Origin of the sequence: Kitasatospora sp. NPDC059648 (assembly GCF_042734825.1) — a bacterium.
Classification (GTDB): Bacteria; Actinomycetota; Actinomycetes; order Streptomycetales; family Streptomycetaceae; genus Kitasatospora.
Window position 1 is genome coordinate 149949 of record NZ_JBHWDU010000004.1, and the last position, 56100, is coordinate 206048.

The window sequence follows — 56100 nt, forward strand, 5'->3', positions numbered from 1 at the left end:
TATAACCCCACACCCCGCCAACTGGGTGTTTGTTTTGTCGGGGGGGGTTTGTTTTGTATATACGAGACTGGTCTGAGCCTCGTCGACGGCCCCCACCCCCACGTTTGGGGGCCTTCGACGTATCCCAGCCGATCAGCCTTGGCCCAGGTCCGTGGACAGCGGGCCGTGGGGCCGATGCGGGCTCGGCAGCCCAAGTTCCTTCAGGTAGCCGATCCGCGCGTTTATGGCAGCGGAGAAGTGCCGCCAGTCCAGACTGTCAATGGGCTCGCTCGGCTTCGGGTCGGTCGCGGACGACGTGACGTAGCAGACCGCGTCATAGAGCTGTTCGGCCATCAACCGTTGGCAGAAGATGCCGAACCGCTCCTGGTAGGACTTGCCGCGCCAGATGTCCTCGACTGGGAAAGCCCCCTCAGCGGGCTTCACGGGCCGCCTCGATCCTTCCTCGTCCTGCATGATGAAGAAGTACCCGAGCCAGGGCTTCTCTCCGGGATAGAGGTCGGCCAACGCTGCCCTTCGAAGATCGACGGCGCTGCCGAGGGCCTCTTCGACCCGGTTGTTGTAGTTGTTGCCGAAGGACGGCCCGCCCAGCGCCTTCATCTCGAAGGCAGCCACCAACGTGTTCTCGTAAGCAACGACGACGTCCCACTGCTTCTGCGGCCTGTAGTAGCCGGGAAGCTCCAGACGCTGGGACGTGGTGATCCGGATGCTCTCCCCCGGATAGCCCGCTTCGAGGAAGAACTTCGCCAGGAGGGCCGCGATGGAATCGAAGTGCTTGCCACCTCTGACAGAACCCGCGGTACCGGCGCCGACTGCGGCCTTGATCGCCGACTGATCCTTCTGGGCCTGCTTGACGCCCCAGTACGCGGCAACGGCGTCCTCGAAATCCTGGCGGCTGACCGTCAAGACCGGTTCCTCCTAAGCGGGTAGCTCGGTAAGCCCGTAGACACGCAGTGCCGCCTCGGTGGCCGCCTTCACGTCCCGCTTGTCGAAGGCGTCGACCAGGGCAGCGCGGTCCTCCTCGGCGATGGCCGCCGGGTCCGGAACGCGGATCTTGCGGAGGTACTGCGCCTGGAAGCGGAGCGTTCCCCCGCGCATCTTGACCGCGTACGCCTCCACGAACGCCTCGGCCACCTTGGAGAGGAGCAGGCCACCGAGAACGCGCATGTCCCAGACGTCCGAGACGATGAAGTACAGGTTGTGGTGAGGGTACAACTTCCCTTCGTCGAGCACCGGATGGATGGTCAGCTTCATGTCCGGGAAGAGGAGTTTGGGCCGACTCGTCAGTCCGTGGTCGACCTTGTCGATCGTCTTGTACCAGCGGTCCGGCTGCTTGACCGCCACGTACCTCTTGCGCAGGGCACCGCTGTGCCGGCGGAAGTAGGCACCGAGTTTCGGATAGGCGGAAAGGTCGACGAGTTCGCCCCGGGAGTTCCACGGATTGACCAGGCAGGACCCGCTCCAGTCGATGGAACCGCTGGTGGTGTCACGGACCATGGCCAGCGGCAGCAGCCGGTCCGACTCGACCAGTTCGCGATCATCGGTGATGAAGACCTTGTCCGCGCCGGTCGCGACACCGATGCCTACGCGTGTGCCCGTGGTCTCGTCCTCCAGCAGCCGGAACCGGTCGCTGAGGTCTTCGAGGACGGCGAGCCTGGCAGGCGAGGCCGCCGGCCAGGAATCCTCACCGGGGAACCAGTGCGGCAGGACGGCCGCCTGCAACGCGGCCGTGGCGATCGGCTCCCGATCCTCGGCCCTGTACCAGGCGAGGAAGTCACGGGCCTCCGGCTCCCCGAACGCACGGGTCGTGTCAGCGGCAACCGCACCGCCCTGCGGACAGCGGGAAATGATCGTGACAGCGGGGTACGCCGAGACCTGCTCCTGGAAGGCGTCCACGTCGTGCATCACCAGTGCCAGGTCCATGCTGAACTCCCTGGTCACCAGCTGGCGGAGCTTTCGGCCGTACTGGTTCCTCATCCAGCGGTCCGCGCAGATGAAACCGAGACGACCGCCCGGCTTCAGACTCCGGAGTGCCACCTCGTAGAAGCCGATGTAGATGTCGGCGCGGCCGCCCATCGTGGAGCAGATGGTCCGGTAGGCGTCCATCCGGTCGGCGGGGACATCCTCCAGCCTGATGTAGGGGGGGTTTCCGACGACGAAGTCCGCGCGGTGCTCGGCGTCAGCCTGGAGAAGGTAGTCGCCCTGCTTCACCCAGTGCGCGGCAACCTTGCGAGCGCCACTCCGCTCCCAGCCGTCATCCTGGAGCCGTTTCTCGACGACTCCACGGCTCTCGGCCACGTTGCGCCCGAGCAGGTCGAACGCCTGGACGGCGTTCACCGCGTCGGTGATCGGACGGCCGTGGGCCCGGCATGAGGCGCTGATCCGTGAAGCGATCACGCCGAGGAACGCCCCGGCACCACAAGCAGGCTCGACGACCTTGAGCTGCGCGAGGTCCTTGTCCGGCGTGTAGCCGAGCAGATCGAGGATGAGCTCGACGACCCAACGGCGGGTGAAGACCTCGCCGTGCTCGACTGCTTCCGCGGGGACCTCAGACAGCGCCTGCTTGTCGATGTCGAAGTGCGCCAGAGTTGCCACGGTTCGACCCTACAGTGGGCGCCTCGGCGATCATCCCGAGCCCGCCACGATCAATGACACTGGGCATCGATGCATTCACCCTCTGGGCCACCCCTTCGCCTGCGCCAGCTCCGTCACCATGCCTCCACCCCGTCTCGCAGGTACCGCATACTGCCATCGGAGATCGCCCTGACAGCGGCATTCAACCGGTTCCGCTGGCGGGTCCGCAGTCGGTCGGCGACCTCCGATGCCGGCAGGAAGACAGCCTCGGAGAGTTCTTCGTCGTGTGGGCGAACCGTCTCGGCCCGAGCGGGTGGGAGCGTGCCCGCATCGAAGATGAAGGCGATCTGGTCGTCCCACGGGCCGTGCGGCGCGACCCAGTCCACGACCAGCAGACGGCGGATGGTGATCTCCAGGCCCAATTCCTCGCGCAGTTCCCGCACTGCGGCCTCATCCGGTGGCTCGTTCGCCTCCGCCATCCCGCCAGGAAGGTCCCAACCTTCCTTGTAGGTCGGGTTGACGGTCAGAATGCGTCCGGCCAGGTCGCGCAGGATCACGTCCGCCGAGACGCGCTTGCGGGCTTGCCGTGCATTGCCCTCAGCCAGATAGGCGTTCCAGGCTTCGGTGTCGGTAGGTGCAGGCCTCACGTTGAACCTCCCCGAGGCAACGGGATGATGTCAGCGAGCAGGAGCTGCCGGGCTCTGCGCGCCTCGTCAAATCGTGCCAGGTATTCACAGACTGGGCCGTAGTCGCGGTGTCTCCCGAGGAGTTCACGGAGTTCATCCATCTGATGAACGACCCGGACAGACCCGAGCGTCGGGCTGGTGTCGAGGAGCTCGGTCCCGACACTGATTGCGGCGTCCAAGTCACCGCAATCGGCATGGATACGGACGAGGGTGATGCGGCTGAAGGTGAGGGAACGCGTGCGCCCCTCCTCCCGAAGGACCACAGCCTGCTTCCCATACCGAAGGGCCTCCTCAGCGCGACCGAGGTCGGTGAACGCCAACGCTGACTCACTGGCAAGAGTGGCGTGGTCGAACGGGCTCAGCCACGGATGCTCGTCATCGGCTCCGAGCGCAAGAGCCGCGTGAGCATGATCGAGCGCCTGCGTTGCCGGGCCGTAGTGCCGGGAGGCTGCCAACGCTCGGGCCAGCATGGTGTTCAGCCGAGCCAGGAGGCTTGGCAAGTGCGGACCCCGGCCGGCCAATTCAATACCGACGGTGGCCCAGTGCACGGCCTTCGCCGGGTCGCCAGTCTGAAGGCACAGATGGCTGGTGCTGGCGGCCACGTGCGCCGTCAGCGGCAGATCACCGGAGGCACGCGCGAGAGGAAGCGCACGAGCGAAGTGCCGAGCCGCAAGATCGTCACGGCCGGAGTCGTGGGCCATCCAACCGGCCATCTCGGTGAGCGCGGCAGCGGCTGCGAAGACTCGCGAGCTACTCGCGATATCAACCAGGCGCGCCACCTGGTCCGAGAGATGGTGAACCACAGCCGAGTAGAGCCGTCCACCCCCTGCCTGCCGATCCGCACGACGGAAGGCCTCTACAGTGGCCAGGTCGCCGCCGCCCTCAGCCTCCGGGGAAGTCAGTGCAGGAGTTGGGATCTCGGAAGCCAGATCTGGTTCCCAGGGTCTGCGGGCAAGACCAAGCAACTCTCCGGGGATGTGGAACGCGTCGGCGATCTGCTCGAACAACGCCAACTTCTCGACCCTGGTTTTGCCATTCATGTAGTCGTACAGCCGTCCTTGGCTGATCTCCACCGCTGCGGCAATGCGTCGGGTACTGACACCGCGCGCGTTGAGGAGCCGGAACACGGCGCCCATGTCGCGGGCCTCACATGCTTTCAGTAGACGCTGGTCCTGGAGCAGACCTGCGGCCACCTCATGCAGGCTCGACTGAACACCCACAGCTTCACTCCCATCACAGTGTGTGTCGATCGTAGGTTCCCGGCACCTTTCCTGACTCCGTTTTGGAGTCACCTACTCGGAGTCTCCTGGGATGTCCAGCTCGACCTTGAATGAGGATCAGCCGCCCTGATCCATCCACGGGAGCCAGTCCGATGCCTCAACCCACCGCAGTGCCAAGCCGCGTGATCGACACCGGGGAAGCGTCAGTGCCCGCTGCTGATCGACTCGACACAACGACGACCGTCCGCCTGCCGTACCGGTCTGAGTCGGTGGCAGCTGCGCGCCGGTTCGTCGGCGCGCAGCTGCGGGAGTGGGGGATGGAAGACCTGGTGTACGACGCCACCGTGATCGTCAGCGAGTTGGTCACCAACTCCATCAAGACCGGCTGCCAGACCCGCATGCTCGTCGGCGTCCGCCGTCCGACCGACCGCACCGTCCGCATCCTCGTCGGTGACGGTTCCCGGTCGATGCCCGTGATGGTCCAGGCCCGGCCCGACGCCACGTCGGGCCGGGGTCTCGCAATGGTCCACCGGCTCACTGACGGCCGCTGGGGTGTCTCGCTCCTCCCGTTCGGCAAGGTCGTCCACGCCGACCTCGCGACTCCCGTGCCGGTCCCCCGGTGAACCGGCAACCTCCGCAGGACACTTACGCCCCCGACGACGCACCGCCGCCGTCACCGTCCATCCCCGATCCCACGCGGATCTGGGCCGCCTACGGCGTATCCGCCGCGGCCGGGCTGCATGTCGTCATCGCGGCCCTCGTACTGATCAACCGATCCCGCTGAACTCCCGGCCGCGCCGCCGATCCGGCGGCGCGGCCGGGACGACCATCACTCATCAACACGCAAGGAGGAACCATGGGTTGGGGAACCGACAAGTCCAGCGGAGGCAAGCACGGCGGTAAGAAGGACCCCGGCACGAGCAAGCCGTCCCCCGACGGATCCCGGCCGGCGCCCGAGCCGAAGCACAAGAAGGACGAGAACAACAAGTGACGGACCCCGTGCATCGACCGGAGCAGGCCGCCGTGCGCGGCCTGCTCCGGGCCGTCGGCGAAGCGCTCGACGGCCCGGTCCCCCGCGAGTGGCAAGCAGCGATCAAGGCAACTCCCCGCCACCGCTTCCTCCCCGAGCGGATCTGGCTGGAGGACCACCAGGGCGGCTATGAGCCGTGCGACCTGTCCACCGACCACGACCGCTGGTTCGAGGCGGCGTACCAGGACACGCCGATCGTCACCCAGATCAACGACGGCCAGGCGTCGGCCGATCCGGCCGATGCCTGGCCCGCCTCCTCCGCCTCCGCTCCCTCGATCGTCGTCCGCATGCTCCGCGACCTCGACGTCCGGCCCGGGATGAACGTCCTGGAGATCGGCACCGGCACCGGCTGGAACGCGGCCCTCCTCGCCCACCGGCTCGGCTCCGGACACGTCACCTCGATCGAGATCGACTCCGAGGTCTCCGAGCAGGCCTGGGCCGCCCTGAACGCGGCGGCCCTGGACGTGGACCTGATCTGCGGAGACTGCTCCCTGGGCTGGCCCCGCCGTCAGCCCTACGACCGGATCATCTCCACCTGCTCGGTCCGCCACATCCCCTGGGCCTGGATCGAACAGACCCGGCCCGGCGGCATCGTCCTCACTCCCTGGGACAACCCCATGCTCTGCTGGGGCCTGCTCAAGCTCACCGTCGAACGCGACCACGCCCAAGGCCGCTTCAGCCCCCACTCCGCGTTCATGCTGATGCGCAACCACCGGCAGGACCTGCGGATCTTCCGCGACGTCGTCCAGGACGACCACGTCCCGGACGAGTCCGAAACGGTGCTCCCGCCCTGGGAAGTCACTGGCGAAAACTGGGAGGCCCGCTTCGCCCTCGGCCTACGGCTGGGCGATGTGTGGACCGCCTGGGAGGACGAGCCGGGCGTCGACGGTGTCGCAGCCCGGCTGTGGGTCGCCACCACCGATGCCCGTTCCTGGGCGGCCGTCGACCACGACGGCCGTCAGAACAAGCGCTTCACCGTGTGGCAGTACGGCCCACGCCGCCTCTGGGACGAGGTCACGGCCGCCCGCCACTGGTGGGAGCAGCACGACCGCCCGGCCCCCGACCGCTTCGGCCTCACCGTCACCGCAAACAGACAGTGGGCCTGGCTCGACCGCCCCGCCCAGCCCGTTCGTCACCCGCTCCCATAAGGGCCCGGCAACCGGGCCGTCGCCGGAGGACCTACTTCGGCCTGCGGCGGGCGCGGACCAGCGCGGCGGCGATCGCGAGGGGGAAGGACAGCAGGAAGAACGTCACCGCCGGCCACAGCGGGTCGCCGTTAGCGATCGCGTTCACGAGCGCGCGGATACCGGCACCGATGATATGCATGCGCGTACCGTAGCGTCACCCCTCGCCGGGCCGTCCGGTGCCCCTGACCAGCGAGAACGGCCCGACTCCCCCGCATAGGGGGAGCCGGGCCGTCGGCGTTCGAACCAGGCGCGCTCAGCCTCCGAGCTGGATGCCGGCCATCCGCTTCCACTCGTACGCGCCGGTCTTCACCTTCAGCCCCAGCTCGCCCTCGAAGTCGTCGTGCAGGGTGAGCCCCGCCAGCTCCGCGGCCCGGCGGCCGACGGCGTACGTGGGGGCGACCTGGTCGCCCCAGGCGCCGTCCGCACCGACCACGACGATGCGGGTGGCCACGGCGCCGACGTACTCGACGACCGCGTCGGCGCTGCCGCCGTGCTGCTGGGCGAAGCTGGTCAGGTGCTTGGCGATGCGCTTGGCGCGGCGCTCGGTACGGGCGTCCGGCGCGGCGGCGGTGGCGGTCTCTGCGCTGCTCATGCCCGCATGCTACCCACCGGTACGCGACCTGGCGACGGGAGCGCCCTGTGCACCGGGACACATACTCGGAGCATGACGTTCAAAGGCTGGCCGACCGAGGCGCTGGACTTCTACGAGCACCTCGAAGCCGACAACTCGAAGTCCTTCTGGCAGGCCCACAAGGAGCAGTACGACGACGCCGTGCGGGCCCCGATGGAGGCGCTGCTCGCCGAGCTGGAGCCGGAGTTCGGGCCGGGGAAGATCTTCCGCCCCAACCGGGACGTCCGCTTCAGCGCCGACAAGTCCCCGTACAAGACCCACATCGGCGCGCACCTGGAGTCCGGCGGCTACATCCAGCTCTCCGCCGACGGCCTGGCCTGCGGCAACGGCATGTACCGGCTCGCTGCCGACCAGTTGGAGCGCTACCGCGCCGCCGTCGCCGAGGACGTCAGCGGCGCCGAGCTGGAGCGGGTGATCGCCCGGGTGGAGCAGGCGGGCCCGCGGGTCCACGGCCGCGACTCCCTGAAGTCCGCTCCGCGCGGCTACGCCAGGGACCACCCCAGGATCGAGCTGCTGCGGCACAAGGGCCTGGTGGCCTGGCAGGACTGGGAGCCCGCGAAGTGGCTGGGCACCCGCGCCGCCCACACCCGGATCGTCGACTTCCTGCGCGCCTCCCAGCCGCTGCGGGACTGGCTGGACGGCCACGTCGGCCCGTCGGAGCTGCCGTCCCGCTGAGAAAAGGAAGAGCCCCGGTCCACCAGGACCGGGGCTCTTCGCCGTCCAACGAGCTTTACTTCACGAACGGATCGATCGCGCACACCACGAACAGCAGCGACAGGTAGGTGATCGACCAGTGGAACAGCCGCATCTCCTTCAGCTTGGCGCCCACGATCCCGGCCTTGGCCCGCCCGTACAGCGCGTGCGCCTCCCGCAGCCAGAACCCGCCGAGCAGCACCGCGGCGACGGGGTACAGCCAACTCATGTGCCCCAGCGGCCAGACGGCCAGCGAGACCGCCACCATCACCCAGGAGTAAGCGACGACCTGCTTGCCGACCGCCACGTTGCCCTTGATGACCGGGAGCATCGGCACGCCGGCCCGCTCGTAGTCGTCGCGCACCTTCATGGACAGCACCCAGGTGTGCGGCGGCGTCCAGAAGAAGACCACCAGGAACAGCGCGACCGCCGCCCAGGACACCGAGTTGGTCACCGAGGACCAGCCGATCAGCACCGGCATGCAGCCGGCGATGCCGCCCCAGACGATGTTCTGCGAGGTGCGCCGCTTGAGCCCCAGGGTGTAGACGAACACGTAGAACAGCAGCGCGCCGAGGGCCAGTCCGGCGGAGAGCCAGTTGACGCCGACGCCGAGCAGCAGGGTGGAGACGATGCCGAGCACCACGCCGAACACCAGCGCCTCGCGCGGCGACACCATCCCCGTGACGATCGGCCGGCGCTCGGTGCGGGACATCAGGGCGTCGATGTCGCGGTCGATGTACATGTTGAGGGCGTTGGCGCCGCCCGCCGAGAGGTAACCGCCGACCACGACCTTCAGCACCAGCAGCATGTTCGGCACGCCCTGCTGGGCCAGGAACATCACCGGCACGGTGCTCATCAGCAGCAGCTCGATGATCCGTGGCTTGGTCAGTGCGACGAACGCGCCGACACGGGCCCCGATGGGCCGGTGCGCAGGAGTCGCCCCGGTGACCCCGGCGGGACGGGTTTCGACGGCGGTCACTAACACCCCAACTGAAGATGAATCTTCGCAGGCGTCCACAGGAACGAAGGGTCCCGAATTCGTCCGCTCTGCGCGTACCACGCCACCTTAGACGCTCCATATATCCCATCCGGCTCCGGGGTCCCCCGGCGAGGCGGATCGCACACCCCCGGGTGAACCGACTGGGTGAAGCCACGAAGCGGCTCCGGCGCGCCCCCGCAACCCGTCCCGACCACCCGGGCGGCGCGCCCGTACAAAACGGGAGAGCCTGGGGCAAAACAAGTCGGACCGCCCTAGTGGGAATCACCATGCGGAAATCCCGGTTGTCCCGGCACGGAGGGTGAGCCCCGGCCCGGACGGTAGGCTCGCACGCAGAAGCGGGATCTACCCTCCGTGACCGGCACCATCCACAGTCGGGACCACAGCGCCGTGGCCGACCCGGTCCCCATTCACGGGGTCACTCTTCACAATGGAAGGAGCCCTGAGACAGGGTGAGCACTGCGCCGACGAACGCATTCGAGTGGAGCGACCTGGATGAGCGCACGGTTGACACGGCGCGCGTCCTCGCGATGGACGCTGTCCAGAAGGTCGGTAACGGGCACCCCGGGACGGCCATGTCCCTGGCGCCCGCTGCCTACCTGATCTTCCAGCGCTTCCTGCGCCACGACCCGACCGACCCGGCCTGGGTCGGCCGCGACCGCTTCGTCCTCTCCCCCGGGCACACCAGCCTGACCCTCTACACCCAGCTGTACTTCTCCGGCTACGGCCTGGAGCTGGACGACCTCAAGGCCTTCCGGGTCGCCGGCAGCCGCACCCCGGGCCACCCCGAGCACGGCCACACCGCGGGCGTGGAGACCACCACCGGCCCGCTCGGCCAGGGCATCGCCAACGCGGTCGGCATGGCGATGGCCGCCCGCTACGAGCGCGGCCTGTTCGACCCGGAGGCGGCCGCCGGGGAGTCCCCCTTCGACCACACCATCTGGGCCATCGTCTCCGACGGCGACCTGGAGGAGGGCATCTCCGCCGAGGCCTCCTCGCTGGCCGGCCACCAGAAGCTGGGCAACCTGGTCGCCCTCTACGACGACAACCACATCTCGATCGAGGGCGACACCGAGACCGCCTTCTCCGAGGACGTCCTCAAGCGCTACGAGGCGTACGGCTGGCACGTCCAGCGCGTCACCCCGAAGGCCAACGGCGACGTCGACGTCGAGGCCCTCGCCGGTGCGCTGGCCGCCGCCAAGGCCGAGACCTCCCGCCCGTCGATCATCGCGATGCGCACGATCATCGCCTGGCCGGCCCCGGACGCCCAGAACACCGCCAAGGCGCACGGCTCCGCGCTCGGCGCCGCCGAGATCGCCGCCACCAAGAAGGTCCTGGGCTTCGACCCGGAGAAGACCTTCGAGGTCAGCGACCAGGTCATCGAGCACGCCCGCCGGGTCATCAAGCGCGGCAAGGCCGCCCGCGACCAGTGGCAGCAGGGCTTCGACGCCTGGCGCGCCGCCAACCCGCACCGGGCCGCCGAGTTCGACCGCATCCAGGCCGGCGAGCTGCCCGAGGGCTGGAAGAAGGCCGTCCCGACCTTCCCGGCCGGCAAGGACGTCGCCACCCGCAAGGCCTCCGGCGAGACCCTCAAGGCGCTCGGCGCGGTGATCCCGGAGCTGTGGGGCGGCTCGGCCGACCTCGCGGAGTCCAACCTCACCACCATCGACGAGGACAGCTCCTTCCTCCCCGAGGGCAACCCGCTGAAGTCCGCCAGCCCGTTCGGCCGGACGATCCACTTCGGCATCCGCGAGCACGCCATGGGCTCGACCATGAACGGCATCGCCCTGCACGGGAAGACCCGCGTCTACGGCGGCACCTTCCTGGTCTTCGCCGACTACATGCGCCCCGCCGTCCGCCTGGCCGCGCTGATGAAACTGCCGGTCACCTACGTCTGGACGCACGACTCGATCGGCCTCGGCGAGGACGGCCCGACCCACCAGCCGGTCGAGCACATGGCCTCGCTGCGCGCCATCCCGGGCCTGTCCATGGTCCGCCCGGCCGACGCCAACGAGACGGCCGTCGCCTGGCGCACGATCATCGAGCGCCAGACCAGCCACCCCGGCCCGGTCGGCCTGGCGCTGACCCGCCAGAACGTCCCGACCTTCGACCGCGAGGCCTTCGCCTCCGCCGAGGGCACCGCCAAGGGCGCCTACGTGCTGGCCGAGGCCTCCACCGGCGACCCGCAGGTGATCCTGCTGGGCACCGGTTCCGAGGTCCAGCTGGCCGTCCAGGCCCGCGAGGCCCTGGAGGCCGAGGGCGTCGCGACCCGGGTGGTCTCCGTCCCGTCCTTCGAGTGGTTCCAGGAGCAGGACCAGGCCTACCGCGACAGCGTGCTGCCGCCGTCGGTCAAGGCCCGCGTCTCCGTCGAGGCCGGCATCGCCCAGGGCTGGCGCGAGCTGGTCGGCGACCACGGCCGGATCGTCTCGCTGGAGCACTTCGGCGCCTCCGCCGACTACAAGGTGCTGTTCGAGGAGTTCGGCCTGACCACCGAGCGCGTGATCGCCGAGGCGCACAACGCCCTGCGCGCCCTGGAAGCCGTCAACCGCTAATTGCGCTCCGGCCGCGTACCTCGCCCGCACGCGGGTACGCGGCCCCTCTGACTACCCCACGAAGCAGAAGAAGGACTGAAGCACCATGACTGACGCACTGAAGCGCCTCAGCGACGAAGGCGTTGCGATCTGGCTGGACGACCTCAGCCGCAAGCGGCTGAACTCCGGCAACCTGGCCGAGCTGGTGCAGAACAAGCACGTGGTGGGTGTCACCACCAACCCGACCATCTTCCAGAAGGCCATCGCCGGCAGCGGCGACACCTCCTACGACGGCCAGCTGCGCGACCTCGCCGTCCGCAAGGTCACCACCGAGGAGGCGATCCGCATGATCACCACCTCGGACGTGCGCGACGCCGCCGACGTGCTGCGTCCGGTCTACGACGCCTCCAACGGCCGCGACGGCCGGGTCTCCATCGAGGTCGACCCGCGCCTGGCGCACGAGACCGCCCCGACCGTGGCCGAGGCCAAGCAGCTGTGGTGGCTGGTCGACCGCCCGAACGTCTTCATCAAGATCCCCGCCACCAAGGCCGGCCTGCCCGCCATCAGCGAGGTCATCGGCCTGGGCATCAGTGTCAACGTCACGCTGATCTTCTCCCTGGAGCGCTACAAGGCCGTCATCGACGCCTACCTGACCGGCCTGGAGGCCGCCAAGGCCAAGGGCCTGGACCTCTCCCAGATCGAGTCGGTCGCCTCCTTCTTCGTGTCCCGCGTGGACACCGAGATCGACAAGCGCCTGGACAAGATCGGCGGCGACGCCAAGGAGCTGCGCTCCAAGGCCGCCCTGGCCAACGCCCGCCTCGCCTACCAGGCGTACGAGGAGGTCTTCGGCTCGGTCGACGGCAAGACCGACGGCAACGCCCGCTGGAAGGCCCTGGAGGCCGCCGGCGCCAAGCCGCAGCGCCCGCTGTGGGCCTCGACCGGCGTCAAGGACCCGGCCCTGCCGGACACCCTGTACGTCACCGAGCTGGTCGCCCCGGGCACCGTCAACACCATGCCCGAGGCCACCCTGGACGCCACCGCCGACCACGGCGTGGTCAGCGGCAACACCATCGTCCCTAACTACGCCGACGCCAAGGCCCTCCTGGACGCCGTCGCGGCCGCCGGTGTGGACTACGACGACGTGGTCCAGGTCCTGGAGGACGAGGGCGTGCAGAAGTTCGAGCAGTCCTGGCAGGAGCTGCTCGACACCGTCACCGCCTCGCTGGCCTCCTTCGCCACCGAGAAGTGACCGCCGCTCACACACTCAGCGCACGAAAGCGGAGCACACCAAGTGAGCACTGATTTCCCCGAGTTGACATCGGAATCCGACGCGGAGGACCTCCCGCCCTCCCCCGTCAACCCGCTTCGTGACCCCTCCGACCGGCGGCTCCCGCGCATCGCGGGGCCGTCCGGCCTGGTCATCTTCGGGGTCACCGGCGACCTGTCGCGCAAGAAGCTGATGCCGGCCATCTACGACCTGGCCAACCGCGGCCTGCTGCCGCCGGGCTTCTCCCTGGTCGGTTTCGCCCGCCGCGAGTGGGACAACGAGGACTTCGCCCAGGAGGTCCACGACGCGGTCAAGGAGCACGCCCGCACCCCGTTCCGGGAAGAGGTCTGGCAGCAGCTCGCCAAGGGCATGCGCTTCGTCCACGGCACCTTCGACGACGACGACGCCTTCGACAAGCTCCGCGAGACCATCGAGGAGCTGGACAAGGCCCAGGGCACCGGCGGCAACTTCGCCTTCTACCTGTCCGTCCCGCCGAAGTTCTTCCCCACGGTCGTCCAGCAGCTCAAGAAGCACGGCCTGGCCGACCCGCCGCAGGGCTCCTGGCGCCGAGCCGTCATCGAGAAGCCCTTCGGTCACGACCTGGAGAGCGCCCAGGAGCTCAACAAGGTCGTCCACGAGGTCTTCCCCCGGGACGAGGTCTTCCGGATCGACCACTACCTGGGCAAGGAGACGGTCCAGAACATCCTGGCGCTTCGCTTCGCCAACCAGATGTTCGAGCCGATCTGGAACCGGTCGTACGTCGACCACGTGCAGATCACCATGGCCGAGGACATCGGCATCGGCGGCCGGGCCGGCTACTACGACGGCATCGGCTCCGCCCGTGACGTCATCCAGAACCACCTGCTCCAGCTGATGGCGCTCACCGCCATCGAGGAGCCGGCGTCCTTCCACCCGAAGGCGCTGGTGGCCGAGAAGCTCAAGGTGCTCAGCGCCGTCAAGCTCCCGGCCGACCTCGGCCGGCACACCGTGCGCGGCCAGTACGCGACCGGCTGGCAGGGCGGCGAGGAGGTCGTCGGCTACCTGGACGAGGACGGCATCGACCCCGAGTCCAAGACCGACACCTACGCGGCCATCAAGCTGGAGATCAACAACCGCCGCTGGGCGGGCGTCCCGTTCTACCTGCGCACCGGCAAGCGGCTGGGCCGCCGGGTCACCGAGATCGCGGTGGTCTTCCAGCGCGCTCCGTACCTGCCGTTCGACTCCTACGCGACCGAGGAGCTGGGGCAGAACGCCCTGGTCATCCGGGTCCAGCCGGACGAGGGTGTGACGGTGCGGTTCGGCTCGAAGGTGCCCGGCACCTCCTTCGAGGTCCGGGACGTCACGATGGACTTCGCCTACGGCGAGTCCTTCACCGAGTCCAGCCCGGAGGCGTACGAGCGGCTCATCCTCGACGTGCTGCTCGGCGACGCCAACCTGTTCCCGCGCCACCAGGAGGTCGAGCTCTCCTGGCAGATCCTCGACCCGATCGAGCGGTACTGGGACACCCACGGCAAGCCCGCCCAGTACGCGGCGGGCACCTGGGGCCCCGCCGAGGCTGACGAGATGCTCGCACGAGACGGCAGGAGCTGGCGCCGGCCATGAAGATCGACCTCACCAACACGACGTCCAGCAAGATCAACGCAGCGCTGATGGAGGCGCGCCGGGCCAGCGGCTCCACCGCCGCGGGCATGGTGCTCACCCTGGTGATCGTGACCGACGAGGGCAGCGCCTACGACGCCCTCAAGGCCGCGAACGACGCCTCCCGCGAGCACCCGATGCGCACCCTCGCGGTGATCAAGCGCGCCGGCCGCTCGCCCCGGGCCCGGGCCGAGACCCGGCTCGACGCCGAGATCCTGGTCGGCTCGGACGCGGGCTCCGGGGAAACGGTCATCCTGCGCATGCACGGCGAACTCGCCGCGCACGCCCAGTCCGTGGTCCTGCCGCTGCTGCTGCCGGACGCCCCGACCGTGGTCTGGTGGCCGGACAACGCGCCGCAGCACCCCGCGCAGGACCCACTGGGCGCGCTCGCCCAGCGCCGGATCACCGACGCGGTCACCGCCGAGTCCCCGGTCGGCCAGCTCGCCCAGCGGGCCCAGAGCTACACCCCGGGCGACACCGACCTGGCCTGGACCCGGCTCACCGGCTGGCGCTCGATGCTGGCCGCCGCGCTGGACCAGCGGCCGTCCACCATCGTCTCCGCGGCGGTCGAGGGCGAGTCCTACAACCCCAGCGTCGAGCTGCTCGGTCTGTGGCTGCTCAACCGGCTGCACGTGCCGGTCGAGCGGGTCGTCACCGGCGGTCCCGGCATCACTGCGGTGCGCCTGCGCACCAAGGACGGGGACATCACCCTGGACCGCCCGGACGGCCTGCTGGGCATGCTCTCCATGCCCGGCTCGCCGGACCGCCAGGTGGCGCTCAAGCGGCGCGAGACCTCGGAGCTGATCGCCGAGGAGCTGCGCCGGCTGGACCCGGACGACATCTACTCGACGGCCGTGCGCACGCCCGTCGAGCGGCTGAGCGAGCACGACGACTCCGTCCCGGCTGCCGCCGAACAGATCGCCCAGGCGGTCGAGGCCTCGGTGGCCGAGTCGGACGGCGGCCCGGCCGCGCCCGCCGACACGGCCGGGGCGGAGAAGAAGCCCGCGGCGAAGAAGGCCGCCGGCAAGCGCGCCGCCGCCAAGGACGACGCATGACCAGGGCCGTTCCGCAGCTGGTCGTCCACCGGGACAAGAACCTGATGGCCCAGGCGGCCGCGGCCCGGCTGATCACCCGGATCGTGGACGCCCAGGCCGCCCGCGGCACCGCCTCGGTGGTGCTCACCGGCGGCCGCAACGGCAACGCCCTGCTGGCCGCGATCGCCGCCTCCCCGGCGCGCGACGCGGTCGACTGGGGCCGGCTGGACCTCTGGTGGGGCGACGAGCGCTTCGTACCCGCCGCCGACGGTGACCGCAACGCCGTCCAGGCCCGCGCCGAACTGCTGGACGCCGTCCCGCTCGACCCGGCACGGGTACACGAGATGCCCGCCTCGGACGGGGTGGACGGCTCCGACGTGGAGGCCGCGGCCGCCCGCTACGCGCAGGAGCTGGCGAAGGCCGCCGGACCGGGCGACCGGCTCGGCGTCCCGGCCTTCGACGTGCTGCTGCTCGGCGTCGGCCCGGACACCCACGTCGCCTCGCTCTTCCCCGAGCACCCGGGCGTGCGGGAGACCGAGCTGACCGTGGTCGGCGTGCGCGGGGCCCCCAAGCCCCCGCCGACCCGGATCTCGCTCACCCTCCCGGCGATCCGGGCGGCCCGCGAGGTCTGGCTGCTGGCCGCCGGCGAGGACAAGGCGGGCGCGGTCGCGCTGGCCCTGTCCGGCCCCGGCGAACTGCAGGCGCCCGCCTCCGGCGCGTACGGCCGCAGCCGCACCCTGTGGCTGCTGGACCGCGCCGCCGCCGAGCGGATCCCGGCCCAGCTGTACCCGCCGGCCTCGGCCTAGCCACGCCCTGACGCCGAAGGGCGCCCACCGTCGCTCGACGGGGGGCGCCCTTCCTGCTTCTCCGGCGCTCGGCTCGGTCAGATCTCGCCGCGCAGCTTGGCCAGCGCCTCCGCGAGGATCGCCTCGCCGTCGGCGTCGGTGCGCCGCTCACGGACGTAGGCGAGGTGGGTCTTGTACGGCTCGTTGCGCGAGGGCGCCGGCGGATTGTGCTCGTCCTGCCCGGCCGGGAAGCCGCAGCGCGGGCAGTCCCAGGTGTCCGGGATGACGGCCTCGGCGGCGAAGCTGGGCCGGGTCTCGTGCTTGTTGGCACACCAGAAGGAGATCCGGTTGCGCGGAGCGGACTCGCCGCGCTCCGCCTCCCCCATCGGGCCGGCCCCGACCCTGCTGCCACGGATGGCGTTGCCACTTGCCACGGTCTGACTCCCTGCGTGCTGGTGCGCCGACCCGCCGCGGTGCGCGTCGGTGGCGAAAGTCGTCCTAGTGTAAGCAGGACTTAAGCTTCCACCACCATCGCCTCCGCCCCGACCGTCCAAGGATAGGCGCTCGGGCGACGGGGCGTCAGGGTTGCGTCAGCTCTTGTACTTCAGGACCAGCCCCAGCACGATGATGCAGGCGAACCAGCCGACGCCGACCACGATGGTGATGCGGTCCAGGTTGCGCTCGGCCACCGCCGAACCGCCGCCGGTCGACATCGCGCCGCCGCCGAACATGTCCGACAGGCCGCCGCCCTTCCCCTTGTGCAGCAGCACCAGCAGGATCATCAGCAGACTGAAGATGATCAGGGCAATCGAGAACCCGAGAACCACGACGGGACCAACTCTCTCGTATCTTCGGCGAAGGGGCCGGGCCGCGTACGGCGGTCCGGCCCCAAAGCCTACGTTGCTGCGGCGGCGTTAGCCTACTGCCTGCTCACGGTAGCGCACGATCTTGACGAACTCGTCCGCGTCCAGCGAGGCACCGCCGATCAGACCGCCGTCGATGTCCGGCTTGGCCATCAGGCCGGCCGCGCTCGACGCCTTGACCGAACCGCCGTACAGCACGCGGACCTTGTCGGCCAGCTCGGCGTCGTACAGCTCGGCGATCCGCCTGCGGATGGCGGCGCAGACCTCCTGCGCGTCCTCCGGGGTGGCCACCTCGCCGGTGCCGATCGCCCAGACCGGCTCGTAGGCGACCACGATCGACTCGGCCTGGTCGGCCGGGACGCCCTCCAGGGCGCCGTCCAGCTGGGCCAGGGTGTACTCGACGTGGGTGCCGGCCTTGCGGATCTCCAGCGGCTCGCCGACGCACAGGATCGGGGTGACCCCGGCGCGGTACGCGGCCTTGACCTTGGCGTTGACGATCTCCTCGTTCTCGCCGTGGTACTGCCGGCGCTCCGAGTGGCCGATCACCGCGTAGGTGCACTGCAACTTGGCCAGCATCGGACCGGAGACCTCGCCGGTGTAGGCGCCGCCGTCGTGCTGCGAGATGTCCTGCGAGCCGTACTTGATCTTCAGCTTGTCGCCGAAGACCAGGGTCTGCACCGACCGCAGGTCGGTGAACGGGACCAGGACGGCCACCTCGACGGCCTCGTAGTCCTTGTCGGCCAGCGCGAAGGCCAGCTTCTGGGTGTGCTGGATGGCCTCAAGGTGGTTGAGGTTCATCTTCCAGTTGCCCGCCATCAGCGGGAGACGCTCAGTCATGCTTTCAGCCTTCCAGGGCGGCGAGACCGGGGAGGGTCTTGCCCTCCAGGTACTCGAGGCTCGCGCCACCGCCGGTCGAGATGTGCCCGAACTTCGTCTCGTCGAAGCCCAGGATGCGGACGGCCGCGGCGGAGTCGCCGCCGCCGACCACGGTGAACGCCGCACTGTCGGTCAGGGCCTGCGCGACGGCCTTGGTGCCGTTCGCGTAGTCCGGGTGCTCGAAGACGCCCATCGGGCCGTTCCAGAACACCGTGCCGGCGTCAGCCAGCTTCGCCGCGTAGAGCTCGCGGGTCTTCGGGCCGATGTCCAGGCCCTCCTTGTCGGCCGGGATCGCGTCCGAGCCGACGACCTCGTAGTTCGCCGGGGTCTTGCCCTTGAGGTCCGGGAACTCGGCGGAGACCAGGACGTCCACGGGCAGGACGAACTCGACGCCCCGCTCCTCGGCCTCGGCCAGGTAGCCCAGGACGGTCGGGATCTGGTCCTCCTGCAGCAGCGAGATGCCGACCTCGTGGCCCTTGGCCTTGAGGAAGGTGTACGCCATGCCGCCGCCGATCAGGATCCGGTCGGCCTTCTTCAGCAGGTTGTCGATCACACCAAGCTTGTCCGACACCTTGGCGCCGCCGAGCACGACGACGTACGGGCGCTTGACGTCCTCGGTGAGCTTCTTCAGCACGCCGACCTCGGTGGCGATCAGGTCGCCGGCGGCGTGCGGCAGCAGGGCCGGCAGGTCGTACACCGAGGCGTGCTTGCGGTGCACGGCGCCGAAGCCGTCGCCGACGTACAGGTCGGCCAGGGCGGCCAGCTGCTCGGCGAAGGCCTTGCGCTCGGCGTCGTCCTTGCTGGTCTCACCGGCGTTGAAGCGCAGGTTCTCCAGCAGCGCGACCTCGCCGCCGGCCAGCGCGGCGACGGCGGAACCGGCCGCCTCGCCCACGGTGTCGGCGGCGAAGGCGACCGGCTTGCCGAGGATCTCGCCGAGGCGCTCGGCCACCGGCGCGAGCGAGAACTGCGGATCCGGCGCGCCCTTGGGACGGCCGAGGTGGGAGGCGACGACGACCTTGGCACCGCGCTCGACGAGCTTGGCGATGGTCGGGGCGACGGCGCGGATCCGGCCGTCGTCGGTGATCCGGCCGTCCGACAGCGGAACGTTCAGGTCGGCGCGTACGAAGACGCGCTTGCCGGCGACGTCCAGGTCTTCGATGGTCTTCACGGGTTCTTCGGTCTCCTGGGGAGATGGTTGATGCGCAGAGGCGGCACGGCGCAGGGGCCGCCTGAGAAGTCCTTGTACGCAGAGCGAGGGCCCGGTCGGCACATTTCGCCGTCCGGGCCCTCGCCCCTACATCACGTCAGCTCCCACAGCGTCAGAGCTGGCCGCCGACGAGGGTGACCAGGTCGACGACGCGGTTCGAGTAGCCCCACTCGTTGTCGTACCAGCCGAGCACCTTGACCTGGTTGCCCTGGACCATGGTCAGGCTGGAGTCGAAGATGCACGAGGCGGGGTCGTTGACGATGTCCGAGGAGACGATCGGGTCCTCGGTGTAGGCCAGGATGCCCTTGAGCGGACCCTCCTGCGCGGCCTTCTGGAAGGCCGCGTTGACCTCGTCCTTGGTGACCTCGCGCTCCAGGGTGACGACCAGGTCGGTGATCGAGCCGGTCGGGACCGGCACGCGCAGCGAGGTGCCGTCCAGCTTGCCCTTCAGCTCCGGCAGGACCAGGGCGGTCGCCTTGGCGGCACCGGTCGAGGTCGGGATGATGTTCTGGCTCGCCGCACGAGCACGGCGCAGGTCCTTGTGCGGGAAGTCCAGGGTGACCTGGTCGTTGGTGAACGCGTGGACGGTGGTCATCAGACCCTTGACGATGCCGAAGCTCTCGTTCAGCACCTTGGCCATCGGCGCCACGCAGTTGGTGGTGCAGGAGGCGTTGGAGATGACGTGGTGGTTGGCGGCGTCGTACTTGTCGTCGTTGACACCCAGGACGATGGTGACGTCCTCGTCGGTGGCGGGAGCCGAGATGATGACCTTCTTCGCGCCGGCGGCGAGGTGCTTCTTCGCAGCCTCGGCCTTGGTGAAGATGCCGGTGGACTCGACGACGATGTCGGCGCCCAGGGCGGCCCACGGCAGGTTGGCCGGGTCACGCTCGGCGGTCACCTTGAAGGTGTGGCCGTCGACGGTGATGCTGTCCTCGGTGTGCGAGACCTCGCCCGGGAAGGTGCCCAGGGTGGTGTCGTACTTGAGCAGGTGAGCCAGGGTCTTCGTGTCGGTGAGGTCGTTGACACCGACGATCTCGATGTCCGCGCCCTGGGCCTTGACGGCGCGGAAGAAGTTGCGGCCGATGCGGCCGAAGCCGTTGATGCCTACCCGGATCGTCACGAACCGATCTCCTCGTTAGGTACGCCGGCGCTGAGCCGACGGGGATGAGATTTGGGAAGTCCCCGACCGCCTACGACCCTACCTCTCCCGGGCCTGGGAGGGCACATCGCGCCACCAGGCAAGACGTGGCGTGGCGCGGTGCCGGGCCCTCCGTCCTTCCCGCCCCGGGCCGTTGGCCCTGGTCAAGTGGTCTTGACCAATTTCGCTTCGCCGTCCGCTCCCGTCCGGCCCCGGACACGACGACGGCCGGTGCCCCGGAATCCGGACACCGGCCCTTGTTCGCCCGATCGCCTCCGGGTCGCTCCGACCCGGTCGGCCCGGGGCGGTCCGCGCGCGGAGCGCGGTGCGTCAGTTGAGCGCCATCTCGTCGGTCAGGTTGGCCTCGGTGCTCGGCAGGCCGAGCTCGGCGGCGCGCTTGTCGGCCATCGCCAGCAGGCGGCGGATCCGGCCGGCCACCGCGTCCTTGGTCAGCGGCGGGTCGGCGAGCGCTCCCAGCTCCTCCAGCGAGGCCTGCTTGTGCTGCATCCGCAGCTGGCCGGCCGCGGCCAGGTGCTCGGGCACCTCCTCGCCGAGGATCTCCAGCGCGCGGGCCACCCGGGCGCCGGCCGCGACCGCGGCCCGGGCCGAGCGCCGCAGGTTGGCGTCGTCGAAGTTGGCCAGCCGGTTCGCGGTGGCCCGGACCTCGCGCCGCATCCGGCGCTCCTCCCAGGCGAGCACCGACTCGTGCGCCCCCAGCCGGGTCAGCAGCGCGCCGATCGCGTCACCGTCGCGGATGACCACCCGGTCCACCCCGCGCACCTCGCGGGCCTTGGCCGGGATGCCGAGCCGACGGGCCGCGCCGACCAGCGCCAGCGCCGCCTCGGAGCCGGGGCAGGTGATCTCCAGCGAGGAGGAGCGGCCCGGCTCGGTGAGCGATCCGTGCGCCAGGAAGGCCCCGCGCCAGGCCGCCTCGGCGTCGCAGGTGGCACCGGAGACGACCGCCGGGGGCAGGCCCCGGATGGGACGGCCGCGGCCGTCCACCAGACCGGTCTGGCGGGCGAGCAGCTCGCCGTCCTTGACCACCCGGACGACGAAGCGGCTGCCGCGCCGCAGCCCGCCGGGCGCCATCACGACGAGGTCGGAGGAGTGCCCGAAGATCTCCAGCAGGTCCTTGCGCAGCCGCCGCGCCGCCGCCCCGGTGTCCAGCTCCGCCTCGATCACGATGCGGCCGCTCACGATGTGCAGTCCGCCCGCGAACCGCAGGATCGCCGACACCTCCGCCTTGCGACAGCAGGCCCGGGTGACCGGGAGCCGGCTGATCTCGTCCTTCACCGCTGGAGTCATCGCCATGGCCCGATCCTTCCATGTGTCCGGAAAATCCGGTCGTACGCGGCCGCCAACAGCTCGGGGTCGTGTCGCGGGGTGCCGTCGGTGCGGGCCACCGTACCGAGCACCAGAGCGGCGCCCATCCGTTCGGCGGCCTTCTCCAGACCGGCCAGGTCCGCCTGCCCGAAGGCGCCGCCCGTGACGGCGCGCTCGTCCACCAGGATCGCATCCACCACGAGGCCGGGAGCGTGGTCGGCGATGACCTCCAGGTGGCGCTGGGGGGTGAAGCCCTCGGTCTCGCCGGGCTGCGGGGCCAGGTTCAGGGTGAGCAGACGGCGGGCGCGGGTCTCCATCAGCGCCTTGGCCAGCTCGGGCACCAGCAGGTGCGGCAGCACGCTGGTGAACCAGGAGCCGGGGCCGAGCACCACCCAGTCCGCCTCCCGGACCGCGGTGACCGCCTCCGGCACGGCCGGCGGCTCGTCCGGCAGCAGCCGGATCGACTGCACGGTGCCCGGGGTGACCGCCACGCTGGCCTGGCCGCGGACGGCCGAGACCTCGGCCGGGCGCGCCGGGTCGTGGCCGCGCACGGTCGCCTCGATGTCCAGCGGCACCGCCGACATCGGCAGCACCCGGCCCTGGACGTTCAGCAGCCGGCCCACCCAGTCCAGCGCGGCGACCGGGTCGCCCAGCTTCTCCCAGAGGGCGACGATCAGCAGGTTGCCGACCGCGTGGCCGCCCAGCTCGCCGTTGCCGGTGAAGCGCTGCTGGATCACCTCGGACCAGGTGCGGCCCCAGTCGTCGTCCCCGCACAGCGCGGCCAGCGCCTTGCGCAGGTCGCCGGGCGGCAGCACCCCCAGCTCCTCGCGCAGCCGCCCGCTGGAGCCGCCGTCGTCGGCGACGGTGACCACGGCGGTCAGGTCGCTGGTGAGCCGGCGCAGCGCGGACAGCGAGGCGGACAGGCCCTGGCCGCCGCCGAGCGCGGTGATCCGGGGAGCCGGATTGGCCCGGGCGGGACTGCTGCGCGGACGGCTCGGCGACGGGCTGCCCGCCCGTTCGCCGGTCCTGCTCTGCGGCTGCCGCCCGGGCACGTATCCCGCCACACTCACCTCGCGTTCCTCGACCCCGCCACCGGCTCCGCCGGCGGCCCGGCAGGGAAGGCGGCGGTTACTCCCGTCCCATGTCACGGTGGACGAGCACCGTCTCGACTCCGTCGGCGATGAGACGCTTGGTCAGACGCTCGGACATGGCGACGCTGCGGTGCTTGCCACCGGTGCAGCCTACGGCAAGCGTCATGTAGCGCTTCCCCTCCCGGCGGTAGCCCTCGGTAACGATCCGGAGCAGCTCGGCGTAGCCGTTCAGGAACTCGTTGGCGCCGGGCTGCTGGAAGACGTAGTCGGCGACGTCCGCGTCGGTGCCGGTGCGGGCCCGCAGCTCGGGCACCCAGTGCGGGTTCGGCAGGAAGCGGCAGTCCACCACGAGGTCGGCGTCGACCGGCAGGCCGTACTTGAAGCCGAAGGACATCACGGTGGCGCGCAGCTCGGGCTCGTCGTGGTCGGCGAACTGGGCGTCCAGCTTGGCGCGCAGCTGGTGCACGTTGAGGTTGGAGGTGTCGATCACCAGGTCAGCCTCGCCGCGCAGGTCGCGCAGCAGGTCGCGCTCCTGGGCGATGCCGTCCACGATCCGGCCGTCGGCCTGCAGCGGGTGCGGGCGGCGGACGCTCTCGAAGCGGCGGACCAGGGCCTCGTCGGAGGAGTCGAGGAAGACCACCCGGAGCCGGACGCCGCGCTTCTCCAGCTCGTCCAGCGAGGTGAGCAGGTCGTCGAAGAACTGGCGGCCGCGGACGTCCACGACCACGCCGATCCGGGCGACGTTGCCCTGGGAGCGGGCGCCCAGGTCGACCATGGTCGGGATCAGGGCCGGCGGCAGGTTGTCCACCACGAACCAGCCCAGGTCCTCCAGGCACTTCGCGGCGGTGGAGCGGCCGGCTCCGGACATGCCGGAGATGATCACCAGCTCCGGCGCGTTCTCAGCCACGTCTGACACGGTCACTTCGGTTCCCCGCTCTCGGTCTTTCTGCTGGGGAGAACGCGCACGGCACGGCCGCCCTTCCCCGTCCCGGACAGGCGGGCGGGTTCGGGTCGCGCCGATGGACGGGCGGCGGCGGCCGTCATGGCGTCTCCTGGGATGGTGCGGTCTGGGGTGCTGCGGCCACCGGCTCGGCGGCCTGGTCAGGCCCGTCCTCGATGATCTCGCCGGTCGCGGTGTTGACCGCGGGTGCGGCGGGTGTACGGGACGACAACGCTGCCGCAACAGTCTCCGCGGTGCGGCGCCCGATGCCGGGTACCGCGCAGATCTCGTCGACGGTGGCGGCCCGGAGCTTCTTCAGCGAGCCGAAGTGCTTGAGCAGCGCCCGGCGGCGAGTTTCGCCGAGGCCCGGGACGGAGTCCAGCTCCCCGGCGGTGAGTCGCTTGGAACGCTTGTTGCGCTGATAGCTGATCGCGAAGCGGTGGGCCTCGTCGCGCACCCGCTGGAGCAGGTACAGGCCCTCGCTGGAGCGCGGCAGCACGACCGGATCGTCCTCGCCGGGCAGCCAGACCTCCTCCAGGCGCTTGGCCAGGCCGCACAGCGCGACGTCGTCGATGCCCAGTTCCTCCAGGGCTCGCTTGGCGGCGGCGACCTGCGGCTGGCCGCCGTCGACCACCAGCAGCTGCGGCGGGTAGGCGAAGCGCTTGGGGCGGCCGTCCTCGTCCCGCGCGGCGGCTGCGGTGCCGGGTTCGGCGGCGGCCGGCTCGTCCTCCTCCGGGACGGCCCACTCGCCGGTCTGCTCGCGCTCCTGGAGGTAGCGGCGGAAGCGGCGGCTGATCACCTCGTGCATCGAGCGGACGTCGTCCTGGCCCTCGAAGCCCCTGATCTGGAAGCGCCGGTACTCGCTCTTGCGGGCCAGGCCGTCCTCGAAGACGACCATCGAGGCGACCACGTCCTCGCCCTGGAGGTGGGAGATGTCGTAGCACTCGATGCGCAGCGGGACGGAGTCCAGCTCCAGCGCGTCGGCGATCTCCTGGAGGGCGCGGCTGCGGGTGGTGAGGTCGGAGGCGCGCTTGGTCTTGTGCAGGGCGAGCGCCTGTTGGGCGTTGCGCTGCACGGTGGCCATCAGGTCCTTCTTGTCACCGCGCTGCGGGATGCGCAGGTCGACCTGGCTGCCGCGCAGGCCGCTCAGCCACTCCCGGACGGGGGCGAGCGGCTCGGGCAGGGCGGGGACGAGCACCTCGCGCGGGACGGACTCGTTGCGCTCCTCCGCGGCGGCGCCGCCGTAGAGCTGCTGGAGGGCGTGCTCGACCAGACCGGCGGTGTCGACGTCCTCGACCTTGTCGGTGACCCAGCCGCGCTGGCCGCGCACCCGGCCGCCGCGGACGTGGAAGATCTGGACGGCGGCCTCCAACTCGTCCTCGGCGACGGCCAGCAGGTCGGCGTCGGTGGCGTCGGCGAGCACGATGGCGTTCTTCTCCATCGCGCGCTTGAGGGCACCGATGTCGTCCCGCAGCCGGGCCGCCTTCTCGTACTCCATCTCGGCGGCGGCCTCCTGCATCTGGTCTTCCAGCCGGCGCAGGTAGTTGCCGGTGCGCCCGGCCATGAAGTCGCAGAAGTCCTCGGCCAGTTCACGGTGTTCGTCTGCCGAGACCTTGCCGACGCAGGGGGCGGCGCACTTGCCGATGTAGCCCAGCAGGCAGGGGCGGCCGACCTGCCGGGCGCGCTTGAACACGCCGTTGGAGCAGGTGCGGACGGGGAAGACGCGCAGCAGCAGGTCGACCGTCTCGCGGATCGCCCAGGCGTGCCCGTACGGGCCGAAGTAGCGCACGCCCTTCTTGTGCGCCCCGCGCATCACCTGGACCCTCGGGTACTCCTCGTTGAGGGTGACGGCGAGTTCCGGATAGCTCTTGTCGTCGCGGTACTTGACGTTGAACCGCGGATCGAACTCCTTGATCCAGGAGTACTCCAGCTGGAGCGCCTCGACCTCGGTGGCGACCACGGTCCACTCCACCGATGCGGCGGTGGTGACCATGGTCGCGGTGCGCGGGTGCAGCCCGGCCACGTCCTGGAAGTAGGACGACAGGCGCGGGCGCAGGCTCTTGGCCTTGCCGACGTAGATGACCCGGCCGTGGGCGTCACGGAACTTGTAGACGCCCGGGGAGGCCGGAATCGCGCCCGGCGCCGGGCGGTAGGTGCTCGGGTCAGCCATGGCTCCACCGTACCGAGTGCGGTCGGGGCCGCGGGGACGGGATCGAGGGGGATGCGCTCAACTGCTTCAGCTCGGGGTCACCTTGAGGTTCCCGCCCTCGACCGTGACGGCGTAGGCGGGCAGCGGGCTGGGGGCCGGGCCGTCCTGCACCGCGCCGTCGGCGATGCCGAACCGGCTGCCGTGGCAGGGGCACTGGATCTGCTCCTTCTGCACCTGGTCCACGATGCAGCCGGCGTGGGTGCACTTGGCGCTGAAGGCCTTGTACTGACCGGCAGTCGGCTGGGTCACCACGATCTTCTGCTCCCGGAAGACCTTGCCGCCGCCCTCCGGGATCGCCGAGGCCGGGCCGAGGTCCACCGGGCCCTGGGGTGCGCTGCTCTTCTCCGAGGAGCCGGCGGAGGAACTGCAGCCGGTGACCGCGACGGTGCCCCCGGCCGCCAGGACGGCCGCGGCCCCGCAGAGCAGGGTGCGCCGGGAGGTGGCGGGGCTGGTCTCGGGTGCCTCGGACATCGGTGCGCTCCTACGGGTTGCTGCTGCTGCGAGGGACCACGAAAGTCTATGCCGCACGCGCCCCGCCGCTCCCGACCTCTCCGACAGTCGGAGCGGCTCGGGAGCGGCGGGGCGGCTGGGGCGACTACTTCTTCGTGGCGGCGGCCCGCTTTCGCGGGGCCTTCTTGGCCGGTGCCGCGACCGGGGCGTCCGCGAAGTCACCCGGCAGGATGTCCCGCAGGAACTTGCCGGTGTGGCTCTCCGAGACGGCCGCGATCTGCTCCGGGGTGCCCTCGGCGACGACCGTGCCACCGCCCGAGCCACCCTCGGGACCCATGTCGACGACCCAGTCGGCGGTCTTGATCACGTCGAGGTTGTGCTCGATCACGATCACCGTGTTGCCCTTGTCGACCAGCCCGCTGAGCACCTTGATCAGCTTGCTGATGTCCTCGAAGTGCAGACCGGTGGTCGGCTCGTCCAGCACGTAGACCGTCCGCCCGGTGGAGCGCTTCTGCAGCTCGGAGGCCAGCTTGACGCGCTGCGCCTCGCCGCCGGAGAGCGTCGGCGCGGACTGGCCGAGCCGGACGTAGCCGAGGCCGACGTCGTTGAGCGTCCGCAGGTGGCGGGCGATCGCGGGGACGGCCTCGAAGAAGGACAGCGCCTCCTCGATCGGCATGTCCAGCACCTCGGCGATGGACTTGCCCTTGTAGTGCACCTCCAGGGTCTCCCGGTTGTACCGGGCGCCGTGGCAGACCTCGCACGGCACGTAGACGTCCGGCAGGAAGTTCATCTCGATCTTGATGGTGCCGTCACCGGTGCAGTTCTCGCAGCGGCCGCCCTTGACGTTGAAGGAGAACCGGCCCGGGAGGTAACCGCGGACCTTGGCCTCCTGGGTCTCCGCGAAGAGCCGGCGGACGTGGTCGAACACCCCGGTGTAGGTGGCCGGGTTGGACCGCGGGGTGCGGCCGATCGGCGACTGGTCGACGTGCACCACCTTGTCCACCAGGTCGGTGCCGGTGATCCGGGTGTGCCGGCCGGGCACGCTGCGGGCGCCGTTCAGCTCCCGGGCGAGGTGGGTGTAGAGGATGTCGTTGACCAGGGTCGACTTGCCGGAGCCGGAGACGCCGGTGATCGCCGTCAGGGTGCCGAGTGGGAAGCCGACCGTGACGTCCCTGAGGTTGTGCTCGCGGGCGCCGTGCACCGTCAGCTGGCGCTTCTTGTCCCGGTCGCGGCGGGCGGCCGGGATCGGGATGGACCGCTTGCCGGAGAGGTACTGGCCGGTCAGCGACTCCTTGTTGCCGAGCAGCTGCTTCAGCGAGCCGGAGTGCACCACCTTGCCGCCGTGCTCACCGGCGCCCGGGCCGATGTCGACCACCCAGTCCGCGGTCTTGATGGTGTCCTCGTCGTGCTCGACCACGATCAGGGTGTTGCCGATGTCGCGCAGCCGCACCAGCGTCTCGATCAGCCGGTGGTTGTCCCGCTGGTGCAGGCCGATGGACGGCTCGTCCAGCACGTACAGCACGCCGACCAGGCCGGAGCCGATCTGGGTGGCCAGCCGGATGCGCTGGGCCTCGCCGCCGGACAGGGTGCCGGCCGCGCGGTCCAGGGAGAGGTAGTCCAGGCCGACGTCGACCAGGAAGCGCAGCCGCTCGTTGACCTCCTTGAGGACCCGCTCGGCGATCTGCTTGTCCCGGTCGTTGAGCTTCATCGCGCCCAGGAACTCGGCGCAGTCGCTGATCGACATCGAGGAGACGTCGGCGATGGACCTGTCCTCGACGGTGACCGCCAGCACCACCGGCTTGAGCCGGGTGCCCTGGCAGGTCGGGCAGGGCACCTCGCGCATGTAGCCCTCGAAGCGCTCGCGGCTGCTGTCGCTCTCAGCCTCGGTGTGCCGGCGCTGGATGAACGGCACGGCACCCTCGAAGCCGGTGCTGTACGAGCGCTCGCGGCCGAAGCGGTTGCGGTAGCGGACCTGCACCTGGTGCTTGTGCCCGTACATCAGCGCCTTCTTGGCGCGGGCGGGCAGCCCGGCCCAGGGGATGTCGGTGCGGAAGCCGAGCTCCTCGGCGAGCGCGTCGATCAGGCGCTGGAAGTAGTCCTTGGCGTGCCCGGCCGACCACGGGTGGATCGCGCCCTCGTCCAGCGAGCGCTCCGGGTCCGGCACGACCAGCTCCGGGTCGACCTCCATCCGGTTGCCCAGGCCCGAGCAGTCCGGGCAGGCGCCGAACGGCGAGTTGAAGGAGAACGAGCGCGGCTCCAGCTCCTCGAACGACACGTCGTCGTACGGGCAGTAGAGGTGCTCGGAGTACATCCGCTCGCGCTCCGGGTCGTCCTCGGGGAGGTCGACGAAGTCGAGCACGACCATGCCGCCGGACAGCCGCAGGGCCGTCTCCACCGAGTCGGTGAGCCGCCGCTTGGCGCTCTCCTTGACGGTCAGGCGGTCGATGACCACCTCGACGGTGTGCTTCTCCTGCTTCTTCAGCTTCGGCGGCTCGGCGAGCTGGATCGTCTCGCCGTCGACCCGGGCGCGGGAGTAGCCCTTGGACTGGAGGTCGGCGAAGAGGTCGACGAACTCACCCTTGCGCTCGCGCACCACCGGGCTGAGCACCTGGAAACGGGTGCCCTCGGCGAGCTCCAGCACCTTGTCGACGATCGCCTGCGGCGACTGCTTGGCGATCGGACGGCCGCAGTGCGGGCAGTGCGGCTTGCCGATCCGGGCGAACAGCAGGCGCAGGTAGTCGTAGACCTCGGTGATCGTGCCGACGGTCGAACGGGGGTTGCGGTTGGTGGACTTCTGGTCGATCGAGACGGCCGGGGAGAGGCCTTCGATGAAGTCCACGTCGGGCTTGTCCATCTGCCCGAGGAACTGACGGGCGTAGGAGGACAGCGACTCGACGTAGCGGCGTTGGCCCTCGGCGAAGATCGTGTCGAAGGCGAGCGAGGACTTGCCGGAGCCGGAGAGGCCCGTGAAGACGATGAGGGAGTCGCGGGGCAGGTCGAGCGAAACGTTCTTGAGGTTGTGCTCGCGAGCACCACGGACGATGAGGCGGTCGGCCACTGCTTCTGGCGCCTTTCTCCGGGGCGAGAGGGCTTGCGGTGAGTTCGGTTTCTTCTTCCAGGATGCGGCAGCCAGCCTACTAGCTCAGACGTTCGAATATCGACCTTGTCCAGCCAGGACCACCCGAACGAGTGAGGCCGGATCCGGGACCGTCCGTACCCGGACTGAAAAACCCCTGCTCAGGGCCGGGGTTCCGGCGGTAGCGTCGGCTGGTCAACGAGCGACGCCCCGCCCGGGCAACGCGCCCTCCGCACAGAAGGCAGTTTTCGATGACCGACCCGCAGTCCGCAGCCTCCGTCGCCGCCGAGCGGCTGAGCCTGGTCGAGAGCAGCACCCGGCGCTTGCTGGAGACCGTCTCCGAGCTGAAGCCGGACGCCGTCGCCGAGCCCTCCGCGCTGCCCGGCTGGACCCGCGGCCACGTGCTCGCCCACCTCGCCCGCAACGCCGACTCCCTGGTCAACCTGCTGACCGGCGCCCGCACCGGCACCGACATCCCCCAGTACGCCAGCGAGGACGCGCGCGAGCAGGGCATCCGGGACGGCGCCGGCCGCCCGCTGGACACCCAGCTCGCCGATCTGCGCGAGTCGCACGAGCGCTTCCTCGCGGCCGTCGCCCTGATGACCGACGAGGACTGGGCCGCCGACGTGCGCCACCGCTCAGGTGTCGTCTTCCCGGCCTGCGACCTGGTCTGGAAGCGCCTCGGCGAGCTGGAGTACCACCTGGTCGACCTCGACGCCGGGTACGCGCCGGCCCGCTGGCCGGAGCCGTTCGCCGTCACCGAGTTCCACCAGCTCGCGCTGCGGCTGCACGGCACCGACCTGCCCGCCGTCGAACTCGTCGCCGAGGACACCGGGGACCGCGGGCTGATCGGCTCGGGCCCGGTCTCGCTGACCGTCCAGGGCACCGTCCGGGCCCTGCTCGCCTGGCTCAGCGGCCGCTCCGACGGCGCCGACCTGCGCCGCGCCCCCGACACCGCGCTCCCCCAGCTTCCCCCGCTGGGCTGACGGCGCGAGGATGATCCCAGGACCGACACGACGAGGAGCGGACGGATGACGTACCACGGAGCGGTCAAGGTCGGCGGACCGCCGGACGTGCGGGAGCTGGCCCACCTGATCATCACCAAGGTGGCCGTCGGCCCGTACGACAACAACGCCTACCTGCTGCGCTGCCGGGCCACCGACGAGCAGCTGCTGATCGACGCGGCCGCCGACGCCCCGGTGCTGCTGGAGACCGTCGGGGACGACCTCGAAACCGTGGTCACCACCCACCGGCACCACGACCACTGGGGCGCCCTCGCCGAGGTGGTCGCCACCACCGGCGCCCGCACCGCCGCCGGCGAGCACGACGCCGAGGGCATCGACGTCCCCACCGAACTGCTGCTCGCGGACGGCGACAGGCTGCGGGTCGGCGAGGTCGAACTCACCGTCCGGCACCTGGTCGGGCACACCCCGGGCGCGATCGTGCTCATCTACGACGACCCCCAGGGCCATCCCCACGTCTTCACCGGCGACTGCCTCTTCCCCGGCGGCGTCGGCAACACCTGGGGCGACCCGGAGGCCTTCAGAACCCTCTTCCGGGACGTCAACGAGAAGATCTTCGACGCCCTCCCCGACGAGGCCTGGGTCTACCCCGGCCACGGCAACGACACCACCCTCGGCGCCGAGCGCCCGCACCTCGACGAGTGGCGCGAACGCGGCTGGTGACGAATTCCGGGCCGGTTGGCTCTAGTTGGAGCCGACCGGCCCGAATCAGGACTACTCGCCTCCCGAGAGATGCCGAGCACACGCACACCACGGCTCCGTGCAGAGGCACACCAGAGCGACGGCCCTGGGCGTTACGGTGTCAGCCGCAACGCACCCTTCGGAGCGACCCTCTTACTGCACGTCGCGGACGCCTTGCGCGCCCACATCACCTCGCGGCGGCTTCAGCCGGGCGATCGGATGCCGTCCATCAGTGCACTTCAGCGCGAGCACAATGTCTCGACCGGCGTGGTCCAGCGGGCCTACGCCTTGCTGATCGATGAAGGACTGGTGCTGGCACGCCCGGGCGCGGGCTACTACGTCAAGTCCCAGGAGCCGCCGGCCGTCCTGGTGCGACGCCAGCGCGCTGCGCCCGGCGACGGATCGCCGACGGAGGCCACCCTGGCACGGCAAGGCGTGGTCGGCACTTGGCGGCATGAGTCGCAGCCTCGCGCCGCACCGGCGGAAGCCTGATCGTGCTGCCGGAGGCCGGCCCGCACGCCGGTTTCGGCATCGCCGACCGGATGTCCCTCATCGGCATCGAGGTCGGCGCGCCGGTCGAGCGAGTTTCGGCGCGCCAGGCCAACCGCTCCGAGGCCCAGGCCCTCGGCGTCGCGCCCGCCGTGCCCGTGATGGCGATCGAGCGCACCTACTACGACCAGGCCACCGACCGCCCGGTCGAAACCGCCGACATCGTGCTGCTCGGCTCGCGGTGGATCGCCGAGTACGGCCGACGACCGCAGAGACGAGCCCCGCCGCCGGATGGCGCATCCGGCGGCGGGGCTTAAGCCCGTTCGATTTCCGATCAGGCGTCCTGCTTCGCGGGCTCGGGCTGCTTCTCCCGGGCTCCCTGTTTCCTGGAAGCCACCAGGCTGGTCACCGTCGTGACCGCCAGCACCACCACGATGAAGCCCAGCGAGAGCGGGATGCCGATCTCCGGGACGTGCGCCCCGGCCTCGTGGGCGGCGTGCAGGACCAGCTTCACGCCGATGAAGCCGAGGATCACCGACAGGCCGTAGCTGAGGTGGACCAGCTTCTTCAGCAGGCCGCCGATCAGGAAGTACAGCTGGCGCAGGCCCATCAGGGCGAAGGCGTTCGCCGTGAAGACGATGTACGGGTCCTGTGTGAGGCCGAAGATGGCCGGGATCGAGTCCAGGGCGAACAGGACGTCCGTCGTGCCGATCGCCAGCATGACGATCAGCATCGGGGTGATCAGGCGGCGGCCGTTCTCCCGGACGGACAGCCTGGTCCCGCGGTAGTCCTCGGTGGCGGGGAAGCGTCGGGTGATCGACTTGAGCAGGCGGTTCTCCTCGAACTCCTCGTCCTCCTCCCCGGCCCGGGCCTCCTTGATCAGCTTCCAGGCCGTCCAGACCAGGAAGGCGCCGAAGACGAAGAACACCCAGGAGAACTGCGCCACCAGCGCCGCGCCGCCGGCGATGAACGCCGCCCGCAGCACCAGGGCGATGATCACGCCGAACATCAGCACGCGCTGCTGGTAGATCCTGGGCACCGCGAACTTGCCCATGATCAGGATGAAGACGAAGAGGTTGTCGACGCTGAGCGACTTCTCGGTGATGTAGCCGGCGAAGAACTCGCCCGCCGGCTGCCCGCCGGAGTCCCACCAGAGGAAACCGCCGAAGAGCGCCGCCAGCGCGATCCAGACGGCCGTCCAGATCCCGGCCTCCTTGACCGAGACCTCGTGCGGCTTGCGGCCCCCGATGAAGAAGTCCGCCACGATCAGTGCGATCAGCACACCGATCGTGGTGGCCCACATGGTTACGGAAACGTCCATTTACTGCTCCTCCGGCAGCTGGGCGAGAAAGGTCGTCACTGCCGGAGGTCTCTTCCGCCCACGGGCTCGCCCGGGGACCAGCGCCCCGGGGCGCCGCGACGGGCGCCCGTGATGACGGGGTCGACTGTTGGGGAATACTCCCCTCCGCTGCCATCGAGAGTAACAGGGAAGGCAAGGAAAGGTAAAGAAGGTAAAGAGCCGTCAGAGGAACGGCTCGATCGCCGGCAGCAGGTCCTGGAAGGTCCGCCCCTTCGCCGGGGCGCCGATCGCCTGCATCTCCCAGCCGCCGTTGCCGTCCCGGACCACCTTCGCCATGATCTGTCCGGTGTGCGGACCTCCGCCCGCCAGCTCGTACCGCGCCAGCTCCACCCCGGTGGTCTCGTCCAGCAGTCGGCAGTGCGCCTGGCGCACCTCGGCGAAGGTCTGCCCGGTGTACGAGCTGACCGTGAACACCACCTGGGTGATGTGTGCCGGCACGTGCAGCAGGTCGACCAGGATCGCCTCGTCGTCCTCGGCGCCCGAGCCGCCCTCCAGGTTGTCCCCGGTGTGCCGCACCGAGCCGTCGGTGGACTCCAGGTGCTGGAAGAACACCACGTCCGTCGGGGTCTTCTCGGCGTACAGCAGCGCCGAGGCGTCCAGGTCGATCTTCCTGGTCCGGCTGCCGAACAGGCCCCGCTTGGGGGCGGCCTGCCAGCCGAGCCCCATCCGGACCACGGTCAGGGTGCCGCCCGCCCCCTTCTGGAGGCTGACCCGCTGCCCCTTGGCAAGGTTCACCGACACGACGTTGTCCTCTCTGCCGACCGGCGGTCGCTGCCGCACGGCTTCCCGGTGGAACACCCCGTCGCCGTCCCCCGGCTGAGGCCCCCTCTGCTGACGGCCCGCATCCCCGTCCCGAGGGCGCGATGCCGCAGGCCAGCCTAGGGCCTGCGGCACCCGCGACTCCTCCGGGTTACCCGGTTTGTGGCAAGGCTGAGACACCGCGGGGCTTGACCGGTGCCGAACCGGCCGAGCCCGACGCCGCTACGCCACCCCCGCCTCGCGCATCTGCCGCAGCTCCTTCTTCAGTTCCTTCACCTCGTCGCGCAGCCGGGCCGCGACCTCGAACTGGAGGTCGGCGGCCGCCGTGTGCATCCGCTCGGTCATCTCCTGGATCAGCTCCGCCAGCTCTGCGGCCGGCAGCGACTTGGCCGGCTTGCGCTCCGCGGCCAGCAGCGGCACCGGGGCCTTGCCCTTCCCCTGGCCCCGGTAGCCGGTGGAGAGCAGCTCGTCGGTGTCCACGTCCTCGCGGGCGAGGGTGTCCAGGATGTCGCCGATCTTCTTCCGCAGCGGCTGCGGGTCGATCCCGTGCTCCTGGTTGTAGGCCTGCTGCACGGCCCGGCGGCGGTTGGTCTCGTCGATCGCCTTCTCCATCGACGGGGTGATCCGGTCCGCGTACATGTGCACCTGGCCGGAGACGTTGCGGGCGGCGCGGCCGATCGTCTGGATGAGCGAGGTGCCGGAGCGCAGGAAGCCCTCCTTGTCGGCGTCCAGGATCGCCACCAGCGACACCTCGGGCAGGTCCAGGCCCTCGCGCAGCAGGTTGATGCCGACCAGCACGTCGTACTTCCCCGCCCGCAGCTCGCGCAGCAGCTCCACCCGGCGCAGGGTGTCCACGTCGCTGTGCAGGTACCGGACCCGGATGTCCAGGCCGAGCATGTAGTCGGTGAGGTCCTCGGCCATCTTCTTGGTCAGCGTGGTGACCAGGACGCGCTCGTCCCGCTCGACCCGCTTGCGGACCTCGTGCACCAGGTCGTCGATCTGGCCCTCGGTCGGCTTGACGATCACCTCGGGGTCGATCAGACCGGTCGGGCGGATGATCTGCTCGACCTGGCCGTCGCCGCGCGACAGCTCGTACGGGCCCGGCGTCGCCGAGAGGTACACCGTCTGACCGATCCGGCCCAGGAACTCCTCCCACTTCAGCGGGCGGTTGTCCATCGCGGACGGCAGCCGGAAGCCGTGCTCGACCAGGGTGCGCTTGCGCGAGGCGTCGCCCTCGTACATCGCGCCGATCTGCGGGACGGTGACGTGCGACTCGTCGATGACCAGGAGGAAGTCCTCCGGGAAGTAGTCCAGCAGCGTGTTCGGCGGGGAGCCGGGCTCACGGCCGTCGAAGTGCATCGAGTAGTTCTCGACGCCCGAGCAGGTGCCGATCTGGCGCAGCATCTCGATGTCGTAGGTGGTGCGCATGCGCAGCCGCTGGGCCTCCAGCAGCTTGCCCTGCTTCTCCAGCTTTCCGAGCGTCTGCTCCAGCTCCTGCTCGATGCCGGTGATCGCCCGCTCCATGCGCTCGGGGCCGGCCACGTAGTGCGAGGCGGGGAAGACGTAGATCTGCTCGTCCTGGCTGATGATCTCGCCCGTGAGCGGGTGGAGGGTGTAGAGCGACTCGATCTCGTCGCCGAACATCTCGATCCGGACGGCGAGCTCCTCGTAGACCGGGAAGATCTCGATGGTGTCGCCGCGGACCCGGAAGGTGCCGCGGGTGAAGGCCACGTCGTTGCGCGCGTACTGGATGTCGACGAAGCGGCGCAGCAGCACGTCGCGGTCGATCTCCTGGCCGACCTTGAGCGGGACCATCCGGTCCACGTACTCCTGCGGGGTGCCGAGGCCGTAGATGCAGGAGACGGAGGCGACCACGACCACGTCGCGGCGGGTGAGCAGCGAGTTGGTCGCGGAGTGGCGCAGCCGCTCGACCTCCTCGTTGATGGAGGAGTCCTTCTCGATGTAGGTGTCCGTCTGCGGGACGTACGCCTCGGGCTGGTAGTAGTCGTAGTACGAGACGAAGTACTCGACCGCGTTGTTGGGCAGCAGCTCGCGGAACTCGTTCGCCAGCTGCGCGGCCAGCGTCTTGTTCGGCGCCATCACCAGGGTGGGCCGCTGCAGCTTCTCGATCATCCAGGCCGTGGTGGCCGACTTGCCGGTACCGGTGGCACCGAGCAGCACGACGTCCTTCTCCCCTCCCCGGATGCGCCGCTCCAGCTCGGCGATCGCCGCCGGCTGGTCACCGTTCGGCTGGAAGGGACTGACGACCTCGAAGGGCGCCACGGACCGCTCAATACTCGTGATGGGACGCACGCCTCCACCGTACGACCCCCGACTGACAACCGGGGCCGCTCCGGTCAGGCCGCGTGCGCCTCGAACCTCATGGCGGGCTCGCGGCCGGGGTCGATGCGCACGACGGCGTCGAAGGCGGCGGCGAGCCGCTCGATCAACGGCAGGGTCGGATCGACCCCGCTCTCCTCGATGCTCTCCACGGTCTCCTCGTCCAGCCCGGCCTTCTCCGCGAGTTCGGCGAGCGTCCACCCGAGCGCGGAACGGCGGGCGTACACGGCTTCGGCCAGCGACATCCGCCGCCCGGCCGCCCGGTACTCCTCGCTCCCGCGGTGCTCCGGCGGCACGACCCAACGGGTGTGGTAGCCGCTGCTCATCGCTCCTCCTCGTCCCTGTCGTAGACCTAGTGGTCGTCGGCCGGTGTGTGCTCGGCCTCGCACACCTTCTGGGCACGACGGGCGCATCGGCCCGATCCGCAGCTCTCGCACCGGCCCGCCGAGGTGGCTGGACAGCGGGAAGGGCAGCAGCTCGCCGTCTTCGGCGAGACGGTCGGCGGCGCGCTCAGCCGCCCGGTACTCGGCGAGCGAGCAGTCGCGCAGCCAGGCGCGGACCTCGGGCTCGATCTCGATCTCGTACTCTGTCCGGGTACCACCACCGGCCATGCGCCCCCCTTTGCTCCACAAGGAAGCAACGAGTGGCCGGGGCGGAGGTTACCGGCTCAGGACTTGGCGCTGTCGCGGGCGAGGGCGACCAGCCGGGATATCGCGCGCAGGTACTTCTTGCGGTAGCCGCCGCGCAGCATGTCCTCGGGGAAGACCTGGTCGAAGGGCAGGCCGGAGGCGGTGATGGGCAGCTCCCGGTCGTACATCCGGTCGGCGAGGACGACCAGGCGCAGCGCGGTGGACTGGTCGTCGACCTGGCGCACGCCGCGCAGGCAGACGGCGGTGACGTCGTCCAGCAGCGCGCCGTAGCGGCTGGGGTGGACGGCGGAGAGGTGGCCGAGGAGGGCGTCGAAGTCGTCCAGGGAGGCGCCGGGGGTGCGGGCGGCGACGGCCTCGACGGTGTCGTCGGCGTACGGCGGCGGGGCGTCGGGCAGGCCGCGGTGGCGGTAGTCCTGGCCGTCGATCCGCATCGGGCGGAAGTGCGCGGACAGGCCCTGGATCTCGCGCAGGAAGTCGGCGGCGGCGAAGCGGCCCTCGCCGAGCTTCTCCGGCAGGGTGTTCGAGGTCGCGCACAGCTTGACGCCGTTCTCGACCAGCCGGCCGAGCAGGGTGGAGACCAGCACGGTGTCGCCCGGGTCGTCGAGCTCGAACTCGTCGATGCACAGCAGGGTGTGCCCGGAGAGGGTCTGGACGGCCTGCTGGAAGCCGAGCGCGCCGACCAGGTTGGTCAGCTCGACGAAGGTGCCGAAGGCCTTGGGGCCGGGGGCGGCGTGCCAGAGCGAGGCGAGCAGGTGGGTCTTGCCGACGCCGTAGCCGCCGTCGAGGTAGACCCCGGCCGGGCCGGTGGGCACGGGGGCGGAGCGGCGGAACCAGCTGCGCTTGGGCGCGGAACCGTTTCCCCGCCCGAGGGTGCCGGCGAACTGCTCCAGGACCTGGACCGCCTCGTACTGGCTGGGCTGGGTCTGGTCCGGGATGTACGTCCCGAAGCTCACGTCGGCGAACCGGGGCGGCGGGACCATCTCGGCGACCAGCCGCTCGGCGGGCACGACGGGGCGGCGGTCGGTGAGCGCGATCGGGTCGCCGGCCGGGCTCGCGGCGGCTATCGGGTCGGTCGCGGTGGCGGGGCGGGAGGCTGCGGGCACGGTAGTAGAGGGTACGCCTGGTCCCGACCGCCCCCGAAACGCCTCCGGCCCTCCTGCGGGCCGCCTCCGGAGGGCCTCCGGTGGAACACTGAGGACATGCAACAGTTGATCAGCCCGCTGGGCGCTCCGGTCGCCGATCCGTCCGACCTGGAATCGCTCGCCGCCGTCTACGCGTACCCCGACCAGGTGAATCGGGGACGCCCGTGGTTGCGCGCCAACATGGTGTCCGGGCTGGACGGCGGGGCGCGGCTCGACGGCCTGTCGGAAGGCCTGTCCAGTGACGCGGACAAGCGGATCTTCGGCGTGCTGCGCGCTCTGTCGGACGTGGTGCTGGTGGGCGCCGAGACGGTCCGGGCGGAGGGCTACCGGCCGGCCCGGGCCCGTCGGGAGTTCGCGGCCGCGCGGGCGGCGGCGGGGCAGTCCCCGGCCCCGGCGATCGCGGTCGTGAGCCGCTCGCTGGGCTTCGACCTGAGCGCGCCACTGTTCACGGAGCCGCTGGTCAGAACGGTGGTCATCACCGTCGAGGACGCTGCCGAGGAGCGTCGCCGGGAGGTCGCCGAGGTGGCCGACGTGGTGCTCGCCGGGCGCGGCTCGGTGGACCTGTCGGCGGGGGTGGCGGCCCTGGTGGAGCGGGGCTGGACGCGTCTGCTGACCGAGGGCGGACCGCGGCTGCTGGGGCAGCTGGCGGGGGCGGGCCTGCTGGACGAGCTGTGCCTGTCGCTGGCCCCGCTGGTCACGGGAGGCGACGCGCCGCGCATCCTCCACGGCGCGGAAATGCCTGACGTGCAGCGGATGCGGCTGGTCTCATTGATCGAGCAGAAAGGATTCCTCTTCACCCGCTACCTGCGTCACCTGGGTTCGGATGACCCCGTGACCCCCCGATCGTGATCCCGTTATGCGATGCCGGGGCCCGGGGGCCGGCCACTGGAAGGGACTCACGTGTTCAAGACGGTACTGATGATCGAAAAGGCTCTCTCGGACGCGGACGTGGAGCTCGTCACCACGCTCCACAGCGACGAGAAGGTGTCCTTCGTCGTCCTGATGCAGCCGCGCGGCAAGCAGGACGAACTGCTGCGGGCGCTCGACGACGTCGCCCTCGGCCACCTCGACAAGGTGGTGCACGAGCACGACGAGTCCGAGAGCGGCCCGACCGTGGCCAGCGAGTCGCTGGAGCACACCCTGCGCCACCTGCGCGCGGCCGGGGCCGAGGCGATCGGCGAACTGGTCGAGGAGAAGCCGCTGGACCGGCTGCGCGCGGCGGTCGAGGAACACCGCGCCGACGAGGTGGTGGTGCTCACCTCACCGCACTTCGTGGAGGAGTTCTTCCACCGCGACTGGGCCTCCCAGGCCCGCCACAAGGTGGGGGTGCCGGTGCTGAGGCTGTTCGCCAGCGACTCGTAGGGCCCTGCCCCCGCGCGCCCGTGGTGCAGAATCGTCCTTGCGGTCCGCCCGCGAGGACGATTCCCATCATCGCGAGGACCCACCTGTGCCCACCCAGCCCCCGCCCCTACGGAGCCACGCCTTGAACGACGCCGCGCACGACCTGCACGCCCCGCACTTCATCGGCATCGGCGGCGCCGGGATGTCCGGCCTAGCGAAGATCCTCGCAGTGCGCGGTGCCAGCGTCTCCGGCAGCGACTCCAAGGAGTCGGAGACCGTCCTCGCGCTGCGCGCCCTCGGCGCGTCCGTGCACGTCGGCCACGCCGCCGAGCACGTGCCGGACGGTGCCAGCAGCATCGTGGTCTCCAGCGCGATCCGCGCCGACAACCCGGAGCTGGTCACCGCCCGCGAGCGCGGCATCCCGGTGGTGCACCGCTCCGACGCGCTGGCCGCGCTGATGGGCGGCCGCCGGGCGCTGGCGGTGGCCGGCACCCACGGCAAGACCACCACCACCAGCATGCTCGCCGTCGCCCTCGGCGAGCTGGGCCTCGACCCCTCCTACGCGATCGGCGGCGACCTCGACGCCCCCGGCTCCAACGCCCAGCACGGCACCGGCGAGATCTTCGTCGCCGAGGCCGACGAGAGCGACCGCAGCTTCCACAAGTACGCCCCCGAGGTGGCGATCGTGCTCAACGTGGAGCTGGACCACCACGCCAACTACGCCTCGATCGACGAGATCTACGAGTCCTTCGAGACCTTCGTCGGCCGGATCACCCCCGGCGGCACCCTGGTCGTCTCCGCCGACCACGACGGAGCCCGCGAGCTCACCTCCCGGGTGGCCGGCCGCGAGGGCCTCAACGTGGTGACCGTCGGCGCCGCCGAGGATGCCGACCTGCGCGTCCTGTCGGTCGTCGCCCGCGGCATGACCAGCGAGGTCACCGTGCTGCTGGACGGTGCCGAGCTGACCTTCACCGTCTCGGTGCCCGGCCGGCACTACGCCCACAACGCCGTGGCCGCACTGGCCGCCGGCGTCGCGCTGGGCGTCCCGGCCGCCGACCTGGCCAAGGCGCTCGGCGCCTACACCGGGGTCCGCCGCCGCCTGCAGCTCAAGGGCGAGGCGGCCGGTGTCCAGGTGATCGACTCCTACGCCCACCACCCCACCGAGATGACCGCCGACCTGGAGGCCGTCCGCGAGGGCCTGGAGGGTGAGGGCCGTGTCCTGGTGGTGTTCCAGCCGCACCTGTTCAGCCGCACCCAGCAGCTCGCCGAGGAGATGGGCCGGGCGCTGGCGCTGGCCGACGCCTCCGTGGTGCTTGACATCTACCCTGCCCGCGAGGACCCGATCCCGGGCGTGACCAGCGAGCTGATCATCGACGCCGCCCACCGGGCCGGCGCCGACGTCACCGCCGAGCACGACTTCGCCGCCGCCCCCGCCCTCCTGGCCGGCCTGGCCCGCCCGGGCGACCTGCTGCTCACCATGGGCGCGGGCGACGTCACCAACCTCGGCCCCGAAATTCTCAAGCACCTCGCGAACGTTGCCTCCAACGTCTGACGTACGCCGAGCGGGAGTCGTGATGAGCTACGAGATCGAGAAGACCGAGGCCGAGTGGCGCGCCCAGCTCAGCCCCGAGGAGTACCACGTGCTCCGCGAGGCGGGCACCGAGCGCCCCTTCGTCGGCGAGTACACCGACACCAAGACGGTCGGCGTCTACGGCTGCCGCGCCTGCGGGGCTGAGCTGTTCAGCTCCGAGACCAAGTTCGACAGCCACTGCGGCTGGCCGTCCTACTACGCGCCGCTGGCCGAGGACCGTGTCGAGTACATCGAGGACACCTCGCTCGGCATGCGCCGGGTCGAGGTGCGCTGCGCCCGTTGCGGCGGGCACCTGGGGCACGTCTTCGAGGGCGAGGGCTACGGCACCCCGACCGACCAGCGCTACTGCATCAACAGCATCTCGCTGACGCTGAAGCCGGCCGAGTAGCACGACGCCGGAGGGCCCGGGAGACGAGGCGGTTTCCAGCGATCGTCGCCCGGGCCTTCCGGCTATCCGGCCAGCGGCGCGAAGCGGACCGGGAGGTGGACCAGGGCGCGGTGGAACGGGCCCGGACGCCAGAGCAACTCCCCTGCCGGAGTGGCGAGTTCGAGGTCGCTGAGGCGGCTGGTGAGCTGTTCGATGGCGGTGATGGCGATCAGCAGGGCCGGGTCCCGGGCGGGGCAGGCGTGCGGGCCGGCCGCCCAGGCCAGGTGGGCGCTCTCGCCGCTGCGCAGTTCGCCGCCGTCGGTGGGCGGCGCGGCCTGGGAGTTGGCGGCCGCGTACGAGACCAGCACCAGGGAGCCGGCCCTGATCTCGCGGCCGTGGAAGGTGATGTCGTAGCGCGGGTAGTGGGCCGAGAGGTTGGCCATCGGCGGCTCGTGCCACAGCACCTCGTCGATCGCCTGGTGGGCGGTCATCGCGCCGCCGAACAGCGAGCCGGCGTAGCGGGCGTCGGTGAGCAGGCGCAGCAGGGCGTTGCCGATCAGGTTGGTGGTCGGCTCGTGCCCGGCGATCAGGGTCAGGGTGATCTGCCGGATCACCTCGTCGTCGTCCAGCCCGACCGGATGGGTGACGAACCAGGAGGCGAGGTCGTGCCGGGGGCGCTCGCGGCGCTCGGCGACCATCGCGGTGACCACCGCGACGAGCTTGCCGTACGCGGCGCCGGCCCGGGCAGTGGACTCGATCAGTCCGGTGATCGCGGCCACCACGTCGGCGTGCTGCTCCTCGGGCACGCCGAACCAGGTGGTGAGCACGAACGCGGGCAGCTGGCGGGCGTACTCGGCGATCAGGTCGGCGTGGCCGACGGCGGCGAAGCGGTCGATCAGCTGGTGGGCGGCCTCGGCGACCTGGCGCTGCAACCGGTGCGGCTCGAACAGGGCGAGGCCGTCGGTGATCACCGCGCGGTAGCGGGCGTGCGTCGCGCCGTCGCTGAACAGGGCGGTGGGACGGTAGCCGAGCACCGGCAGCAGCGGGGAGTCCGGCGGGACGGTCGCCTGCCAGGCGCGGGAGTCCTTGGAGAAGGTGTCGGTGTCGCGCAGCAGGTCCAGGGCGGCCTGGTAGTCGGTGACCAGCAGGGCCTCGACGCCGGGGGCGATCTCCACCGGGGCCACCGCGCCGTGGCGGCGCAGCCGCTCGTACACCAGTTGCGGGTCCGCGGCGAAGACCGGCCCGTAGATCGGGGTCGGTCGGGTCTCGACGGTCACGGGCGCTCCCGGGGGTCGGTGGAGGCGGCGGGCAGGGTGTCGAGGACGTGCTCGGCCAGGGCGATCAGCGCGTCGAGGCTGCTCCCGCGCTCGCGCGCGTCGCACAGCAGCAGCGGGGTCGCGGCGTGCAGGTCCAGGTGGGCGCGCAGTACCTCGGTCGGGTGTTCCGGGGAGTCCGGGAAGCGGTTGACGGCGACGGCGTACGGCAGTCCCTGCTCCTCGACCATGTCCATGATCTCGAAGGAGTCGGCCAGCCGGCGGGTGTCGGCGAGCACCAGGGCGCCCAGGGCGCCGCGGGCGATGTCCTGCCAGAGCGGGAAGAAGCGGCGCTGGCCGGGGGTGCCGAACATGTAGAGCACCGTGTTGCCGGGCAGGGTGAGCCGGCCGAAGTCCACCGCGACGGTGGTGGTGGACTTCTCGGGCAGTCCGGCCAGGTCGTCCACCGGCCGTCCGGTCTCGGTCATCGCCTCCTCGGTGTGCAGGGTGGCGATTTCGGAGAGGGTGCGGATCAGGGTGGTCTTGCCGACCCCGAACGGGCCGGCGACCAGCAGTTTCATCAGCGTCTGGTCCCGGTCGGGCAGGTAGCCCACCCGGCTGGGCCGGTCATTCGGCCGGTCATCCGGGCTACCGGAGGGCACGGAGTCCAACGAGGAGCCTCTCGACGATGGAGCGGTCGGTCTGCTGGGCGCGCGGGATCGGCGCGCGGGCGTGCAGGCAGCCCGCCTCGACCAGGTCGGCCGCGAGGAAGACGGTGGCGCTGACCGGCAGGCGCAGGTGCGCGGCGGCCTCCACCACGGTCAGTGCGCCGGGGTGCAGCAGTTCCCAGAGCCGACGGTGTTCGGGTTCGAGACCGGTCGGCGGTTCGGCGCGGTCGGCCCGGTCGGCGAACAGGACGGTCAGCCGCTCGAAGCCTTCGGTGCCGGGGCGGCTGCGGCCGCCGGTGGCGAGGTAGGCGGGCACCATCCGCCTGCGGGGGACGGCGGTCATGACCCGGGGGTGGTGCCCGGCGAACCGACACCTGGCGCTCCGGCACCCCGCGTCCCGGCGGCCTGCTGCCGGGAGGGGCTGGCGAGCGCGCGGCCCAGCGCCGCGACCTGGAGCTGCATCTGGTAGGCCACGTTGCCGAGTTGCGCGTCCGGAGTGGTGAACACGGCGAGCGAGGTGTTCTCCCCGGCGGGGACGACGATCGCGTAGCCGAGGTCGGACTCCACCACGGTCTGGGCCAGCCGCGGCCGCTCGGTGTCGGTGAACGCGGTGGTGAAGGCGCGGGCCGCGGCGTGCACGGTGGCCGTCATCGCGGCGACCCGCTCGGCGGAGGCCCGGCCGAGGCCGTCGGAGGCGCCCTCGACGAGGCCGTCACCGGTGGCGACCACCGCGTGCAGCACCCCCGGCAGCTCCAGCAGCGGGTTCAGCACCCAGGAGATCTCGTCGGTGGCGGTCGGGCTGGGCGAGCTGCTCACTGCTCGGCTCCTTCTAAGGTCGGTCCGGTGGTGTGCTCACCGGTTTCGCGGCCGGCGGTGGTGCCGCCGGTGCTGACGCTCTCGCCGGTGCCGGTGGACCGGTCGGCTTCGCCCGGTGCACGGGTCCCACTGGTCGTACGGCCGTCACCGGTCGTACGGGGCATATCGGTGGTGCGGTTCCCTGCGCTCCCGCCGGCGGCCTGCACGTCGGCGGCCTGCACGTCGGCGGCCTGCGCTGCGGCGGCCCGGCCGGAGCCGGTGCCCCGTTGCAGCGCCTGCCAGTGGGCGGCGGCCTGCTCGGGGCTGCGGACGTAGGGCGCGGGCCGGCCCGGGGACACCGCGCCCGGGCCCGCGCCCGGGCCGGCCCCCGGCTCCTCGGCCGTGAGCGGACGGCGGCGCCGCCGGCTGGGCAGCCCGCTGCCGTCCCCGCCCTGGACCGCGCCCGCGCCCGGGTCGGGCACCACGTGGATGGTCGGCGCCGGGTTCGGGCCGGGCTGGTGGTGGCGGTCGGCGAGCAGCGGCCCGTCCTGCTCGTCGGCGTCGCGCATCGGCGGGACGGCCGCGACGGCGGGCGCGTGCGCCGGACCGCTGCCGGCCCGCAGCGGCAGCGGGGTGAGCACCGACAGCTGCTGCTCGTCGTCCACCACCGTCACCAGCGCGGCCGGGATGCGCAGGATGGTCCGCATGCCGCCGTACGGCGAGGGCTCGATGTGGCAGGCGAAGCCGTACTGGCGGGCCAGCTTGCCGACCACCGCGAACCCGGTCTTGGGCGGGTTGCCGAGCTCGGTGAGCAGCACGTCCGGCGGGCCGGCCAGCAGTCGGCGGGCCCGTCGCAGCTGGTCCTCGTCCATGCCGATGCCGCTGTCGTCGATGATCACCAACGCGCCGCGGCCGCCCTGCTGGACGGTGACCGGGACGTCCGTCTCGGGGTGGGAGTACGAGGTGGCGTTGGCGAGCAGTTCGGCGATGGCGATGGCGATCGGCTCGGCGGCCCGGGCGACCACGGCCAGCCGCTGCTCGCGCAGGTGGTTGGCGACCTTGATCCGGGCGTAGCCGGGCACCCGGGAGAGCGCACCGACGACCACCTCGGCGAGCGGGGAGTCGGTCCGGGCCAGGCCCGGCCAGGCCTCGCAGAGCACGGCGACGGTCTGGATCCGGCGCAGCGCGACCTCGTTGCGGAAGTCGACCTCCAGCAGCCGGGGGTCGTCGTTGTCGTGCTGGAGCTGCTGGACCAGGCTCTGGATCTGGTACAGCAGGGTCTGGATCCGGGAGGTGGCACCGCGCATGGCGGCCCGGGCGGCGGCGTCGACCCGCTCGCGCTCGTCGGCGAGGGCCGCGGTGACGGCGTCCAGGACGGACTGCAGCGCCCGGACGCCCTCGGGGCCGACGGCCTGCGCGTCCAGCGGGCCGACCAGCGGGGCGTTGGCGTGGGTCAGCCGCACGGCGGTGGCGGCGACCCGCTCCTGGGCGAGGTGGCCGATCTCGGCGAGCAGCGCGGTGGAGTTCCGCTCGGCGGCGGCGAGCCGGGCTTCGGCCTCCTCGGCCCGGGCGGTCGCCTCCGCGGCCAGGGCGCGCGCGGCCTCGCCCTGCTGTTCGGCGTCGCCCACGGCCCGGCGGGCCTCCCGGGTGCGCTCCTCGGCCCGTCGGGCCTGCTCCACGGACTGCCGGGCGGCCTCCCGGGCCTCGGTCAACTCCCCTTCCGCCAGGGCGAGTCTGTCCTCCACGGTGCGGGTCCGCTGCTCGCCGTGGCCGAGGGCGGCCTCGGCGGCCGCCGCCCGGTTGACGGCCCTGGCCCGGCCGCGGGCGAGCACGACCGTGGCCGCGGCGGCGACCAGCGCCAGGGCGATCAGCGCGATCTGCGTCATCGGTGTCCTCGGGTGTCCTCGCTGGTTGGCCCGGGCCGTCGCCCGGTGTTCGGTTCCTGTCGGTGGTCCGGGCGGGGCACCGGGGTCGGTTGCCGCCGCGGTGCCGGCCGCTGCCCGGTGTCAGCTCCGGCCGGGGCGCGGGTGCGGGACGCGGTCGGCGTCCTCGGCCAGTTCTCGGGCCACCATGGCGACCTGGCCCATGGCGTCCAGGATGCCGGGCAGCTCGGAGCCGTCAAGGTGCCGGTACTCGGCCGCGACGGTGAGCACCAGCCGCTCGGGCAGGCCGAGTTCGGGGTGGCGCTGCTCGGCGATCACCCGCCGGGCGGCGTCCAGCGCGGGTATCCCGGCGGCGTGCAGGGCGTGGGCGCGCTCGCGGACGTACTCCAGGTAGCCGATGTGCTCCCGGACGCCGTCGCGGTCCAGCACCGGGCCGTGGCCGGGGACGAAGATCTCCGCGCCGGTGGCCAGGGCCTGCTCGCAGGCGCCGATGACGTTCTCCAGCGGGCCGGCCCAGTGCGAGGGGTGGTCGCCGGGCTGCTCGGGGGTGGAGGAGAAGATCACGTCGCCGGTGAACACCGCGCGCTGGTGCGGGAGGTGGACCATGAGGTCCCCGCCCGTGTGGGCGGCGGGCAGGCTGGTGATCCGCACCGGGTAGCGGCCGACCTTCAGCTCCAGCTCTCCGGTGAAGACGGTGTCGGGGTGCACCGGTTCGGTGCTGGACCAGTCGAACCGGCCGAAGTGCTCGCGAAGGTAGCCGCCGAGCGGGGAGTCCGGGTCGCTGTTGGTGAGCAGCGCGTGCTGCTGCTGCGGGGTGGGCTCCCAGTGGATGTGCTCCAGCGCCTCACGGGTGGCGATCACTTCGGCGTCGGGAAGCACCCCGGCGCCCCACAGGTGGTCGCCGTTGGCGTGGGTGACGACCACCCGGTCGATGTTCACCCCGGTGGGCAGCAGGCGCCTGCTGGCGGCCAGGAACTCCCCGGCCAGCGAGGGGTCGTACGGGGTGTCGATCCAGAGCGCGGTGGTCTCGGAGGCCAGCAGGCCGCAGTTGGCCAGGCCCCAGCCCCGTTTCGGGGGGAGCCACACGTACAGGTCCTCGGCAATCGCGCTCACGTTCGCACGGTTGATCGTCATGCGCGCGATTATGCCCATGTTGTGTCAGGGATGGGGCAAAACCGCTACGGACAGCCGGAGTTAGTGCCCCGGTCTCTCCCGCCCTGTCCTGATTCGTACTGCGCGGTCGAGTCCAGTCGTCTCACACCTCGGGACGACTGGTGGACACTTCACCCCTGAACCCGGACGGGACGTCGGACCGCGGCGCGGGCAGGACCCGGCAGACCTCGACCGTGACGTCCACGGTGTCCAGTCCGATCACCCGACCCTCCACCGCGACGAACCCCTTCTCCCCCGAGCGGAACAGCGCCGCCAGCGAAGAGCTCCGGCTCGCCGAGGTCAGCGCCTCCACCGCCATCGCGGAACCGAAGGCGAACACCCCGCAGAGCACCACGCAGGGCGCGCGCCGGGGCGTGTGGGTGACGAAGATGAACCCGTGGTCGCGGATCAGCTCCCCCGCCGGGCCGTACAGCGACTCGAAGGTCATCCCGCCCCAGCGGGCGCGGGCCTCGTCCGGGTACTCGATGGTGAAGTCCGGGAACACCGCCTCCAGCACCCCGCCGGAGTACGAGTTGACGCTCGGCCCGCCGATCGAGAAGGTCGGCATCCGCGGATCCTGCGCCCCCGCCACCACCAGCTCGATCGTCGCCTTCCGGTTGACCTTCCGCAGCAGGTCGGTCAGTTCCGCTATCGCCCTGGCCTCGGCCATCGGCACGAACAGCACGTTCTTCGGCCCACGGCTGGTCAGCTGGCAGCCGTCCGCGGTGAAGGCGAACTCCGCCACCTCCAGGCTCGGAATGACGATCTGGACCCGGCCGTACGGCGCCAGCAGCGCCCGCAGGAAGCCGTAGCGCAGGAGGAGTCTGGTACGGGCGAGGGAACGGGCCGCGAGAAAACCCATCACGGCCGGAACGGATGCGATCAGCACCTGGAGCAGGATCTCCATATGATCCCCCCGGGGGAAGACTCGACCACGAACTGTGCGCCCTGGTTAAGTCCCCGCCCGTGGCCGAAAATACCCCCGTCCGGCGATTCGGAGCGTAGCGGTCTTCGCACCGAACGTCACACCAGGCGCTTGATCCCCTTGCGCTCCCCCGCGCAGCGCTCGTACCCGAGCCAGGAGTTGACCGCCAGCATCGGCGCGTTGGTGGTGTCGTTGCTGGTGTACGCCCGCCGGTAGCCGGCCGCCGCGGCGAGCCGCAGCGACTCCAGCTTGGCCAGCCGCGCCAGGCCGCGGCCGCGGAAGTCCCGGCGGCAGGCGGTGAACGCGGACCAGTAGCGGTCCTCCCCGTCGGTCTGCGCCCTGGTGAAGGCGGCCGGCTCGCCGTCCACCACGGCCACTACCGTCAGCCCCAGGTCCAGGTCCGGCCGGGCCCAGTCGGCCTTCAGCCACTCCTCGTACTCCAGGGCGTCCATCTCGACCTCGCCGGGTTCGTCCCGGATCGCGTCCGCCTCCACCACGAACAGCGGGCGCGGATCGTCCGCCCAGTCGGTGGCCGGGCGCAGCTCGACGCCGGCCGGCCGTACGGGCGCCTGCGGCAGCGGCAGCGTGAGGTCCCGGCCGCCGAACTGGGCGCTGCGCCCGATCTCGTAGCCCCGGGCGGCGCCGAAGGCCAGGGAGGCGGGCTCGTCGTCCAGCCAGGTGTGCATTTCCGTCACCCCGTGGCCGGACAGGTGCCGTTCGGCCGCGGCCAGCAGGGCGGTGGCCGCGCCGCGCCGCCGGAACTCGGGCAGCACGCTGCCGTTGGCGTAGCCGATGCCGGTGGTCGACGTCCCGAGCGCCACCGCGCAGCGCACCCCGCCGACCACCCGGCCGCCCGACTCGGCGACGAAGGTGCGGAAGTGCTGTCCGGAGTCCTGCAGGGCGTTCAGCCAGAGCAGGGCCTCGGCGGTCATCACCAGGTGTTCGCGCCCGGCCCGGTGGGCGGCCGCCACCGCCTCGGCGTCCTCGGGGCGGAAGTCACGGATCGTCAGTGCAGTCGTCGTCATGAATTCCCACGCTATCCGCTGCCGTCGGCCGACCGCCTCCGGTTTTCCGCCCCCACCCGGCACCCCGCCCGCGGAGATCGTCCCGGTCGGAGGCCGGAGCCCCCGACCACCAGGACGGCAAGCTCAAATAATGCTCTGAGAAGACCGGCTGAGGCTTGGCAGCCACCCCGCCCGGGGACATCCTCAGCAACACGGCCGCGCGGTCCTGGCGACGACGCCCGCACCGCCCGACGGCCTCCCCACCCAGCCCTCCGAAGGGGGCGAAACCGATGACTTCCCCTGCCTCCGCGCCCCGACCCGGAACTGGGCCTGGAACCGGGACCGCGCTCGGCGTCGGCCTCGGCTGGCGCAGCGAGATCGACACCGTGGTCGAGCGCCAACCCGGCCTGGACTGGGTCGAGGTGGTCGCCGAGAACGTCTGCCCCGACCACCTGCCCACCTCGCTCACCGTGCTGCGCGAGCGCGGCGTCACCGTCGTCCCGCACGGCGTCGGCCTCGGCCTCGGCGGCGCCGGGGTGCCCGATCCCGAGCGGCTCGGCATGCTCGCCGAGACGGCGCTCGCCCTCGGCTCCCCACTGGTCACCGAGCACCTGGCCTTCGTCCGGGCCGGCGGCCTGGAGGCCGGGCACCTGCTGCCCGTGCCCCGCACCCGGGACTCGCTGCGGGTGATCGCCGAGAACGTCCGGATCGCCCAGGACCAGCTGCCGGTGCCGCTCGCCCTGGAGAACATCGCCACCCGACTCGCTTGGCCGGAAGACGAGTTCACCGAGGGTGAGTTCCTCGCCGAACTGGTCGCGCGGACCGGCGTCCGACTGCTGGTCGACGTCGCCAACCTGCACACCAACCGGGTCAACCTCGGCATCGACCCGGCCGCCGAACTCGACCACCTGCCGCTGGAGGCCCTCGCCTACGTGCACGTCGCCGGCGGCACCCTGGTCGACGGCGTGTGGCACGACACCCACGCCCACCCCGTCACCGAACCGGTGCTGGAGGTCCTGGCCGAACTCTGCGCGCGGGTCGCACCGCCCGGCGTCCTGCTGGAACGGGACGCCGCCTTCCCGCCGCCCTCCGAGCTGGCCGGTGAACTGGACGCCATCCGCCGGGTGCTGGAGGGGAGCACCCCGCGATGAACGACCTGGACCACGGCGAGCGCACCACCGGCATCGCCCGGGAGCGCCTGGCCCGGCGGCAGGAGGAGCTGCTGGCCGCCCTGGTGGCCGGCGGGTCCGTCCCGCCCGGCTTCGACCCGGACCAGGTCCGCGCCCAGTCCACCGGCCTCGCCGCCAAGCGGCGCGACACCACCGCGAAGATCGTCCCCGACCTGCCCCGCCTGCTCGGCTCGCAGTACGGGCCGCTCTTCCTCGACTACGCCCGCACCCACCCGCAGACCGGCGGCTACCGTGCCGACGCCCGGGCCTTCGCCGCGTGGGTGCTCACCGACGGCGGCCCGCCCGCCGACGACCACCGCCGCGCCCTGGAGCCGTGGCTCCGGCAGGCGCCGGAGCAGGCCGAGCGGGGCGAACGGCCATCCGGCCCGCTCGCCCGCCTGGCCCGGGCCCTGCGCGGCCGCTGACCCAATCCACACCTCGGGGGAACCGCCCATGTGGCACAACAGCTACTTCTTCGTCCCTGCCGTCCTGCTGGCCGCGGCCGGCCTGTACGCGGCCCGGACCCACCAGCGGGTCCGGCACGTCCCGCACCCGAAGGGCCTGCCCGGCCGGGGGCTGCCGTTGCTGGACACCGCCTTCCTGGCCGGCGGCCCCGGCCGGGTCGTCGACACCGCGCTGGTCCGGATGCACCTCGCCGAGCAGATCGTGATCAACCGCGCCGGCCTGGTCACCCTCACCGGCGCCAAGCCGTACGACGCCGTCGACCAGGCGGTCCACGACGCCGTCGGCGCCGCCGGCAGCCGCGAACTCGGCGCCCTGCGCCGGACGGTGATGCGCTCCGCCGCCGTCGAGGAGATCGGCGACCGGCTCGCCGACCGCGGCCTGATGCGCCGCCCCGAGCGGCTGCAGCGGGCCCGCACCGCCCGCCGGCTGCTCTGGCTCGCGATGCTCGACGTCGTGGTATTCGCCGTGCTCGCCCTGCTGCTCGACGACCACGAGGCCCTCCACGAGCGTCCCGACCTCCTGATCCCGGGCTTCCTGCTGCTCCTCGGCGCCGTCACCCTGGCCGCCACTTCCCCGGCCAAGGGCCGGATCACCCCCGCCGGGCAGCGCCAGCTCACCCTGATGCAGGGCGGCACCCCGTGGACGCCCAGCTCGGGCGTCTCGCCCCGGCTGACGGGCGGCGCGATGCTGGGTGCGGTCGCGCTCGGCGGGCTGGCCGCGGCAGCGCTGGACGACCAGGAGCTGGTGGCCGCGATGCTGGCCGCGGCGGCCGAGGAGGAGGCGGTGCGACAGGCCCAGGCGTCCTCGTCCGCGTCGTCGTCCTCCTCGTCCTCATCCTGGTCGGGCGGCTACTCCTGCGGCGCCGCCGACTCCGGCTCCACCCACCACCACTCCTGCGGCTCCTCGCACCACTCCTCGTGCGGCTCCTCGCACTCCAGCAGCTGCGGCTCCTCCTCCAGCTGCGGCTCCTCGTCGTCCAGTTGCGGTTCGAGCTGCGGGAGCAGCTGCGGCGGATCCTGACGTCACAGTTCGGTATCGCGGCCCGGCAAGCCGTTCCCCGCACGACGGCCCCAGGCATACAACAAGCCCATGTGGTTGCTGTTCCTGATACCGGCCTGTGTCACGGCGGTGCTCTCCTGCCTCCGGCTGGTGCGGATGACCGCCACCGCCGACGCCCTCGCCGACCAGGACCGGCTGCGCCCGCCGGAGGCCGTCGGCATTGGGCTCTACGAGACGGCCTACCTGGCCGGCGGCCCGGACCGGGTGGTGGAACTCGCCCTCGTCCTGATGGCCGGCCGCGGCCGGCTGCACCTCGCGCACACCGGGTGGACCACCGTGGTCGACCCCAAGGGCCGCAGCCGCCTGGAACGTGCCGTCGTCGCCACCGTCGGCCCCGACGGCCAGTGCCGTACGGACGAGCTGCGCCGGGCGATGGCCGAGCACCCCACCGTGCTGGAGATCGGCGCCCGCCTGGCGCTGGCCGGCCTGGCCACCCCGGCCCTGGTCCAGCGCAACACCGTCGTGGTGGTCCGCCAGGTGCGGCACGCGATGCTGCTGACCCTGGTGCTGCTCGCCGCCTCACTGTCCGTCAGCGGCTTCTCCGGCGGTGACACCGTCGCCCCGCTCGCCTGGTTCTCGCTGCCGCTGGTGCTCACCGCGGGCACCCTGCTGATGGCCCGGGTGGACGTCTACCCGTACACCCGCTGGGCCTCGCCGATCGGCCAGGAGGTGCTGCGCGAGGTCCGACCGGCCCGTCAGCACGGCCTCGCCGACGACGAGGAGCGCGAACTGCTCACCGCCGTCGCCATGAACGGCCCCGCCGTCCTCCCCGACGCCCGCCTGCGCGCCGCCCTGCGCCCCCACCGGGGCTGAGCTCCCCGGGAACCACCGGAGGCCGGCTCCCCCGTCCGAGCAGCGGGGGGAGCCGGCCTCCGTACGGGCGCGGGTGGGATCAGACCAGGCCGTTCAGCAGCTCGCTCACCGGCTTGCGGCGGCCGGTGAAGAACGGCACCTCCTCGCGGACGTGCATCCGGGCCCGGGAGGCGCGCAGGTCGCGCATCAGGTCGACGATGCGGTGCAGCTCGTCCGCCTCGAAGGCGAGCAGCCACTCGTAGTCGCCGAGCGCGAAGGAGGCCACCGTGTTGGCCCGCACGTCCGGGTAGCCGCGGGCCTGCATGCCGTGCTCGGCCAGCATCGCGCGCCGGTCCTCGTCGGGCAGCAGGTACCAGTCGTACGAGCGGACGAACGGGTACACGCAGACGTAGTCGCGCGCGCGCTCGTCGGCGAGGAACGCCGGGATGTGCGACTTGTTGAACTCGGCAGGGCGGTGCAGGGCCATGTTCGACCAGACCGGCTCCAGCTGGCGGCCCAGGCCGGTGCGGCGGAAGCGGTTGTACGCCTCCTGGAGGTCGTCCGAGTCCTCGGCGTGCCACCAGACCAGGATGTCGGCGTCCGCCCGCAGCCCGGACACGTCGTACGTGCCGCGGACCGTCACGTCCTTGGCGGCGAGCTGGGCGAACAGCTCGTCCACCTCGGCGGCGAGGGCCGTGCGGTCCTCGGGCAGCGCGCCCTTGAGCTTGAACACCGACCACATGGTGTAGCGGATGACCTGGTTCAGGTCGCGCGCCTTCTTCTTCTCGGGCTGCTGCTCCGGCTCCCGCTCAACGCTCTCAGTCATGCGCCCATTGTCCTCTCCGTGGAACCTTCCCCGGTCGCCGGGGTCAACAGTTTGTCGACGGCCGCCGCCGCGGCGGCCGCCGAGGCGATGCAGGCCGGGATCCCCACCCCGTCGTAGGCGGCGCCGCACAGCGCCAGCGCCCCCACCGCCTCCGCCGCCGCCCGCACCCGGGCCACCCGGTCCAGGTGGCCCACCGGGTACTGCGGCAGGCCGGCCGTGAACCGCGACACGAAGGTGTCGTACGGCCGGGCGGTCAGACCGATCGCCTCCTCCAGGTCCGCCAGCGAGCGGGCCACCAGCTCCTCGTCCGGCAGCTCCAGCACCTCGTCCTCGCGGTGGCGGCCCAGCGAGGTGCGCAGCAGGAACGCGTCCGGGGCGGAGCGCTCCAGCCAGCCCCACTTGTTGGAGGAGAAGGTCGAGGCCTTGATCCGGCGGCCGTCCACCGGCGGCACCAGGAAGCCGCTGCCGGCGGGCGGCTCGGGCAGGTCGGCACGGCGGAACGCCAGGGTCACCAGTGCCATGCCGGCGTACTCGACGGTGTCCAGTTCGACGGCCGCCGCCGGGGCGTCCGCGCGCAGCAGCCGGGCCGCGGCCGGCGCCGGGACGGCCAGCACCACGGCGTCCGCGGTCAGCACCTCGCCACCGGCCACCACCCGCCAGCCCTCGGGGGTGCGGCGCAGCTCCTCCACCGGGGTGTCGGTGCGCAGGTCCACGCCCGCCTCGACGCAGGCCGCGGCGACCGCCTCCGGCAGGGTGCCGAGGCCGCCCCGCAAGCCCTGGAACACCGGGGTGCCGACCACCTGCGGCCGGGAGGCCAGCTCGTGCACCCCCTCGACCAGCGAGCCGCCGCCCCGGGCGATCGGCAGCAGCTGCGGCACGGCGGCGCGCAGCGAGATCTCGTCGGCGCGCCCGGCGTAGACGCCGCCCAGCAGCGGCTCGACCAGCCGGTCCACCACCTCGCGGCCCAGCCGGTCGGCGACGTAGCGGCCGATCGCAACGTCCGTCCCGACATCGGTGGTCCGCTCGCTGCGGGCGCGCTCCAGGCCCTCGGCGGTGAGCACCCCGGAAGCGGCCAGCGCCTCCAGGTCACCGGGGACGCCCATCACCTGCCCGCCGGGCAGCGGCCGCAGCGCGCCACGGGTCCAGATCGCCGCCTTCGCGGTGGTCGGCGGCTCCAGCTCCTCCCCCAGCCCGACCGCCCGCGCCAGCTCCACGGCCTCCGGCCGCCGCGCCAGCACCGACTCGGCCCCGAGGTCCACCCGGACCCCGCCGACCTCTCCGCCCCACAGCTTCCCGCCGACCCGCCCGGACGCCTCCAGCACCGTCACCCGCGCCCGCGCCGAGCCCCCGGCCGCCCCGCTCAGGAAGGCAGCCGCTGCCAGCCCCGCGATCCCACCACCGACGACGACGACCTGTGCATCCGACATGCTTCGCAGTCTCGCAGGTCTTTACGCGGAACCCTCAATCCGCTGCACGACCGCTGTTGGGCACCAGCCCGTCCAGGTCGATCTCGATCGGGAAAGGCACCCGGCGTTCGAGCCTGCCCCGGAAGACCCCAGCTGGGGCATAGGAAGAGGTCGCGTGCTCCAGCTCGAAGACGTGCGCCACCGGCAGGCCGTCCTCCTCCTCGACGATCCAGTAGTGGGGGATGCCGGCCTCGGCGTACTTGCGAAGCTTGACCGTACGGTCGCGGTGCACTGACTCCGGGGAGACGACCTCGACGACGAGGGCCAACCTCATCGGGAGTGAACTGGGTGCGATCGGTGCGATGAGCTGCAGCTTAGGGTGTGTGCCATGGAACCGATCGTGGTGAGCGCCTGTCTGGCCGGGGTGCCCTGCCGGTACGACGGGCGGGCGAAGACCTCTGCGGACGCCGTGCGGCTGGTGGAGGAGGGGCGGGCGGTCGTGGTCTGCCCGGAGGGGGCGGGCGGGTTGCCGACGCCGCGGCCGGCGGCGGAGATCGTGGGCGGGGACGGGGCGGACGTGCTGGACGGGCGGGCGCGGGTGGTGGACGCGACCGGGGCCGACTGCACCGCGGAGTTCCTGGCCGGGGCCCGGGCGGCGCTGGCGGCGGCGCAGGGGGCGGGGGCGCGGCGGGCGGTGCTGATGGCGCGCAGCCCGTCCTGCGGATGCGGGCAGGTGTACGACGGGACGTTCTCCGGGGAGCTGCGGCCCGGGGACGGGGTGACGGCGGCGCTGCTGCGGCGGGCCGGGATCGAGGTCACCGCCGGTCAGGCCTGAGCCCGTGGCCGTCCCGCCGCCGAGCTGTGACGGACTCGCGATCTCCCGGGCTGGTCCGCGCGACCGGCTCTCCCGTCCAATGGTGAGGAATGCCAACGGACTTGGGGAGGGGCCCGGGAATGGGACGACAGGCGAAGGCCGGAGCGCTGGGGGCGGCGGTGGCCGCGGCGCTGCTGCTGGTCGGGGGTTGCAGCGCGGGCGGAGCGGGGGATTCGGCGAGGAACGACTCGGCCGCGGCAACGGCGAAACAGGCCGGTCAGGGCGGCGGGGCGGCCGCGCCGGCTCCGGCGAACGCCCAGGCCTCCGGTGCCCCGGCGGCGTCCGGGGTGTCTCCGGTCGCCGACACCCGACTGATCTCGTACACCGCACAGCTCACCCTGCGCACCAAGGACGTTTCGCAAGTGCTGGCCAAGGCGCGGGACTTGACCAGCACCTCGGGCGGCTACGTGGGCGGCGAGTCGGTCAGCGGCAGCGGCACGGACGAGTCCGGCCAGCTGACGCTCAGGATCCCGTCCGCCGCCTACCAGCGGACACTGGACCAGCTGGCTGCCCTGGGCGAGGTGGTGTCCCGCAAGAGCCAGGCGGACGACCTGACCCAGCAGGTCGCGGACGTGGCGAGCCGGGTGCAGACCCAGCAGGCGAGCGTGGACCGGGTGCGCGCACTGATGGCGGAGGCCAAGACG

The 56100-nt window shown here is 71.5% G+C and carries 54 protein-coding genes and 2 pseudogenes (1 of these 56 cut by a window edge); 22 read left to right on the forward strand and 34 right to left on the reverse strand.

The genetic code is table 11. The features are described from left to right. Positions 1-132: 132 nt before the first annotated feature. From ACFV1W_RS04625 to ACFV1W_RS04640, 4 genes are all read right to left on the reverse strand, one after another. A complete protein-coding gene (locus tag ACFV1W_RS04625; RefSeq protein WP_380413068.1) occupies positions 133-903 on the reverse strand; it encodes a PaeR7I family type II restriction endonuclease in 771 nt (256 codons plus the stop codon). Between the two features lie 12 nt (positions 904-915). Then, the gene (locus ACFV1W_RS04630) at positions 916-2592 is read right to left on the reverse strand and encodes an Eco57I restriction-modification methylase domain-containing protein (RefSeq protein ID WP_380413070.1); all 1677 of its coding nucleotides are present in this window, start codon (positions 2590-2592) and stop codon (positions 916-918) included. A 113-nt stretch (positions 2593-2705) separates the two neighbouring features. Beyond that, positions 2706-3218: an NUDIX domain-containing protein gene (locus tag ACFV1W_RS04635; protein WP_380413072.1), complete on the reverse strand. Its 513-nt coding sequence runs from the start codon at positions 3216-3218 to the stop codon at positions 2706-2708. Beyond that, positions 3215-4450, reverse strand: coding sequence for a helix-turn-helix domain-containing protein (locus tag ACFV1W_RS04640; protein ID WP_380413074.1), 1236 nt, complete (start codon positions 4448-4450; stop codon positions 3215-3217). Before ACFV1W_RS04640 ends, ACFV1W_RS04635 begins: the two co-directional genes overlap by 4 nt. 179 nt (positions 4451-4629) lie before the next feature. On the opposite strand from ACFV1W_RS04640, the gene ACFV1W_RS04645 reads away from it, so the two are divergent. From ACFV1W_RS04645 to ACFV1W_RS04655, 3 genes are all read left to right on the forward strand, one after another. Continuing rightward, positions 4630-5100: an ATP-binding protein gene (locus ACFV1W_RS04645; RefSeq protein ID WP_380413169.1), complete on the forward strand. Its 471-nt coding sequence runs from the start codon at positions 4630-4632 to the stop codon at positions 5098-5100. Positions 5101-5333: 233 nt separating this feature from the next. Next, the gene (locus ACFV1W_RS04650; protein ID WP_360418559.1) at positions 5334-5468 is read left to right on the forward strand and encodes a hypothetical protein; all 135 of its coding nucleotides are present in this window, start codon (positions 5334-5336) and stop codon (positions 5466-5468) included. Continuing rightward, positions 5465-6655: a methyltransferase domain-containing protein gene (locus tag ACFV1W_RS04655; RefSeq protein ID WP_380413076.1), complete on the forward strand. Its 1191-nt coding sequence runs from the start codon at positions 5465-5467 to the stop codon at positions 6653-6655. The genes ACFV1W_RS04650 and ACFV1W_RS04655 overlap by 4 nt, the downstream gene beginning before the upstream one ends. A gap of 31 nt (positions 6656-6686) precedes the next feature. Here the strand turns inward: ACFV1W_RS04655 and ACFV1W_RS04660 are convergent, their stop codons facing one another. After that, positions 6687-6833, reverse strand: coding sequence for a hypothetical protein (locus ACFV1W_RS04660; protein ID WP_380413078.1), 147 nt, complete (start codon positions 6831-6833; stop codon positions 6687-6689). Between the two features lie 114 nt (positions 6834-6947). Next, positions 6948-7286, reverse strand: a complete 339-nt coding sequence (locus tag ACFV1W_RS04665) for a hypothetical protein (RefSeq protein ID WP_380413079.1) — start codon at positions 7284-7286, stop codon at positions 6948-6950. A gap of 72 nt (positions 7287-7358) precedes the next feature. Here ACFV1W_RS04665 and ACFV1W_RS04670 point away from each other — a divergent pair, with 72 nt between their 5' ends. Continuing rightward, positions 7359-8000, forward strand: a complete 642-nt coding sequence (locus ACFV1W_RS04670; RefSeq protein WP_380413081.1) for a DUF2461 domain-containing protein — start codon at positions 7359-7361, stop codon at positions 7998-8000. Positions 8001-8055: 55 nt separating this feature from the next. Here ACFV1W_RS04670 and ACFV1W_RS04675 read toward each other — a convergent pair whose 3' ends face one another. Beyond that, positions 8056-9003: a heme o synthase gene (locus ACFV1W_RS04675; RefSeq protein ID WP_380413082.1), complete on the reverse strand. Its 948-nt coding sequence runs from the start codon at positions 9001-9003 to the stop codon at positions 8056-8058. 464 nt (positions 9004-9467) lie between these two features. Here ACFV1W_RS04675 and tkt point away from each other — a divergent pair, with 464 nt between their 5' ends. The 5 genes from tkt (at position 9468) to pgl (ending at position 16291) form a co-directional block, all read left to right on the forward strand. After that, positions 9468-11567 carry a transketolase gene (gene tkt / locus ACFV1W_RS04680; protein ID WP_380413084.1) on the forward strand — a complete coding sequence of 700 codons (2100 nt, stop codon included), beginning with the start codon at positions 9468-9470 and terminating at the stop codon, positions 11565-11567. Between the two features lie 85 nt (positions 11568-11652). Further along, a complete protein-coding gene (gene tal / locus ACFV1W_RS04685; protein ID WP_380413086.1) occupies positions 11653-12795 on the forward strand; it encodes a transaldolase in 1143 nt (380 codons plus the stop codon). A 63-nt stretch (positions 12796-12858) separates the two neighbouring features. Further along, positions 12859-14415, forward strand: coding sequence for a glucose-6-phosphate dehydrogenase (zwf, locus tag ACFV1W_RS04690; protein WP_380413171.1), 1557 nt, complete (start codon positions 12859-12861; stop codon positions 14413-14415). After that, positions 14412-15506: a glucose-6-phosphate dehydrogenase assembly protein OpcA gene (opcA, locus tag ACFV1W_RS04695; RefSeq protein WP_380413088.1), complete on the forward strand. Its 1095-nt coding sequence runs from the start codon at positions 14412-14414 to the stop codon at positions 15504-15506. Before zwf ends, opcA begins: the two co-directional genes overlap by 4 nt. Next, positions 15503-16291: a 6-phosphogluconolactonase gene (pgl, locus tag ACFV1W_RS04700; protein ID WP_380413090.1), complete on the forward strand. Its 789-nt coding sequence runs from the start codon at positions 15503-15505 to the stop codon at positions 16289-16291. Before opcA ends, pgl begins: the two co-directional genes overlap by 4 nt. 77 nt (positions 16292-16368) lie before the next feature. Here the strand turns inward: pgl and ACFV1W_RS04705 are convergent, their stop codons facing one another. The 11 genes from ACFV1W_RS04705 to uvrA all read right to left on the reverse strand — a co-directional run bounded on the left by ACFV1W_RS04705 (position 16369) and on the right by uvrA (position 29425). Then, a complete protein-coding gene (locus tag ACFV1W_RS04705) occupies positions 16369-16656 on the reverse strand; it encodes an RNA polymerase-binding protein RbpA (protein ID WP_030308030.1) in 288 nt (95 codons plus the stop codon). A 204-nt stretch (positions 16657-16860) separates the two neighbouring features. Further along, positions 16861-17097 (reverse strand): preprotein translocase subunit SecG, encoded by a 237-nt coding sequence (secG, locus tag ACFV1W_RS04710; RefSeq protein ID WP_270143317.1) that lies wholly within the window; start codon positions 17095-17097, stop codon positions 16861-16863. 87 nt (positions 17098-17184) lie between these two features. Continuing rightward, positions 17185-17970 (reverse strand): triose-phosphate isomerase, encoded by a 786-nt coding sequence (gene tpiA / locus ACFV1W_RS04715; protein WP_380413092.1) that lies wholly within the window; start codon positions 17968-17970, stop codon positions 17185-17187. A 4-nt stretch (positions 17971-17974) separates the two neighbouring features. Further along, on the reverse strand, positions 17975-19177 hold the full coding sequence (locus ACFV1W_RS04720; RefSeq protein WP_380413094.1) for a phosphoglycerate kinase: 1203 nt from the start codon (positions 19175-19177) through the stop codon (positions 17975-17977). A gap of 151 nt (positions 19178-19328) precedes the next feature. After that, complete coding sequence (gene gap, locus ACFV1W_RS04725) at positions 19329-20336, reverse strand: type I glyceraldehyde-3-phosphate dehydrogenase (protein WP_380413096.1); 1008 nt, start codon at positions 20334-20336, stop codon at positions 19329-19331. A gap of 348 nt (positions 20337-20684) precedes the next feature. After that, on the reverse strand, positions 20685-21665 hold the full coding sequence (gene whiA / locus ACFV1W_RS04730; protein WP_030288283.1) for a DNA-binding protein WhiA: 981 nt from the start codon (positions 21663-21665) through the stop codon (positions 20685-20687). After that, entirely contained in the window at positions 21656-22741 is a 1086-nt protein-coding gene (gene yvcK, locus ACFV1W_RS04735) for a uridine diphosphate-N-acetylglucosamine-binding protein YvcK (protein WP_380413173.1), read from the reverse strand. Before yvcK ends, whiA begins: the two co-directional genes overlap by 10 nt. 64 nt (positions 22742-22805) lie before the next feature. Further along, complete coding sequence (gene rapZ / locus ACFV1W_RS04740; RefSeq protein WP_270143324.1) at positions 22806-23690, reverse strand: RNase adapter RapZ; 885 nt, start codon at positions 23688-23690, stop codon at positions 22806-22808. Between the two features lie 118 nt (positions 23691-23808). After that, the gene (gene uvrC / locus ACFV1W_RS04745; protein ID WP_380413098.1) at positions 23809-25878 is read right to left on the reverse strand and encodes an excinuclease ABC subunit UvrC; all 2070 of its coding nucleotides are present in this window, start codon (positions 25876-25878) and stop codon (positions 23809-23811) included. 66 nt (positions 25879-25944) lie between these two features. Further along, a complete protein-coding gene (locus ACFV1W_RS04750) occupies positions 25945-26388 on the reverse strand; it encodes a Rieske (2Fe-2S) protein (RefSeq protein ID WP_380413100.1) in 444 nt (147 codons plus the stop codon). A gap of 124 nt (positions 26389-26512) precedes the next feature. Continuing rightward, on the reverse strand, positions 26513-29425 hold the full coding sequence (gene uvrA, locus ACFV1W_RS04755) for an excinuclease ABC subunit UvrA (RefSeq protein ID WP_380413102.1): 2913 nt from the start codon (positions 29423-29425) through the stop codon (positions 26513-26515). 269 nt (positions 29426-29694) lie between these two features. On the opposite strand from uvrA, the gene ACFV1W_RS04760 reads away from it, so the two are divergent. The 4 genes from ACFV1W_RS04760 to ACFV1W_RS04775 all read left to right on the forward strand — a co-directional run bounded on the left by ACFV1W_RS04760 (position 29695) and on the right by ACFV1W_RS04775 (position 31952). After that, the gene (locus tag ACFV1W_RS04760; protein ID WP_380413104.1) at positions 29695-30429 is read left to right on the forward strand and encodes a maleylpyruvate isomerase family mycothiol-dependent enzyme; all 735 of its coding nucleotides are present in this window, start codon (positions 29695-29697) and stop codon (positions 30427-30429) included. Between the two features lie 45 nt (positions 30430-30474). Continuing rightward, entirely contained in the window at positions 30475-31128 is a 654-nt protein-coding gene (locus ACFV1W_RS04765; RefSeq protein ID WP_380413105.1) for an MBL fold metallo-hydrolase, read from the forward strand. A 192-nt stretch (positions 31129-31320) separates the two neighbouring features. Next, on the forward strand, positions 31321-31638 hold the full coding sequence (locus ACFV1W_RS04770; protein WP_380413107.1) for a GntR family transcriptional regulator: 318 nt from the start codon (positions 31321-31323) through the stop codon (positions 31636-31638). A 2-nt stretch (positions 31639-31640) separates the two neighbouring features. Beyond that, positions 31641-31952: a UTRA domain-containing protein gene (locus ACFV1W_RS04775; RefSeq protein WP_380413108.1), complete on the forward strand. Its 312-nt coding sequence runs from the start codon at positions 31641-31643 to the stop codon at positions 31950-31952. A gap of 17 nt (positions 31953-31969) precedes the next feature. Here ACFV1W_RS04775 and ACFV1W_RS04780 read toward each other — a convergent pair whose 3' ends face one another. From ACFV1W_RS04780 to zapE, 5 genes are all read right to left on the reverse strand, one after another. After that, entirely contained in the window at positions 31970-32956 is a 987-nt protein-coding gene (locus tag ACFV1W_RS04780; RefSeq protein ID WP_380413110.1) for a TerC family protein, read from the reverse strand. Positions 32957-33157: 201 nt separating this feature from the next. After that, a complete protein-coding gene (locus ACFV1W_RS04785) occupies positions 33158-33736 on the reverse strand; it encodes a TerD family protein (RefSeq protein WP_380413112.1) in 579 nt (192 codons plus the stop codon). Positions 33737-33976: 240 nt separating this feature from the next. Next, entirely contained in the window at positions 33977-36067 is a 2091-nt protein-coding gene (gene uvrB / locus ACFV1W_RS04790) for an excinuclease ABC subunit UvrB (protein ID WP_380413114.1), read from the reverse strand. A gap of 44 nt (positions 36068-36111) precedes the next feature. Continuing rightward, entirely contained in the window at positions 36112-36705 is a 594-nt protein-coding gene (locus ACFV1W_RS04795) for a helix-turn-helix domain-containing protein (protein WP_380413116.1), read from the reverse strand. Between the two features lie 56 nt (positions 36706-36761). Further along, on the reverse strand, positions 36762-37847 hold the full coding sequence (gene zapE, locus ACFV1W_RS04800; protein ID WP_380413118.1) for a cell division protein ZapE: 1086 nt from the start codon (positions 37845-37847) through the stop codon (positions 36762-36764). Positions 37848-37943: 96 nt separating this feature from the next. Between zapE and ACFV1W_RS04805 the strand changes: the two genes are divergently transcribed. From ACFV1W_RS04805 to msrB, 4 genes are all read left to right on the forward strand, one after another. Further along, a complete protein-coding gene (locus ACFV1W_RS04805) occupies positions 37944-38735 on the forward strand; it encodes a pyrimidine reductase family protein (protein ID WP_380413120.1) in 792 nt (263 codons plus the stop codon). 51 nt (positions 38736-38786) lie between these two features. Next, positions 38787-39248 carry an indole-3-glycerol phosphate synthase gene (locus tag ACFV1W_RS04810; RefSeq protein WP_380413122.1) on the forward strand — a complete coding sequence of 154 codons (462 nt, stop codon included), beginning with the start codon at positions 38787-38789 and terminating at the stop codon, positions 39246-39248. 121 nt (positions 39249-39369) lie between these two features. After that, positions 39370-40779 carry a UDP-N-acetylmuramate--L-alanine ligase gene (gene murC / locus ACFV1W_RS04815; RefSeq protein WP_380413123.1) on the forward strand — a complete coding sequence of 470 codons (1410 nt, stop codon included), beginning with the start codon at positions 39370-39372 and terminating at the stop codon, positions 40777-40779. Between the two features lie 22 nt (positions 40780-40801). Beyond that, positions 40802-41206 carry a peptide-methionine (R)-S-oxide reductase MsrB gene (gene msrB, locus ACFV1W_RS04820; protein WP_380413125.1) on the forward strand — a complete coding sequence of 135 codons (405 nt, stop codon included), beginning with the start codon at positions 40802-40804 and terminating at the stop codon, positions 41204-41206. Positions 41207-41268: 62 nt separating this feature from the next. Here the strand turns inward: msrB and ACFV1W_RS04825 are convergent, their stop codons facing one another. The 8 genes from ACFV1W_RS04825 to ACFV1W_RS04860 all read right to left on the reverse strand — a co-directional run bounded on the left by ACFV1W_RS04825 (position 41269) and on the right by ACFV1W_RS04860 (position 48886). After that, the gene (locus ACFV1W_RS04825; RefSeq protein ID WP_380413126.1) at positions 41269-42462 is read right to left on the reverse strand and encodes a cytochrome P450; all 1194 of its coding nucleotides are present in this window, start codon (positions 42460-42462) and stop codon (positions 41269-41271) included. After that, on the reverse strand, positions 42459-43019 hold the full coding sequence (locus ACFV1W_RS04830; RefSeq protein ID WP_380413175.1) for an ATP/GTP-binding protein: 561 nt from the start codon (positions 43017-43019) through the stop codon (positions 42459-42461). The genes ACFV1W_RS04825 and ACFV1W_RS04830 overlap by 4 nt, the downstream gene beginning before the upstream one ends. A 67-nt stretch (positions 43020-43086) precedes the next feature. Beyond that, a complete protein-coding gene (locus tag ACFV1W_RS04835; RefSeq protein WP_380413127.1) occupies positions 43087-43449 on the reverse strand; it encodes a DUF742 domain-containing protein in 363 nt (120 codons plus the stop codon). Continuing rightward, positions 43446-43922: a roadblock/LC7 domain-containing protein gene (locus ACFV1W_RS04840; RefSeq protein ID WP_380413129.1), complete on the reverse strand. Its 477-nt coding sequence runs from the start codon at positions 43920-43922 to the stop codon at positions 43446-43448. Before ACFV1W_RS04840 ends, ACFV1W_RS04835 begins: the two co-directional genes overlap by 4 nt. After that, positions 43919-45787 carry an ATP-binding protein gene (locus ACFV1W_RS04845; protein ID WP_380413131.1) on the reverse strand — a complete coding sequence of 623 codons (1869 nt, stop codon included), beginning with the start codon at positions 45785-45787 and terminating at the stop codon, positions 43919-43921. Before ACFV1W_RS04845 ends, ACFV1W_RS04840 begins: the two co-directional genes overlap by 4 nt. A 120-nt stretch (positions 45788-45907) precedes the next feature. Next, positions 45908-46918, reverse strand: a complete 1011-nt coding sequence (locus ACFV1W_RS04850) for an MBL fold metallo-hydrolase (RefSeq protein ID WP_380413133.1) — start codon at positions 46916-46918, stop codon at positions 45908-45910. Positions 46919-47039: 121 nt separating this feature from the next. Further along, positions 47040-47843 (reverse strand): hypothetical protein, encoded by an 804-nt coding sequence (locus tag ACFV1W_RS04855; protein WP_380413134.1) that lies wholly within the window; start codon positions 47841-47843, stop codon positions 47040-47042. A gap of 116 nt (positions 47844-47959) precedes the next feature. Then, positions 47960-48886: a GNAT family N-acetyltransferase gene (locus tag ACFV1W_RS04860; protein WP_380413136.1), complete on the reverse strand. Its 927-nt coding sequence runs from the start codon at positions 48884-48886 to the stop codon at positions 47960-47962. 269 nt (positions 48887-49155) lie between these two features. Here ACFV1W_RS04860 and ACFV1W_RS04865 point away from each other — a divergent pair. The 3 genes and pseudogenes from ACFV1W_RS04865 (at position 49156) to ACFV1W_RS04875 (ending at position 52371) form a co-directional block, all read left to right on the forward strand. After that, positions 49156-50459, forward strand: a pseudogene (locus ACFV1W_RS04865) (DUF692 domain-containing protein). Positions 50460-50487: 28 nt separating this feature from the next. After that, positions 50488-51519 (forward strand): TIGR04222 domain-containing membrane protein, encoded by a 1032-nt coding sequence (locus ACFV1W_RS04870; RefSeq protein ID WP_380413137.1) that lies wholly within the window; start codon positions 50488-50490, stop codon positions 51517-51519. A gap of 69 nt (positions 51520-51588) precedes the next feature. Beyond that, positions 51589-52371 carry a TIGR04222 domain-containing membrane protein gene (locus ACFV1W_RS04875; RefSeq protein ID WP_380413139.1) on the forward strand — a complete coding sequence of 261 codons (783 nt, stop codon included), beginning with the start codon at positions 51589-51591 and terminating at the stop codon, positions 52369-52371. Positions 52372-52450: 79 nt separating this feature from the next. Here ACFV1W_RS04875 and hemQ read toward each other — a convergent pair whose 3' ends face one another. The 3 genes and pseudogenes from hemQ to ACFV1W_RS04890 all read right to left on the reverse strand — a co-directional run. Further along, the gene (hemQ, locus tag ACFV1W_RS04880) at positions 52451-53176 is read right to left on the reverse strand and encodes a hydrogen peroxide-dependent heme synthase (protein ID WP_380413141.1); all 726 of its coding nucleotides are present in this window, start codon (positions 53174-53176) and stop codon (positions 52451-52453) included. Next, on the reverse strand, positions 53173-54603 hold the full coding sequence (hemG, locus tag ACFV1W_RS04885; RefSeq protein ID WP_380413142.1) for a protoporphyrinogen oxidase: 1431 nt from the start codon (positions 54601-54603) through the stop codon (positions 53173-53175). The genes hemQ and hemG overlap by 4 nt, the downstream gene beginning before the upstream one ends. Before the next feature lie 34 nt (positions 54604-54637). Beyond that, a pseudogene (locus ACFV1W_RS04890) lies at positions 54638-54938 on the reverse strand (Uma2 family endonuclease); the annotation flags it as partial. A gap of 32 nt (positions 54939-54970) precedes the next feature. Here ACFV1W_RS04890 and ACFV1W_RS04895 point away from each other — a divergent pair. Together ACFV1W_RS04895 and ACFV1W_RS04900 are read left to right on the forward strand one after the other, a co-directional pair. After that, on the forward strand, positions 54971-55417 hold the full coding sequence (locus ACFV1W_RS04895) for a DUF523 domain-containing protein (RefSeq protein ID WP_380413144.1): 447 nt from the start codon (positions 54971-54973) through the stop codon (positions 55415-55417). Between the two features lie 119 nt (positions 55418-55536). Further along, positions 55537-56100 carry the 5' portion of a DUF4349 domain-containing protein gene (locus tag ACFV1W_RS04900; RefSeq protein ID WP_380413145.1) on the forward strand. The gene runs 390 nt beyond the window's last position, so only the first 564 of its 954 coding nucleotides appear in the window; it begins with the start codon at positions 55537-55539; the stop codon falls past the right edge of the window.

Excerpts from the sequence above, each read along its gene's own strand:
- ACFV1W_RS04650 (WP_360418559.1), top strand. The coding sequence starts at position 5,334 with ATGGGTTGGGGAACCGACAAGTCCAGCGGAGGCAAGCACGGCGGTAAG.
- ACFV1W_RS04850 (WP_380413133.1), bottom strand. The coding sequence starts at position 46,918 with ATGACGATCAACCGTGCGAACGTGAGCGCGATTGCCGAGGACCTGTAC.
- ACFV1W_RS04830 (WP_380413175.1), bottom strand. The coding sequence starts at position 43,019 with ATGAAACTGCTGGTCGCCGGCCCGTTCGGGGTCGGCAAGACCACCCTG.
- ACFV1W_RS04845 (WP_380413131.1), bottom strand. The coding sequence starts at position 45,787 with ATGACGCAGATCGCGCTGATCGCCCTGGCGCTGGTCGCCGCCGCGGCC.
- ACFV1W_RS04805 (WP_380413120.1), top strand. The coding sequence starts at position 37,944 with ATGCAACAGTTGATCAGCCCGCTGGGCGCTCCGGTCGCCGATCCGTCC.
- opcA (WP_380413088.1), top strand. The coding sequence starts at position 14,412 with ATGAAGATCGACCTCACCAACACGACGTCCAGCAAGATCAACGCAGCG.
- ACFV1W_RS04665 (WP_380413079.1), bottom strand. The coding sequence starts at position 7,286 with ATGAGCAGCGCAGAGACCGCCACCGCCGCCGCGCCGGACGCCCGTACC.
- ACFV1W_RS04750 (WP_380413100.1), bottom strand. The coding sequence starts at position 26,388 with ATGTCCGAGGCACCCGAGACCAGCCCCGCCACCTCCCGGCGCACCCTG.
- ACFV1W_RS04870 (WP_380413137.1), top strand. The coding sequence starts at position 50,488 with ATGTGGCACAACAGCTACTTCTTCGTCCCTGCCGTCCTGCTGGCCGCG.
- ACFV1W_RS04860 (WP_380413136.1), bottom strand. The coding sequence starts at position 48,886 with ATGACGACGACTGCACTGACGATCCGTGACTTCCGCCCCGAGGACGCC.
- ACFV1W_RS04645 (WP_380413169.1), top strand. The coding sequence starts at position 4,630 with ATGCCTCAACCCACCGCAGTGCCAAGCCGCGTGATCGACACCGGGGAA.
- ACFV1W_RS04760 (WP_380413104.1), top strand. The coding sequence starts at position 29,695 with ATGACCGACCCGCAGTCCGCAGCCTCCGTCGCCGCCGAGCGGCTGAGC.
- ACFV1W_RS04855 (WP_380413134.1), bottom strand. The coding sequence starts at position 47,843 with ATGGAGATCCTGCTCCAGGTGCTGATCGCATCCGTTCCGGCCGTGATG.
- ACFV1W_RS04670 (WP_380413081.1), top strand. The coding sequence starts at position 7,359 with ATGACGTTCAAAGGCTGGCCGACCGAGGCGCTGGACTTCTACGAGCAC.
- ACFV1W_RS04780 (WP_380413110.1), bottom strand. The coding sequence starts at position 32,956 with ATGGACGTTTCCGTAACCATGTGGGCCACCACGATCGGTGTGCTGATC.
- ACFV1W_RS04660 (WP_380413078.1), bottom strand. The coding sequence starts at position 6,833 with ATGCATATCATCGGTGCCGGTATCCGCGCGCTCGTGAACGCGATCGCT.
- tal (WP_380413086.1), top strand. The coding sequence starts at position 11,653 with ATGACTGACGCACTGAAGCGCCTCAGCGACGAAGGCGTTGCGATCTGG.
- hemG (WP_380413142.1), bottom strand. The coding sequence starts at position 54,603 with ATGTCGGATGCACAGGTCGTCGTCGTCGGTGGTGGGATCGCGGGGCTG.
- ACFV1W_RS04835 (WP_380413127.1), bottom strand. The coding sequence starts at position 43,449 with ATGACCGCCGTCCCCCGCAGGCGGATGGTGCCCGCCTACCTCGCCACC.
- pgl (WP_380413090.1), top strand. The coding sequence starts at position 15,503 with ATGACCAGGGCCGTTCCGCAGCTGGTCGTCCACCGGGACAAGAACCTG.
- ACFV1W_RS04795 (WP_380413116.1), bottom strand. The coding sequence starts at position 36,705 with ATGGCCGGTGGTGGTACCCGGACAGAGTACGAGATCGAGATCGAGCCC.
- ACFV1W_RS04875 (WP_380413139.1), top strand. The coding sequence starts at position 51,589 with ATGTGGTTGCTGTTCCTGATACCGGCCTGTGTCACGGCGGTGCTCTCC.
- ACFV1W_RS04705 (WP_030308030.1), bottom strand. The coding sequence starts at position 16,656 with ATGGGGGAGGCGGAGCGCGGCGAGTCCGCTCCGCGCAACCGGATCTCC.
- tpiA (WP_380413092.1), bottom strand. The coding sequence starts at position 17,970 with ATGACTGAGCGTCTCCCGCTGATGGCGGGCAACTGGAAGATGAACCTC.
- msrB (WP_380413125.1), top strand. The coding sequence starts at position 40,802 with ATGAGCTACGAGATCGAGAAGACCGAGGCCGAGTGGCGCGCCCAGCTC.
- ACFV1W_RS04895 (WP_380413144.1), top strand. The coding sequence starts at position 54,971 with ATGGAACCGATCGTGGTGAGCGCCTGTCTGGCCGGGGTGCCCTGCCGG.
- whiA (WP_030288283.1), bottom strand. The coding sequence starts at position 21,665 with ATGGCGATGACTCCAGCGGTGAAGGACGAGATCAGCCGGCTCCCGGTC.
- uvrC (WP_380413098.1), bottom strand. The coding sequence starts at position 25,878 with ATGGCTGACCCGAGCACCTACCGCCCGGCGCCGGGCGCGATTCCGGCC.
- ACFV1W_RS04765 (WP_380413105.1), top strand. The coding sequence starts at position 30,475 with ATGACGTACCACGGAGCGGTCAAGGTCGGCGGACCGCCGGACGTGCGG.
- hemQ (WP_380413141.1), bottom strand. The coding sequence starts at position 53,176 with ATGACTGAGAGCGTTGAGCGGGAGCCGGAGCAGCAGCCCGAGAAGAAG.